The organism is Capnocytophaga sp. HP1101 (assembly GCF_054772415.1).
Window position 1 is genome coordinate 57,672 of the sequence record NZ_BPUU01000016.1, and the last position, 51,240, is coordinate 108,911.

48 protein-coding genes (1 of these 48 cut by a window edge) are annotated in these 51,240 nt (G+C 39.2%); 21 read left to right on the forward strand and 27 right to left on the reverse strand.

Features of this window, described 5'->3' with window-relative positions; translation table 11 throughout:
- Nucleotides 1-91: the 5' portion of an acetyl-CoA hydrolase/transferase family protein gene (locus RCZ04_RS09840; RefSeq protein ID WP_460485864.1), read on the reverse strand. 1,175 nt of this gene lie to the left of the window's left edge; only the first 91 of its 1,266 coding nucleotides appear in the window; the start codon lies at nucleotides 89-91; the stop codon falls past the left edge of the window.
- Between the two features lie 114 nt (nucleotides 92-205).
- Here RCZ04_RS09840 and RCZ04_RS09845 point away from each other — a divergent pair, with 114 nt between their 5' ends.
- The gene (locus RCZ04_RS09845) at nucleotides 206-616 is read left to right on the forward strand and encodes a BrxA/BrxB family bacilliredoxin (RefSeq protein WP_460485865.1); all 411 of its coding nucleotides are present in this window, start codon (nucleotides 206-208) and stop codon (nucleotides 614-616) included.
- Between the two features lie 117 nt (nucleotides 617-733).
- Here RCZ04_RS09845 and RCZ04_RS09850 read toward each other — a convergent pair whose 3' ends face one another.
- The 5 genes from RCZ04_RS09850 to pdhA form a co-directional block, all read right to left on the reverse strand.
- On the reverse strand, nucleotides 734-1,612 hold the full coding sequence (locus tag RCZ04_RS09850; protein WP_460485866.1) for a hypothetical protein: 879 nt from the start codon (nucleotides 1,610-1,612) through the stop codon (nucleotides 734-736).
- Between the two features lie 53 nt (nucleotides 1,613-1,665).
- The gene (locus tag RCZ04_RS09855) at nucleotides 1,666-2,817 is read right to left on the reverse strand and encodes a serine hydrolase domain-containing protein (protein ID WP_460485867.1); all 1,152 of its coding nucleotides are present in this window, start codon (nucleotides 2,815-2,817) and stop codon (nucleotides 1,666-1,668) included.
- Nucleotides 2,818-2,833: 16 nt separating this feature from the next.
- Entirely contained in the window at nucleotides 2,834-3,709 is an 876-nt protein-coding gene (sucD, locus tag RCZ04_RS09860) for a succinate--CoA ligase subunit alpha (protein WP_460485868.1), read from the reverse strand.
- Nucleotides 3,710-3,912: 203 nt separating this feature from the next.
- Nucleotides 3,913-5,538: a dihydrolipoamide acetyltransferase family protein gene (locus tag RCZ04_RS09865; protein ID WP_460485869.1), complete on the reverse strand. Its 1,626-nt coding sequence runs from the start codon at nucleotides 5,536-5,538 to the stop codon at nucleotides 3,913-3,915.
- Between the two features lie 36 nt (nucleotides 5,539-5,574).
- Nucleotides 5,575-6,573: a thiamine pyrophosphate-dependent enzyme gene (pdhA, locus tag RCZ04_RS09870; RefSeq protein ID WP_460485870.1), complete on the reverse strand. Its 999-nt coding sequence runs from the start codon at nucleotides 6,571-6,573 to the stop codon at nucleotides 5,575-5,577.
- Between the two features lie 478 nt (nucleotides 6,574-7,051).
- On the opposite strand from pdhA, the gene RCZ04_RS09875 reads away from it, so the two are divergent.
- Complete coding sequence (locus RCZ04_RS09875) at nucleotides 7,052-9,391, forward strand: beta-N-acetylhexosaminidase (protein WP_460485871.1); 2,340 nt, start codon at nucleotides 7,052-7,054, stop codon at nucleotides 9,389-9,391.
- Nucleotides 9,392-9,448: 57 nt separating this feature from the next.
- On the opposite strand, the gene RCZ04_RS09880 is transcribed toward RCZ04_RS09875, so the two are convergent.
- From RCZ04_RS09880 to RCZ04_RS09905, 6 genes are all read right to left on the reverse strand, one after another.
- Nucleotides 9,449-10,393: a GSCFA domain-containing protein gene (locus RCZ04_RS09880; RefSeq protein ID WP_460485872.1), complete on the reverse strand. Its 945-nt coding sequence runs from the start codon at nucleotides 10,391-10,393 to the stop codon at nucleotides 9,449-9,451.
- A 13-nt stretch (nucleotides 10,394-10,406) separates the two neighbouring features.
- The gene (locus RCZ04_RS09885; protein WP_460485873.1) at nucleotides 10,407-10,931 is read right to left on the reverse strand and encodes a methylated-DNA--[protein]-cysteine S-methyltransferase; all 525 of its coding nucleotides are present in this window, start codon (nucleotides 10,929-10,931) and stop codon (nucleotides 10,407-10,409) included.
- Nucleotides 10,888-13,683, reverse strand: a complete 2,796-nt coding sequence (locus RCZ04_RS09890) for an AsmA family protein (protein WP_460485874.1) — start codon at nucleotides 13,681-13,683, stop codon at nucleotides 10,888-10,890. The genes RCZ04_RS09885 and RCZ04_RS09890 overlap by 44 nt, the downstream gene beginning before the upstream one ends.
- Nucleotides 13,684-13,707: 24 nt before the next feature.
- Entirely contained in the window at nucleotides 13,708-14,127 is a 420-nt protein-coding gene (gene aroQ / locus RCZ04_RS09895; protein ID WP_460485875.1) for a type II 3-dehydroquinate dehydratase, read from the reverse strand.
- 7 nt (nucleotides 14,128-14,134) lie between these two features.
- Entirely contained in the window at nucleotides 14,135-14,854 is a 720-nt protein-coding gene (locus RCZ04_RS09900) for a head GIN domain-containing protein (protein ID WP_460485876.1), read from the reverse strand.
- A 271-nt stretch (nucleotides 14,855-15,125) separates the two neighbouring features.
- Entirely contained in the window at nucleotides 15,126-16,154 is a 1,029-nt protein-coding gene (locus RCZ04_RS09905; protein WP_460485877.1) for a glycosyltransferase family 9 protein, read from the reverse strand.
- Nucleotides 16,155-16,573: 419 nt separating this feature from the next.
- Between RCZ04_RS09905 and RCZ04_RS09910 the strand changes: the two genes are divergently transcribed.
- A complete protein-coding gene (locus RCZ04_RS09910) occupies nucleotides 16,574-17,833 on the forward strand; it encodes a M64 family metallopeptidase (protein WP_460485878.1) in 1,260 nt (419 codons plus the stop codon).
- A gap of 220 nt (nucleotides 17,834-18,053) precedes the next feature.
- On the opposite strand, the gene RCZ04_RS09915 is transcribed toward RCZ04_RS09910, so the two are convergent.
- On the reverse strand, nucleotides 18,054-20,471 hold the full coding sequence (locus tag RCZ04_RS09915) for a glycoside hydrolase family 95 protein (RefSeq protein WP_460485879.1): 2,418 nt from the start codon (nucleotides 20,469-20,471) through the stop codon (nucleotides 18,054-18,056).
- A gap of 133 nt (nucleotides 20,472-20,604) precedes the next feature.
- Complete coding sequence (locus RCZ04_RS09920) at nucleotides 20,605-21,567, reverse strand: hypothetical protein (protein ID WP_460485880.1); 963 nt, start codon at nucleotides 21,565-21,567, stop codon at nucleotides 20,605-20,607.
- A 128-nt stretch (nucleotides 21,568-21,695) separates the two neighbouring features.
- Here RCZ04_RS09920 and RCZ04_RS09925 point away from each other — a divergent pair, with 128 nt between their 5' ends.
- The 5 genes from RCZ04_RS09925 to RCZ04_RS09945 all read left to right on the forward strand — a co-directional run bounded on the left by RCZ04_RS09925 (nucleotide 21,696) and on the right by RCZ04_RS09945 (nucleotide 25,130).
- Nucleotides 21,696-22,040 (forward strand): CidA/LrgA family protein, encoded by a 345-nt coding sequence (locus tag RCZ04_RS09925; RefSeq protein ID WP_460485881.1) that lies wholly within the window; start codon nucleotides 21,696-21,698, stop codon nucleotides 22,038-22,040.
- The gene (locus RCZ04_RS09930) at nucleotides 22,040-22,732 is read left to right on the forward strand and encodes an LrgB family protein (protein ID WP_460485882.1); all 693 of its coding nucleotides are present in this window, start codon (nucleotides 22,040-22,042) and stop codon (nucleotides 22,730-22,732) included. Before RCZ04_RS09925 ends, RCZ04_RS09930 begins: the two co-directional genes overlap by 1 nt.
- 156 nt (nucleotides 22,733-22,888) lie before the next feature.
- Nucleotides 22,889-23,236: a 50S ribosomal protein L19 gene (rplS, locus tag RCZ04_RS09935; protein ID WP_002672812.1), complete on the forward strand. Its 348-nt coding sequence runs from the start codon at nucleotides 22,889-22,891 to the stop codon at nucleotides 23,234-23,236.
- 99 nt (nucleotides 23,237-23,335) lie between these two features.
- A complete protein-coding gene (locus RCZ04_RS09940; RefSeq protein WP_460485883.1) occupies nucleotides 23,336-24,664 on the forward strand; it encodes an exonuclease domain-containing protein in 1,329 nt (442 codons plus the stop codon).
- Nucleotides 24,657-25,130: a hypothetical protein gene (locus tag RCZ04_RS09945; RefSeq protein ID WP_460485884.1), complete on the forward strand. Its 474-nt coding sequence runs from the start codon at nucleotides 24,657-24,659 to the stop codon at nucleotides 25,128-25,130. The genes RCZ04_RS09940 and RCZ04_RS09945 overlap by 8 nt, the downstream gene beginning before the upstream one ends.
- Here the strand turns inward: RCZ04_RS09945 and hemW are convergent.
- From hemW to pepE, 4 genes are all read right to left on the reverse strand, one after another.
- Nucleotides 25,104-26,255 (reverse strand): radical SAM family heme chaperone HemW, encoded by a 1,152-nt coding sequence (gene hemW / locus RCZ04_RS09950; RefSeq protein ID WP_460485885.1) that lies wholly within the window; start codon nucleotides 26,253-26,255, stop codon nucleotides 25,104-25,106. The two genes, RCZ04_RS09945 and hemW, sit on opposite strands and share 27 nt — an antisense overlap.
- Before the next feature lie 13 nt (nucleotides 26,256-26,268).
- Nucleotides 26,269-26,814: a crossover junction endodeoxyribonuclease RuvC gene (gene ruvC / locus RCZ04_RS09955; RefSeq protein ID WP_460485886.1), complete on the reverse strand. Its 546-nt coding sequence runs from the start codon at nucleotides 26,812-26,814 to the stop codon at nucleotides 26,269-26,271.
- A 13-nt stretch (nucleotides 26,815-26,827) separates the two neighbouring features.
- The gene (locus tag RCZ04_RS09960; RefSeq protein WP_460485887.1) at nucleotides 26,828-27,361 is read right to left on the reverse strand and encodes a hypothetical protein; all 534 of its coding nucleotides are present in this window, start codon (nucleotides 27,359-27,361) and stop codon (nucleotides 26,828-26,830) included.
- Nucleotides 27,362-27,529: 168 nt separating this feature from the next.
- The gene (pepE, locus tag RCZ04_RS09965) at nucleotides 27,530-28,222 is read right to left on the reverse strand and encodes a peptidase E (RefSeq protein ID WP_460485888.1); all 693 of its coding nucleotides are present in this window, start codon (nucleotides 28,220-28,222) and stop codon (nucleotides 27,530-27,532) included.
- Between the two features lie 1,039 nt (nucleotides 28,223-29,261).
- On the opposite strand from pepE, the gene RCZ04_RS09970 reads away from it, so the two are divergent.
- From RCZ04_RS09970 to RCZ04_RS09985, 4 genes are read left to right on the forward strand one after another with little or no spacing between them, the layout of a single operon-like run.
- Complete coding sequence (locus RCZ04_RS09970) at nucleotides 29,262-29,552, forward strand: DUF493 family protein (protein ID WP_460485889.1); 291 nt, start codon at nucleotides 29,262-29,264, stop codon at nucleotides 29,550-29,552.
- Nucleotides 29,549-30,211 (forward strand): DUF4290 domain-containing protein, encoded by a 663-nt coding sequence (locus RCZ04_RS09975; protein ID WP_460485890.1) that lies wholly within the window; start codon nucleotides 29,549-29,551, stop codon nucleotides 30,209-30,211. The genes RCZ04_RS09970 and RCZ04_RS09975 overlap by 4 nt, the downstream gene beginning before the upstream one ends.
- Complete coding sequence (murA, locus tag RCZ04_RS09980) at nucleotides 30,198-31,508, forward strand: UDP-N-acetylglucosamine 1-carboxyvinyltransferase (protein ID WP_460485891.1); 1,311 nt, start codon at nucleotides 30,198-30,200, stop codon at nucleotides 31,506-31,508. The genes RCZ04_RS09975 and murA overlap by 14 nt, the downstream gene beginning before the upstream one ends.
- A gap of 60 nt (nucleotides 31,509-31,568) precedes the next feature.
- Nucleotides 31,569-32,738, forward strand: coding sequence for a MalY/PatB family protein (locus RCZ04_RS09985; protein WP_460485892.1), 1,170 nt, complete (start codon nucleotides 31,569-31,571; stop codon nucleotides 32,736-32,738).
- 71 nt (nucleotides 32,739-32,809) lie between these two features.
- On the opposite strand, the gene mraY is transcribed toward RCZ04_RS09985, so the two are convergent.
- From mraY to RCZ04_RS10015, 6 genes are all read right to left on the reverse strand, one after another.
- Nucleotides 32,810-34,042, reverse strand: coding sequence for a phospho-N-acetylmuramoyl-pentapeptide-transferase (gene mraY, locus RCZ04_RS09990; RefSeq protein WP_460485893.1), 1,233 nt, complete (start codon nucleotides 34,040-34,042; stop codon nucleotides 32,810-32,812).
- Between the two features lie 35 nt (nucleotides 34,043-34,077).
- The gene (locus tag RCZ04_RS09995; protein ID WP_460485894.1) at nucleotides 34,078-34,776 is read right to left on the reverse strand and encodes a hypothetical protein; all 699 of its coding nucleotides are present in this window, start codon (nucleotides 34,774-34,776) and stop codon (nucleotides 34,078-34,080) included.
- Nucleotides 34,777-35,075: 299 nt separating this feature from the next.
- On the reverse strand, nucleotides 35,076-36,014 hold the full coding sequence (gene miaA, locus RCZ04_RS10000) for a tRNA (adenosine(37)-N6)-dimethylallyltransferase (RefSeq protein WP_460485895.1): 939 nt from the start codon (nucleotides 36,012-36,014) through the stop codon (nucleotides 35,076-35,078).
- Nucleotides 36,004-36,903 carry an ion transporter gene (locus RCZ04_RS10005; protein WP_460485896.1) on the reverse strand — a complete coding sequence of 300 codons (900 nt, stop codon included), beginning with the start codon at nucleotides 36,901-36,903 and terminating at the stop codon, nucleotides 36,004-36,006. Before RCZ04_RS10005 ends, miaA begins: the two co-directional genes overlap by 11 nt.
- Before the next feature lie 3 nt (nucleotides 36,904-36,906).
- A complete protein-coding gene (locus RCZ04_RS10010) occupies nucleotides 36,907-37,653 on the reverse strand; it encodes an alpha/beta hydrolase (protein ID WP_460485897.1) in 747 nt (248 codons plus the stop codon).
- The gene (locus RCZ04_RS10015) at nucleotides 37,643-38,899 is read right to left on the reverse strand and encodes a dihydroorotase (RefSeq protein ID WP_460485898.1); all 1,257 of its coding nucleotides are present in this window, start codon (nucleotides 38,897-38,899) and stop codon (nucleotides 37,643-37,645) included. The genes RCZ04_RS10010 and RCZ04_RS10015 overlap by 11 nt, the downstream gene beginning before the upstream one ends.
- Before the next feature lie 736 nt (nucleotides 38,900-39,635).
- Between RCZ04_RS10015 and RCZ04_RS10020 the strand changes: the two genes are divergently transcribed.
- From RCZ04_RS10020 to hemE, 7 genes are all read left to right on the forward strand, one after another.
- Nucleotides 39,636-40,148, forward strand: coding sequence for an NUDIX hydrolase (locus tag RCZ04_RS10020; protein ID WP_460485899.1), 513 nt, complete (start codon nucleotides 39,636-39,638; stop codon nucleotides 40,146-40,148).
- Between the two features lie 136 nt (nucleotides 40,149-40,284).
- On the forward strand, nucleotides 40,285-41,769 hold the full coding sequence (locus tag RCZ04_RS10025) for a cellulose synthase family protein (RefSeq protein WP_460485900.1): 1,485 nt from the start codon (nucleotides 40,285-40,287) through the stop codon (nucleotides 41,767-41,769).
- A gap of 100 nt (nucleotides 41,770-41,869) precedes the next feature.
- Nucleotides 41,870-42,220 (forward strand): MmcQ/YjbR family DNA-binding protein, encoded by a 351-nt coding sequence (locus RCZ04_RS10030; protein WP_460485901.1) that lies wholly within the window; start codon nucleotides 41,870-41,872, stop codon nucleotides 42,218-42,220.
- Nucleotides 42,221-42,222: 2 nt separating this feature from the next.
- Nucleotides 42,223-43,167, forward strand: a complete 945-nt coding sequence (locus RCZ04_RS10035; RefSeq protein ID WP_460485902.1) for an NAD(P)H-dependent flavin oxidoreductase — start codon at nucleotides 42,223-42,225, stop codon at nucleotides 43,165-43,167.
- 792 nt (nucleotides 43,168-43,959) lie between these two features.
- Nucleotides 43,960-45,051 (forward strand): redox-regulated ATPase YchF, encoded by a 1,092-nt coding sequence (ychF, locus tag RCZ04_RS10040; RefSeq protein WP_460485903.1) that lies wholly within the window; start codon nucleotides 43,960-43,962, stop codon nucleotides 45,049-45,051.
- 251 nt (nucleotides 45,052-45,302) lie between these two features.
- Nucleotides 45,303-46,052: a triose-phosphate isomerase family protein gene (gene tpiA / locus RCZ04_RS10045; RefSeq protein WP_460485904.1), complete on the forward strand. Its 750-nt coding sequence runs from the start codon at nucleotides 45,303-45,305 to the stop codon at nucleotides 46,050-46,052.
- A 74-nt stretch (nucleotides 46,053-46,126) separates the two neighbouring features.
- Nucleotides 46,127-47,149, forward strand: coding sequence for a uroporphyrinogen decarboxylase (gene hemE, locus RCZ04_RS10050; protein ID WP_460485905.1), 1,023 nt, complete (start codon nucleotides 46,127-46,129; stop codon nucleotides 47,147-47,149).
- Between the two features lie 8 nt (nucleotides 47,150-47,157).
- On the opposite strand, the gene RCZ04_RS10055 is transcribed toward hemE, so the two are convergent.
- A complete protein-coding gene (locus RCZ04_RS10055) occupies nucleotides 47,158-48,186 on the reverse strand; it encodes a threonine aldolase family protein (protein ID WP_460485906.1) in 1,029 nt (342 codons plus the stop codon).
- Nucleotides 48,187-48,337: 151 nt separating this feature from the next.
- On the opposite strand from RCZ04_RS10055, the gene RCZ04_RS10060 reads away from it, so the two are divergent.
- Both RCZ04_RS10060 and rimM read left to right on the forward strand, forming a co-directional pair.
- Nucleotides 48,338-48,880, forward strand: coding sequence for a 30S ribosomal protein S16 (locus RCZ04_RS10060; RefSeq protein WP_460485907.1), 543 nt, complete (start codon nucleotides 48,338-48,340; stop codon nucleotides 48,878-48,880).
- 3 nt (nucleotides 48,881-48,883) lie between these two features.
- Entirely contained in the window at nucleotides 48,884-49,417 is a 534-nt protein-coding gene (gene rimM / locus RCZ04_RS10065; RefSeq protein ID WP_460485908.1) for a ribosome maturation factor RimM, read from the forward strand.
- 131 nt (nucleotides 49,418-49,548) lie between these two features.
- Here rimM and RCZ04_RS10070 read toward each other — a convergent pair whose 3' ends face one another.
- The gene (locus tag RCZ04_RS10070) at nucleotides 49,549-50,502 is read right to left on the reverse strand and encodes a lysylphosphatidylglycerol synthase transmembrane domain-containing protein (protein ID WP_460485909.1); all 954 of its coding nucleotides are present in this window, start codon (nucleotides 50,500-50,502) and stop codon (nucleotides 49,549-49,551) included.
- Complete coding sequence (gene panD / locus RCZ04_RS10075; protein ID WP_460485910.1) at nucleotides 50,499-50,849, reverse strand: aspartate 1-decarboxylase; 351 nt, start codon at nucleotides 50,847-50,849, stop codon at nucleotides 50,499-50,501. The genes RCZ04_RS10070 and panD overlap by 4 nt, the downstream gene beginning before the upstream one ends.
- Nucleotides 50,850-51,240 lie beyond the last annotated feature (391 nt).

The following is a 51,240-nucleotide window of genomic DNA, read 5'->3' on the forward strand; positions in this document are numbered from 1 at the left end:
TCTCAGGTACAGCAGCGCCTCCGTGAATATAAACAAAGTCGCCACTTTTTACTACCTTTAAGGCTTCTTGAGCAGTCGTAATTTTTGCCATTTAAAATAATGTTTAGTTAGTGGCTCAAAAGTACTACATAAATTCCAATTGGCAAAATAATTCGTAATATAATTTTTTTTAGTACCTTTGCACCCAATTTAAAAACGAAGTATTATGTATCCACCAGAATTGGTAAAACCAATGATAGAAGAACTAACTGCTGTTGGTTTTGAAGAATTAAAAACAGCCGAGGCTGTAAAAGAAGCATTGAAAAAAGCAGGTACTACCTTAGTGGTAGTAAACTCTGTATGTGGTTGTGCGGCTCGTAATGCACGCCCTGCAGTAATCTACAGCTTGCAGAATGCTAAAAAACCCGACCATCTTACCACTGTTTTTGCTGGGGTCGACAGAGAGGCTACTGAAGAAGCTCGTAACTTTATGCTTCCTTTCCCGCCCTCTTCTCCTAGTATAGCGTTATTTAAAGATGGTGAATTAGTGCATATGTTGGAACGCCATCACATCGAAGGTAGAATGGCTGAAGCTATCGCTGAAAATCTCCAACAAGCCTATAATGAATTTTGTTAATTATCGCTAATCAGAATTGGTTTGCAAATTTTACGCCCTACACTTTGCCAAAGTTTCCTATCGCCTGTCGCGCTATGACCTTTGGCAAAGTTGTTTTTTACAGATTGTTGTATAAAGTCATTCTTTTATCATATAAAACCTGTCCCTTATTTTTAGTAGCTGATAGTGGAGATGTTTATTAGTATATACGCTAATAGTGCCAAAAGACTCTATTGTTTCAGTGTCATTTGTATAATAAGTTGTAGTTTTTTTTGAAAGCTCTTCTTGATTTTTGATGTAAGAGAATTTTGTTTTCAATCGGAAGGTGTAAAGGTGGGTTTTTATATCAAAATACAAAATAGTTTCATATTCACCATCTTTATTTCTATAACTTTCCACATATAGGGGATTTATACTCATACGCTTAAGTGTCTCTTCTTGTTTAGGAAAACGCTGCGAACTTTCCTCGAAAATATTAGGTGCGTTTAGTTGTATTTCTAATGTGTCGTTTTCAGATATACGTTCCCCTAACAAATTGTATTTCATACTATAAGAGGTTGAATATTCTTTACCGTGCACTATTAACTCATTTTGAAGATTGAGGTAGATGCCCTTCATATTGAAATGAAAATTTTCAGGTAGTTGAAAGAGATATTTTTCTCCTTTTAGGTGATATGTTTTATATTCTGATATTTCGTGATAGTTTTTTTCATAGACCTTGGGCAATGTTACTCCTGCATATACTCTAGAAAAAGTAATTTTCAAAATACTCATCATAAGCCAAAAGAAAACAATCGTGCAAACTATAGCAAGGATACCTACTATTTTTTGATTATAAGCAAAGGAACAGAATATACATACCCCTAATAGAAAAGGAATAGGGAAAAAGAGCATAGATACCCTATCATAACTGCTTGTAAATCTCATAACAAGAAAGAGGTATAAGGTTGCCAAAGCAGCTCCTACCAATAGAGCAACGCCTACAATAAGGAACATTTTTATTATATTGTTATTCATACTTTTAAACTTTAATATTGGTATTGGGCTTGCTCTGCTCAAATGATCATTTTTTAATACTGATTAGGGATACGCTCTGCCCCTTCAATAATAAAGTCGGTTAAACGCTGTAAGTAGATATTAATTTGTGGGTCTGTTACATTAAACAGTAACACAATTACCACTTGCTCATTTGGGTATACTGAGAGCCAACCGTAACCTCCTACCCCCATTCCTGTGTGTCCAAAGTAATCCCTGCCATTCCAGTCTCGTTGGTTTTGCCAACCTATACCATAACTTACCTCTGTATCATCAAAAGTACATTGCTTTTTTAGCATCTCATTTTCTATAGGCTGAGAAAGAAAGTTATGGCGCTCTATTGCTATTCCCATTTTAGCAATATCGTTAGAAGTAGAAAGGAATCCTCCGCCCGCCAACTTGAAGTAGTTATTCACATCAGGAGCTTTGGTGAGTCCTCCTTTTTTAGACCGCGAATAAGGCGTAGCCTCATCTTTAATTATCTTCCCTCTATCAGGGAACGTTTTCCACATATTCAAAGGCTTGAACACCTCTTCTTTGGCTACATTTTCAAACTTCTCATTCAAGCATTTTTCTATAGCCAATGAAATCAAATTTATACCGTAACTACTGTACAAAAACTTTGTCCCTGGCGCCGATTGCAATATATCGTCTTTAAATAAATCTACCCCTTGTTCAATGGTATAGTGTTTATTTAAAGTATATTCATTAGCCCTATAAGTGCGTATGCCCGCTAAGTGTCCTGCAAGTTGTTTTACAGTAAAGTCAAAAGGCTTTTGCGGATAATCGGGTATATATTCATAAATTGAAGTATTCCAATCAAACTTCTTTTGCTCCTGCAATCTGGCTAATACCATCCCCGTAATAGCTTTCGACATACTCGCTACTCTGAAGAGCGTATTTTTAGGGTCAATAGTTGTCTTTTTGCTAATATCAGCATATCCGTAACCTCTTTGCCATATTATTTTCCCTTGTTTGGCTACTGTTACAGAGGCTCCTGGTATAATTTGTTCTTGTATCAGGTATTGCAATATTTTCTCTGCCTCAGTGCGTGCGTCGTCAAACGAAGTTACCTCCGAAGGATTTCTTTTAAACACATCTACATCTTGAAGCTTCTTTTGGGCAAATAAAGAATTAAAAAATGAAATAATAGTACTAAACAAAACGATAAGTATTAGTTTTTTCATAGATTATTAACAAATGCTATCTTTTCATTATTTCAGCTACTTTTTCTCCTATTTTAGCCGGCGAATCTACCACGTGAACACCACATTCACGTAAGATGCGTTTCTTAGCTTCAGCAGTATCTTCTGCTCCACCTACTATAGCCCCAGCGTGCCCCATTGTTCTTCCTTTAGGCGCAGTCTCTCCTGCTATAAAACTAACCACAGGCTTCTTATTGCCATTAGCTTTTATCCATCGAGCTGCCTCTGGTTCTAACTGCCCACCTATTTCACCTATCATCACTATACAATGCGTTTCTGGGTCATTCATCAGCAATTCCACCGCTTCTTTTGTAGTAGTACCAATAATAGGGTCTCCACCAATACCAATGGCGGTAGTAATGCCTAATCCTTGTCTTACAATCTGGTCGGCTGCCTCATAAGTAAGTGTCCCTGATTTTGAAACTATCCCCACGTGTCCTTTCTTAAAGATAAAGCCTGGCATAATACCCACTTTTGCTTCTTCAGGCGTAATTACACCCGGACAGTTAGGACCTACCAAACGGCAATCTCTGTTCTTTATATAAGCAGCTACCTTCACCATATCGGCTACCGGAATTCCTTCTGTAATAGTAATAACTACCTTTATCCCTGCATCGGCAGCCTCCATAATAGCATCTGCAGCAAAAGCTGGTGGTACAAAAATAATAGAGACATCAGCCCCTGTTGCCTTTACAGCATCGGCTACCGTGTTAAACACTGGCTTCCCTAAATGTGTTTGCCCCCCTTTATTGGGGGTTATTCCTCCTACTACATTAGTGCCATAAGCAATCATTTGCTCTGCGTGGAAGGTTCCCTCACTTCCTGTGAAACCTTGTACTATTACTTTTGAATTCTTATTAACCAATACACTCATTATAATTATCTTTTTAGTTTTATTATAGCAAAAGTAGATAAGATTTTTATACTTTCAAAATCTTTATTAAAGAAATTAATCATTATTTTATCATTCCCTTTTTATTACACTAATTATCAAACCCTTGCGCTTTAGTGTTCTCTATAACAAAAAGGGTTACCTATATAGGTAACCCTTTTGTAATATGCTGTGTTCAACACTCTTTATGCGAGCATTGTTACAGGATTCTCAATGTATGCCTTGAGTGTTTGCAAGAATTGAGCCCCAGTAGCTCCATCGATAGTACGGTGGTCGCAAGCAAGCGTTACTTGCATAGTATGACCTACTACTATCTGTCCATTTTTCACCACAGGTTTCTCAACAATCGCACCTACTGAAAGAATAGCTGAGTTAGGCTGATTGATAATAGAAGTAAACACATCTACCCCAAACATACCTAAGTTAGACACAGTGAAAGTACTGCCTTCTATTTCGGCAGGTGTCAATTTCTTATTGCGTGCCTTACCAGCCAAATCTTTCACCAATGCCCCAATTTGAGTAAGTGTTAAAGTATCAGTAAATTTGATAACAGGCACTACCAAACCATCTTCAATAGCCACAGCTACCCCTACGTTCACGTGTTTGTTGTAAACAGTTACATCTCCTTTCCAAGAAGTGTTTACTTGAGGGTGCTTTTTAAGTGCCATCGCGCAGGCTTTCACTACCATATCGTTGAAAGATATTTTTGTATCTGGCAAATTGTTGATTTGAGCGCGAGATTCCATCGCGTTGTCCATATCAATTTCAATTGCCAAATAGTAGTGAGGTGCAGTGAATTTAGATTCAGCCAAACGTTTTGCAATTGTTTTGCGCATTTGTGAGTTCTTCACTTCTTCGGTTACTTCTACTCCCACAGGTATTACAGTCGGAATAGCCGCAGTAGCAGTAGCTGGTGTAGCCGCAGTAGCGGTAGCAGCCTTAGCACTCGGAGTAAAGTTCTCTACGTCCTTCTTCACTATGCGTCCATTTTCACCAGTTCCTTTCACCTCAGTGAGGTTAATACCTTTATCTTGAGCTATTTTCTTAGCCAAAGGCGAAGCAAATACACGGTCGTTTGCATTAGCTACTGTAGTAGTAGCAGGTGCAGTGTTTTCAGCTGGTTTGCTTTCAGCCTTAGGCGTTGCAGAAGCCGAAGCTGAAGCTCCACCACTTTGTACAGCTGCCAATACTGCATTTACATCAGTACCCGCAGGTCCTATAATTGCCAATAATGAATCTACTGAAGCACTTTCTCCTTCTTTTAAACCTATGTACAATAAAGTACCAGCATAGAACGATTCAAACTCCATCGTAGCCTTATCGGTTTCAATTTCAGCCAAAATATCGCCTTCCTTCACGGTATCACCTACTTTCTTAAGCCAAGAAGCTACAGTTCCCTCCGTCATCGTATCACTAAGTCGAGGCATTGTTACCACCTCTACCCCTGCAGGCATAGCAACAGGCGCTACACTCGCCGTAGATGCAGTGGCTACTTCAGCTACAGGCTTTGCTTCTTCAGCTTTAGCTGCTGGTGTTGAAGCTGCCCCCGCTATAAGTGCCGAAATATCTTCCCCTTCATTACCAATGATTGCCAAAAGGGTATCTACTTTTGCACTTTCTCCTTCTTGTAACCCTATATACAATAAGGTACCAGAGTGAAACGACTCAAACTCCATCGTAGCTTTATCGGTCTCAATTTCAGCCAAGATGTCGCCTTCATTTACTTTATCGCCTACTTTTTTAAGCCACTTTGCAACCACACCCTCTTCCATAGTGTCGCTCAAGCGTGGCATAGTAATAATTTCTGCCATTTATGTTGTTATATTTAATTAGTGTTTCCTTTTTTATTAAAGTCTACTGGGCAAGAAAGGATAATTTTCTTGATCGTAAACTACGTCATACATAATATGTGTTTCTGGATAAGGTGATTCTTCAGCGAATTTCTCACATTCAGCCACACGCTCTTTTACACGTTCGTCAATAGCTTCTAACTCAGCATCGGTAGCGTATTTCTTCTCTTTGATAACCGCAAGTACATTGGTGATTGGGTCTTGTTTCTTGTACTCTTCCACCTCTTCTTTAGTGCGGTAATGTTGTGCGTCCGACATTGAGTGCCCACGATAACGATAAGTACGAACATCAAGCAAAGTAGGACCTTCTCCCCTACGTGCACGCTCTACTGCTTCGTATACCGCTTCGGCTACTGTTTCAGGGTGCATACCATCTACGGGTTGGCAAGGCATTTGGTAACCTAATCCAAGTTTCCAAATATCCACGTGGTTAGCCGTTCTTTCCACCGATGTACCCATCGCATAGTGATTATTTTCTACAATAAAAACTACCGGCAATTTCCACAACATAGCCAAGTTCATTGTCTCGTGAAAAGCTCCTTGGCGCACTGCTCCATCACCCATAAAGGTAAGAGTTACAGCTTCGCGATTGAAATACTTGTCAGCAAAAGCCAAACCAGCTCCCAATGCAATTTGCCCTCCTACAATACCGTGACCACCGTAAAAGTGGTGCTCTTTAGAGAAGATGTGCATAGAGCCTCCCAAACCGTGAGAGGTACCTGTGCCTTTACCGTACAATTCAGCCATAATGCGTTTAGGATCTACGCCTAAACCTATAGGGTGCACGTGGCAACGGTAAGAAGTAATCATCTTATCCTTAGTCAAATCCATTGCGTGGAGACAACCTGCAGCTACGGCTTCTTGTCCGTTGTATAGGTGCAAAAATCCCCTTACTTTTTGTTGAATATAAACCGCAGCCAGCTTATCTTCAAACTTTCTCCAAAAAAGCATATCCTCGTACCATTTTAGGTACACTTCTTTATCAAATTTTTTCATTGGTTTTTGATGTATATAAAAGTCTATTAGTATTCTTACAGTATTATTTTTCCCTTTTAAACTCCAGTTAAAATTCTCTTTAAATTCACCTTTTGTTCGTTCTTCCTTCGTCTTTTGTTCGTCCTTCCTTTATCTATTCTTTATCTGCCTGTGTGGCTCACACCGTCTTTGCGTCGCTACAGTTCCCCCTTTGGAGGGGGGTAGGGGAGGTTTTATTCGTCTTCTGTTCGTCCATTCTTTATTTACTCGCCTGTCGTGCTACGACCTCGCACCTTTTACCTTTTATCTTTTACCTCTAACAATTGGTATTATTGGCATTTCTAGCATTATAGTATTATACCTACCTCTTAGCTTTTTGAGCTGTTTTCAATAGCTTTTTAAAAATATTTGCAAAGGTGCAAAAAAAATATCACCTAACCAAAAAATATTTAAAAAAAATTTTATACCTTTGTCCCATTAATTCAAATTTATAAATGTAATGAAGATAAAATTAACTTCCGCACTTTTGTTATTGATGACGATTATTTCGTGTAAATCAACTACAAACAATCAAGCTGAGAGTACCGCCAATTACGAGGTAATCCCAATGCCTGAAACGATTACGGCTCCACAAGCTGATGCCGATAAACCTTTCGTGCTTACAGCCGATACCAAAATCACTTATCCCGAAGGTGATGCTTCTTTACAACAGTATGCAGGGTTCTTGCAAGAATATATCAAAAAACAAGCAGGAATTGATGTAAAAGTGTCTACAAGACAAACTGGTGAAACCAACACTATTGCCTTGTCACAAAATTATCAAAACGACAACAAAGAAGCTTACCAAGTAGTAGTAAATGCAAACAACATCACTGTAAATGGAGCTTCTAAAGCGGGTACTTTCTATGGAGTACAACTCTTAAGAAAGTCCATTCCCGTGCAACAAGTAGGCAAAGTAATCTTCACTGCTAAAGAAATAACCGATAAACCCTATTTTGCTTATCGCGGTGCACACTTAGATAGTGCTCGCCATTTCTTCACTGCCGACTCTGTGCGCATTTATATCGATATGTTGGCACTCCACAATATCAATAAATTCCACTGGCATCTCACCGATGATCAAGGCTGGCGTTTTGAGTCTAAAAAGTACCCAGAACTTACTGTAAAAGGAAGTACTCGTAGCCAAACTATGGTAAACAAGCAATGGGATACCTTCGATGGTAAACCTCACGGAGGTTTTTACACTCAGCAAGAAATGAAAGACATTGTAAAATATGCCGCCGACCGTAATATTACCATTATTCCTGAGATAGACCTCCCTGGTCATATGGTGGCTGCATTAGCTACTTACCCTCAATTAGGCTGTACAGGAGGCCCTTATAAAGTAAGAGAAACTTGGGGCGTAGCCGAAGAAGTGCTTTGTGCTGGTAACCCCGAAACTTATGATTTCATTAAAAATATATTGGAAGAAGTAACTGAAGTATTCCCTTCAGAATATATCCACATAGGTGGTGATGAGTGCCCTAAAGACAGTTGGAAAAAATGTCCTAAATGCCAAGCTAAGATAAAAGAATTAGGCATTAAAGGTGATGCCAAGCACACTGCCGAAGAATACTTACAAAGTCACGTGATTACATTTGCTGAAGAAGTATTGGCTAAAAAAGGTCGTAAAATCATTGGTTGGGACGAAATCCTCGAAGGTGGTTTAGCTCCTAACGCCTCAGTAATGTCTTGGAGAGGTATTGGCGGTGCCATAGAAGCAGCCAAGTCTAACCACGATGCCATTATGACCCCTATGTCATTCTGCTATTTCGATTTCTATCAAACTGATAAAACTGATAAAGAACCGCTTGCCATTGGTGGTTATGTGCCTGTAGAACGTGTTTACTCTTTCAATCCTTATCCCGATGCCCTCAATAAAGAGCAACAAAAACATATCTTAGGCGTACAAGCCAACGTGTGGACAGAGTACATCAAGACTTTCAAACACGTACAATATATGGCATTGCCTCGTTTTGCAGCCTTAGCTGAAGTACAATGGGAAGACCCTGCAAAACCTAAAGATTACAATCAGTTCTTACAACGCTTGTTGCGCTTGCTTCCTATCTACCAGTTAGAAGGCTATAACTATGCTAAACACATATTCGACCTTCGTGCTGAAGTAAAGCCTGAGGTAGGTGATATACAAGTAACCTTCTCTTGTCTACAAGATACACCTATTTATTACACCACCGATGGAAGCGAACCTACTAAGAACTCCAACGTGTATAAAGAACCTTTAAAACTTACCAAAGATACACATCTAAAAGCTAAAGTATTTGGTCAAGAAGGCGAAAGTAGCTTTGAGCAAAAGTTTTTCTTTAACAAAGCAACTGTACGTCCTATTGAGTTCCTCAGCAAACCTACTCAAAACTATACTTTTGAAGGCGCTATAACTTTAGTTGATGGTCGAAGAGGCGGTACCAATTCTCGCTCTGGAGAATGGTTAGGATTTAGCGAAGCCCCTTGTGAAGTAGCAATCACCCTAAAAGAAAATACTCCTGTAAAAGAAGTTCGTTTTAATGCTTTTATTGAAACAGGTGATTGGATTTACCCTCCAACCAGCTTTGAAGTATGGGGTTCTAAGGACGGTAAAAACTATGAACTACTTGCTAAAGAGAGCTATGCCCTTCCTAAGGAACACATTAAAGAAATAAAAACTTACTCTTTATCTTTCCCTGAAAAAGATGTAACCTATCTAAGAGTGAAGATAAATGAAGTAAACAAAATACCTGCTTTCCACCAAGGAGCAGCTGGTAAACCTGGTTTCCTCTTCATTGATGAGATTGAAGTATTGTAATATACTTACATAACAATAAACAAAAAGCTATCTAATAGTTCTTATTAGATAGCTTTTTTATATCTCAATATGAGGGTATTTCCTTTTAAAATCCTCTATCTTCTGTCGCAACTGTTTTTGAAACTGCTGATGACTCTCTGTATCAGGGTTAAAAGGACGATGTTGTAAGCCTTTCTGTATAGCATCAACTTGTTTCATATCTGTCTGTGTAGCCTTATCTATATATGTTTCTACCAAACGCTCCCAAATATAGTTTATAGCCATTTCCGATGGGTGTACCATATCATTGGTGTAAAAGCGGTAATCGCGAAGCTCATCTAAAAGCAATTCATAGGCTGGAAAATAAGCACACTCCCCTGATGAAAGTACCGAATAAAGTGCTACTAACAAATGTGCCTTGCTCACTTGGTTTTCTAAAAAACCATCTTTCAAGTGTCGCACAGGCGAAATAGTGAAGACACACTGCAAGTCTTTATTCACCTTCTTCAACAGTGCTATAATACGGGTAAGGCTCTCCCCTATCTCATCTACTGATAATAGTCGTTTTGAGAAGTGTTGCTGAGGCACTTTATGGCAATTTGCCACTATCTTATCAGTACTGTTATAGATGTATACCCAAGCCGTACCAAGAGTGATAAAACAGAAATCTGCTTTTTCTAATGCGTGATAAAGCGCTTTTTGTTGCGTATTGGCAAGATGAACAGCCTCCTCTAAACTCGGTTTGCTCATATCCGAATGGAAATCAAAACTGTGCCAAAGTTCGTTGTGCAAAAAGAAATCTCCAGCCTCATAAGGTCTGTGTTCTATGGCTCTACTAAGTACATTTTCAATAGCTAAGGGGTGAAAGAGTATCCCAAAAGGGTTTACCACAACAGGAAGTTTATAATAACTGAACTTTTGTGCCATATTCACAGCAAAACACGAACCTATACTCAGTATCCGTGAGTGATAGGTAATGTGTTTAGTAGCCTTAGGTATGGGCACAATAGTTCTAAAATCCATAATAATAAATCTATTAAGTGTTGCTCCTTTCTAAATCCAACAGAAATTGCTTCCTCTCAACACCACTGGCATAGCCTGTAAGTGTCCCGTCTGAACCTATAACACGATGACAAGGAATAATGATTGAAATACGGTTCTTCCCATTGGCATTGGCTACGGCTCTCACTCCTTTGGGGTTCCCTACAACGGTAGCTTGCTCTTTATACGAACGTGTTTCTCCATATGGGATTGTCTGTAACACTTTCCATACTTCCTCTTGAAATGAAGTCCCCACCAATGCTAACGGCAGACTAAACTCTTTGCGCTTCTTGGCAAAATACTCTTTCAGTTGCTTTTCTAATTCTAATAGCAATAAAGAGCTTTCTTCTACCACTGTGGTTTGGTAATGCTTTACAAGTATTTCTTGGTCTTTGAGCCAGTTTTTACTATCAACAAAGTCAAGCATACAAATTGCCTCATCAGTAGCTATACCCAGCATCTCACCTATGGGAGTATCAATTCTCTTTTTGTACAGTTTCACCGTTTTGTTCTTCTTCATTGATAGCTTCTGTATTATTAGGGTCGTATTCTGTTTCTTCTAAATCTTTAGACTTTTTGCCTAAACCTATCTTAGGGTTCTCTTGCGTTCCCGTTACTTTAATAGGTATTCCAATAATCCCTAAAGGTGGTAAGCCTAAACGCATCTTAAAGTTCAACTTCCCGTCAAAGCTACTCTGCCCTTCTATACGTGGTCTAAACCCTGATACTTTAAACTTAAACCGTTCTACCGTAATGAGATTGTTCTTTATAGTGCTCTTGATGTCAATCGTCGAAAGGTTAGCGTCTCTTAGTCCATCGGTACCTGTTCTATCACTGATAACATTAAAGAGCTTAAACCCTTTTAGCTGCACGTTCTTCACCGATAGTACGCCCCCTCCTTTTAGCGATGGATAAATGGGTAACATCTCATCGTTTAGCTTCCCTTCTACATTGTAATCCAATGAAATAATACCTTTAGCGTCTTTTGCCATTGCCACCATTTCCCTGAACATTTTCACTTCCTTGTAGGCTCGTTGTACATCAAAATCTTGTGCTTTAATCTTGAAACTAAAGTTAGCGAGTTTAGGAGTTTCATCAGCGTATTTAGCATTTATTTGTGTTGAAACTCCAATAATATTAAAACTCACGTTTCGCAAAGCTAAGGTACCTCTGTTCAGCTGCGTGCTACCTCTCAAATTATGAACAGTGAGCCCTTGTAAAGCTACGTTCTTAAGATTAGCATTTAAATTAAAGTTAAAGAGCTTAGGCACAATCACCACCCCCTTTTCAGCTGGAGTATCATTGGTAACTGTTGTTTCTTCTGCTTCTTTTATCTCTTCAGCAGGAGCTGAAGCATACATAAACTCATCTATATCAAGGTAGTTAGAGCTTACCGTAAAGTTCCCTTTCAATACTTGGTTGTTTGATAGGAAGAAGTTAATAGCATTGCTCATTCGTCCGTTCATCAAAAAGTCCGATTTCCCATAGGTAGCACGGAAGTTGGTAAAGTGCATATTGTCTTGATTGAAGCGAAAGACTCCTTGCTGAATGATAAACGGTTTAGGCAAGTATTCTGTTGTGGTCTTGATATTGCGCAGTTCTATCACCCCCTTATTGTGCAACAAGTGATAACGCCCATTGGTAGCATCACTCTGAGTGCCTTTTAGGGTAAGGTCTGCTTTGGCATAACCTTCTAATTCTAAGCCTTTTTGTGAGAATACTTTATAAATTCTGGCTATATCTAACTCTCCTTTGGCTTGTATATCATATCGGATATTGTCAAAATTCTCCATCGATAAATTCACCGTAAAAGGCTTCTCTTCAAACAAGAACGTCGCAGGAGATAAATGTACTGCCAATGTCTTCATCGTGCCATCAGTGTTTTCAATATCCCCTTTAAAGTGAATATCAGTAACCGGATTGGGATAGTAGGGTGTCTTTACATAACCATCGGAGAACTCCAAAAGCCCTTTTGTGATAGGAAACAATCGCTGTTCGGGAGCATAAGTTCCCTTACTCTTTAAGTTTGCCAAGAGCATCCCTTTCAGTTGGAAGTCTTTCATATCCATCAAGTGCATCACATTCTCCACATTGATGTTCGCTCTTACTTTAGCATCAATTACTGGGGGCTTCAAACCATCGAGACTTACAATCCCCGAAAAGTACTCCTTACCTATATCAAAGTAAATAGAATCCAGCTTTACAGCTACTTTGTCTACGTTCAATGAGGGCAATCTTGTTTCTACATTCAAGTACACATTTTCGGCAGGAGCAGGCACTCCCTCGTAGCCTACATAACCATCGCGCACTTTCATCTTTAAGTAAATATCCGGACTCAAATGCTGTGAGGCTATATATTGCCCTTTCATTGAAAAGTATATATCGGTCTTACCTTTAAGAGTAGCTTTCTTATGCCATTTTGTAAATTGGGGAGGAAGGGCGGTAAAGAAGTCATCAAGATTACTATCTTTAGATTGTATCTCTAAATCAATATCATATCCATTGTTCAAAAAGTCTAACTTACCGTTAAAATCTACAGGCAATCGGTTTATCTTTAAGTTGTTTTGCTGAAAGATAAAAGCTAATGAATTTGTATTAATTTGAGTAATAAGCTCGGCATTTACGTGCTTGTTCTTCAAATATGTTTCCCCTCCAAAAAGAAAATCCAATGATTGTATTTCTGCTTTAGTACGCAAATCGAAGATAGAAGCCTCTAAGCCTCCTTTACCTAAGTAATTAAAACCATTGGCTTGAATATAAATCTCTGTTGATTTATCATCGTAAATCAATCGGGTATTTTTCAGTTGAATCCGCTGTAAATCCACACGTGCGTCATCACTCTCCGAGCGACTCTCCTCTCCCGATGATTTGTAAACGTTGTAATTAGCCTCGCCTTGTTTGTTTACTTTTATATGCACAAAGGCATTCTTTAGGTATATTTCCTCTATATCAATTTTCTTAGAGAATAATAATTCCTTTACATCTATCCCTAAAGATATTTGTTTTACTGCCACAAGTGTATCATTTTCATAGGGCTTAGAGCCTTTCATCAAGAAGTTGTCAAGGTTAAGCGTAAGCGACGGGAAGTGGGTAAAGAAAGATAACTTAGCTTTTGAAAAGTTAATTTCTCCGTTCAGATTGTCATTGGCGAGCTTCTTAACCTTCTCAGTTACGTACTCAGGATACACCATCGGAAAAATAATGATGAATGCCAATAGCAATGCTATCAGCACTCCCAATACCTTTAAACCTTTTAGGATATACTTCTTCATCAAATCATTAAAAGCCTAATCCGTTTAATCTATAAAACTCTGTAGTGCCAATTCATAGCTCTTCAAGCCAAAACCTACCACTACTCCCTTCACTACTGGCGATAAAAACGACTGATGCCTAAACGCTTCTCGCGTAAAAGTATTAGAAATATGCACTTCTACTACGGGCGTAGTAATTGCTGCCACTGCATCGGCAAGGGCTACCGAGGTATGCGTATAAGCTCCTGCATTCAGTATAATGCCGTCATACTCAAAACCTATGTGGTGCAACTTGTCTATCAGTGCCCCCTCGTAATTACTCTGGAAATAATACAGTTCAATATCCAGATATTTCCTATGCAGTTCCTTTAGGTAATCCTCAAAGGTCTGATTGCCATAAACAGCAGGCTCCCGAAGACCTAACAGGTTCAAGTTAGGTCCATTGATAATGATGATTTTCTTCATATCTACGTTATTCTTCTATTTTAATACGCCCTATTCCTTTCACGCTCTTCTTAAATACAGGCGGATTTCCTTTCACAGTAATGCCTCCTGCTCCTGCGATAGAAGCATCTACCTCTTGCGTTACATAAGCCGATATATCTCCTGCTCCCGCTATGCGCAAAGTAGCTTTTTCAGCCTTAAGCTCATCAGCATCTACATCGCCAGCTCCTTTCACGTATACACTTAGGCTTTTGGTTTCTCCTGCAATGTCTATGTCTCCTGCTCCAGCCACTTGTAAATCAAGTGAAGTAGCCGTTACCGATGCTTCAAGGTCACCACCACCCTCTAATTTCACTAACAATGAGCCTACTTGCAATTTCTTTTCTGTAGAGATATCCACAGCCCCTTTCCCTATTACTCTCTTCAAATGAGTGTCAATAGGCACATATACAGTAATGGAGGTTTTAAGTGAGTACTTCCTGTCAATGCTTACATAAAGCACATTGTTGGACACTTTGGTCTCTAAATACGAAAGCACCTCTTTCTGTCCTTTCACTTTTATTTTGCCTACCTCTCCTTCTGTGAGTACAAGATTATAAGCTCCCGAAACTTCTATAGCGTCATAATTCGCTACTTTTCTCTCTTCGGTGATAACTTCTTTACCTTTTTCAGTCTTCTTTTGGCTGTATCCTATGCTAACAATTAATGTTACAAGGATAAATGTAATCATTCTTTTCATATATTTCATCTGTTTTAATTATTTCTCTTCTGTTAAAATTATACTCTATCACAATTGATTTGCGAATCTTACCCCCTGCACTTTGTCAAAGTTTGGGACTTTGACAAAGTCTATCAATTTAATAATCAACTGTGTCCTTCACTTAGCCAAAGTTTGAAACTTTGGCTAAGTTGATTGTCCTAATAAGTCTCTTTTACGTCTCTACCTTCCCCCTTTGAAGGTTGTCCGCGATAGCGGAGTAAGTGAATAGGGGGATGTTTTCAAAATACTTAGGTTTAACTTAATTCACATTATTAAGTATCTCCTCAGTCTTCGCTACAACCTCCTCAACTGTAATCGTCTCAATGGCTTTTTCATATCCTTTGGGGTATTTCTTCCCATATACCGAAGTAGGAATGAGCGGATACCGCTCTCTATCTGCCAAAAGAGCATTCTCCTTGGGCTGAGCATAAGGGTAAAACCCCGCATAAGGGTGCGTTACTCCCCATAAGGTAAGCGTTGGCACACCATACATTGCCGATAGGTGCGCATTCCCACTATCCATCGCTATCATTATGTCTAAGTGCGAAATGAGCTCCAACTCTTGTTTGAACGAGAGCTTCCCTACCATATTTTCAGTATTAGGCAAGTCTATTTTGCTCACCTGCTCTTCCTCTTCTTTTCCTCCTCCAAAAATGTAAATCTTGCCGTTGTCATACCGCTGAGAAAGTGCCTCTATCACCTCGCACATCTTTTCAAATGGGTACTGTTTGCCTATGTACGACGCAAACGGAGCAACCCCAATGCGCACGCCTTCACACAGCAATTTCTGTACCGTTTCACTCGGGTCAGCTGGTGGTAAAATATATTGTTCACTCAAGTCAATCGGGAAACCCAATGAAGCAAACACATCAGCATACCGCTCATACGAAGGCTTTAAAGGTTCAAACACTTTACACTTATAGCTGGTAAGCGCCCGTTTTTCTCCGCGTCCTTTATCTATTTGCTTAAAAGGTATTTTACTTCCCTTGAAGTAAAACTTCAGTACATTAGTGCGTAACACATTGTGAATGTCTGCCACACCGTCAATCCCCTTCGCCATTAGTTCCTTATACAGTTTGTACAGCCCCAATAAACCACTGTGTTTTCCGTTAATTTCGGGAGTGAATACCTCCAAATTAGGTATATGTGAAAACATCGGTGCAAATAACGGTCGCGTTAAGTAAGTAATTTTTACATCAGGATATTGCTCCGAAAAAGCTGTTACAACCGGCACGCTGATGGCTACATCTCCCATCGCCGACATTCTGAAAATAGCTAAATGTTCCATTTTGTTTTGGTATTTAAAGTTTTATTAGTACCTTTGGCTTCTCAATAGAAGAGGTACTGTTAATAAAGTTGTTTTTGCTAATTCTTATAAGAGTGATAGAACATTTTTCCATCATTCCTTCGCTTTATAGATAGGCAAGGTTCAAAATAGGCTCGTTATTCCTTCGTCTATCGTATAAGATTCGTATAAGGTTCGTATAAGATAGCTATAAGGTAGAATATTTTTCCAAATAAAAATCCCTTCCCTCTTGCCTTGTGATTGAGATTAAAAATGAGAGCCACCACACTTCTCCCTTTGGAGGGGGTCAGGGGGAGGTTATCTCTTTTCTAATAAAAAGAGATTCTTAATACATTCATTAAAACTCTTAACTCTCATCGAAAATAGTTAATGGATATGCAAATGTAATAAAAATTTATAATATGAGACACTTATTTTTAGTTTTTTTTATCGTACAGTCTATTTTTGCTCAAAATAGCACCGTTTTCGATGGCTCCAAAAGCCTCAGAATCGACTTTAATCTCTTAGCCGACGCCCAGCGTATGGAAGTAATTTTTCAACAGCTTAAAACTGAACCTTACTGGGGAGGCTCTATCACTCACCTCATTTTCCCTAACTTAGGCAACCAGCGCCTTCAACTATTCGACGGCGAAAAACTTGTCTTCTCAAAAGGCTTCAACTCCCTCGCCGATGAGTGGATGGAAGTAGATGAAGCCAAGAATGAAAAACGACTCTTTTATCACGCTATGCAAGTTCCTTTCCCTAAAAAGAAACTAACTTTACACATCGATAAACGCAATCGTGAAGGAGTGTTCGAAACCATAGCTACTCGTGAGATAGACCCTAACGACTATTTTATAAAAGAAGAAAAGGTCATTGCCTATCCCGTGAAGAAATTGCTGTATAATGGTGAAGCTTCCAAAAAAGTAGATATTGCTATCTTAGCCGAAGGATATACCCAAGCCGAAGCCGAGAAATTCTATGCCGATGCGCAGCGTATGACTGACTATATGTTTACCATTCCCCCTTTCGATAAACTCAAAAACGATTTTAATGTATACGCCATAGCTGTCCCTTCTCAAGAAAGCGGTACCGATGTTCCTGGTAAGAACATTTTTAAAAACACAGCATTTAACTCATCATTCTATACTTTCAATCAAGAGCGTTATCTCACTACTAACAGCATTTGTGAAATAGCCGATGCAGCTTCAGTTGTCCCTTATGACCAACTCTATATCTTAGTAAATACCGAAACTTACGGAGGGGGTGGTTTCTACAATCACCTAAATTTAGGCACTGCCGATAACGCCCTTTCTGAAAAGGTATACATACACGAGTTCGGACACGGTTTTGTTGGTCTCGCCGATGAATATTACTACGATTGGGATCCCACTTTTCAAGAGATGTACAATACTAAAATTGAACCTTGGGAAGAAAACATTACCTCATTGGTAAGCTTTGAGAGTAAATGGAAGGATATGGTAAAAAAGAAGACACCTATCCCTACTCCTCGCATTCCTAAGTATAAAGATGTTGTGGGTGCTTTTGAAGGTGGTGGCTATACCAGTAAAGGTATTTACAGTCCCGTACAAGACTGCCGTATGAAGTCTAACGAACCAAAAAGTTTCTGCCCCGTGTGTGAGCGTGCTATTCGCAAAATAGTAGAGTTTTATACCAAATAATACCCTAATTAGTACTCAACAATACAAATATGAATCAAGAGTTGAAGAATATTTATCACTGATATATAGTGTATTGTCGCTTTTGAGTCACATCTCCCCCCTTGAGGGGGCTGGGGGGATGTTTATATTCAGTAAGCTAATTCAACCCTTGATTGGTATTACAAATAAAAAAGGCGCACTAAGAAAATCTTAGTGCGCCTTTTCCTTTTATTGAGCTCTTTTAATAAATACTATATGTTTTGTTCTTCTCTGTCTTGAACGTTATAACTCTATCTTTGCTACTTCCTCTTACAATCACTTTGCCTTTGTAATACACATTTTTATTGGCAGGTAATAACACACTGCATCTCTCTCCATTTAACGAAGTGATTTCAGCTTTCTGCAATTTGTATTGTTGCCATTCAAAGTTTACTTCAAATCCATTCCGTGCTCTCATACCTTTCATAACACCGTTTTCCCAATCAGGGTGAGAAGGGAGTGCAGGTAAAAATCTAATCGTACTTTCCTTCCCGTGACTTTGTAAGAGCATTTCAGCAATACCTGCTGTACCTCCAAAGTTCCCATCTATCTGGAACGGAGGGTGTGCACAAAACAAATTAGGATAAGTGCCTCCTCCTTGTCCATTAGTAATATTAGGATTTACAGGACGTAATAATTGGCGTAACAAGAGTAAAGCGTGATTACCGTCTTGTAATCGTGCCCAAAAATTTATCTTCCACGCACGTGACCACCCCGTTCCTGCATCACCACGCATTTCTAATGTCTTTTCAGCTGCTTTGGCTAAATCTGGTGTGTCCCAAGGAGTAATCTCATCATACGGATATAAGCCGTAAAGATGTGAAACGTGCCTATGCTGTGGTTCAGCATCTTCCCAATCGTCAAGCCATTCGTTAAGGTCTCCCTTTTTACCGATGCGATTAGGCACGGTATTCTTACTGATAGCTTCCCATTGGGTGCGTTTTTTACTATCTAAACCTAATATCTTAGCTGCTTCACTTGTATTAGTAAAGAGCTCCCTAACTATTTGCATATCCATAGTAGGAGCCATACAAGTAGTGCCTATTTGTCTCTTGCCGTCTTTCAGTTCTGGTAACAGATAAGCATTTTCAGGAGAGTTTGAAGGGGCTGTTACCCAATAACCCGTTTTCGGGTCTTTAATAAGTAGATTCTCAAAGAAGGTTGTAGCTTCTTTAAGCACAGGGTAATACTCTCTGAGGAAATTAATATCTTTAGTGAAGAGATAATGTTGCCAAATGTGTTCGCATAGCCAAGCGCCTCCCGTAAGAGTAGACCCCCACGTCGCCGATTCACCTGGCGAAGTATAAAACCAAGGATTGCTAATAACGTGAGCCACCCAGCCATTAGCATTGTAATAGGCTTTGGCTGTTTTGCTACCATTGGGCACTAAGTTTTTAGTAAACCTTTGTAAAGACTCAGTAAGCTGTGATAGGTTGGTAGGCTCAGCAAGCCAATAGTTCATCTGTATGTTAATATTTAAATGATAATCGCCATTCCAAGGTGTTTGATATTCCTCTGCCCATAAACCTTGCAAATTGGCAGGCAAAAGTCCTTCACGTGAAGAAGAGATAAGCAAATAACGACCAAAGTTATAATATAAAATAGGTAGTAAGGCGTCTTCACCTTTATAAAAACGTTCCAATCGCTCAAAAGTAGTAAGACTCTCTGTTTGGGAATTTACCTTTCCATACCAGCGGTTACTATTAAACAACTGTTGAAAAATAGCACGACTTTCAGCCATAGCTTTATCAAAACTCATAGGAGCTTTTTGTAAATACTCATCAGCTTTTTTAGCTACTGAAATATCCAAAAGTCCTCCCTTATTAAAGTTATAGTTAGTTACAGCACTTATCCTCAAGGTAATTTCCTTTGCCGACTGAATTGCTATCGCTTTATTGGTAGTCTCTAATTTACCATCAGTTTGAACATCAATTACCGATGCAAAGTGCATACCTTCTTTATTGCCATTAGGCAACACGCCGTTAAGAGTAATTCTATCGTTCTGATAACTAATCGTAGCATTCTCTTTGCGGAAGAGTGAGATATCTAAGTTGAGTGCAGAAGTAGCTTTTATCTTCACCCATATTACATCGTTTTTAAAATCAGCAAAAGCTGTTTGTTCTATTTGGTTATTATCTCGTTTAAACGAAGTGATAGCTATTGCTTCATCAAGGCGTAATATACGCTTGTAATCTTGAACAGGGGTAGATGTTTTCCAATCCAATAACAGTTCTGCCAATACTTGATAACAGCCATAGCTACAGTTAGCTCCTTGTCCTAAACAAGAACCCTTCCCTTTAGCTACAAAATGCTGTTGCAAGAGTGCTTGTGCCTCTAAGTTCTTCCCTTCTAAAAGTAATCTTTGAATTTCTTTTAGGTACTTATGAGCATTAGGGTCATCGGCATCTTGTGTCCCACCTGACCATAACGAGATTTCATTGAGCACAATTCGGTCTACATCAGTCTTTCCAAAAAGCATAGCTCCTAAACGCCCATTCCCAATAGGGATACTTTCAGTAAAATGATTTGCTGGTTTGTGAAACACTACTGATACATCTTGAGGTTGTGCTTTTAGTAGCATTCCTAAAAGTAATAACATAATAAATAAGTTGGTTCTCATAAGTTGGTATATTTTTTAATTAAGATATCGCAAAAGTACAAAACAAGTAGCTCACTTGCAAATATTATTCAAAAAAAAAAAACAGCCCCATACTTATTATGGAACTGTTTTTATTTTTTATATTAAGAAACTGCTATTTCAATAATAAATCTGCTGAACCTACTTCGTTGAGGCTATCATCATAAACAGTTACTTTATAAGTGCCTTTATCAAATTCTTTTCCTGTTTTATTGATAAAGTCACACACATCCACGTTCTTATTGTCGTAGATGAAGTGAGTAGCTGTACTATAATTCACTGTGTTTTCTCCTTCTGAGGTAGAGTCATTAGCTCCTAAGGTAACTCCTGAAGGTGAAACTACTTTCACATAGAAGTATCTTGAGCCTGACCTTGCTATTCTGTTAGCTCCCACAGTAAAGCAAACTTTTATTTTTTCAGCAGCACGACCTCTATCGGTTGCTTTGTTCTTAGTGCCTTTTACGGCTTCAATTGTAAGTTTGCTAATCTGAAGTGCAGAACCAGCTTCCACCACTTTCTTTAAGCTATTAGCTTGGCGAGCAAGTGAATCGGCTTTAGCACTTGTGTCGTCTAATTTTACTGACACGCTGTCTAAATCCTTTCTGATAGCAGTGTTGGCACGCGTCAATGAGTCGTTCTTTCTGATTAAGAAATCGCGCTCTTTAGCAAGTGCAAACGCTTGGTTTTTAAATCGAGCCAATGCTGAAACATTAAGTTTCATATTCTGCAATGAATCGATGTACTTACCAATCTTGTCTCGTGCATCAAGCAAATCCTGATTCACGTTTTTGTTGTCGTCCACTACTTTGTCGTAGCTTCCTTTCAAAGCGTTCAAATCTTTAAGCACTTGTTCTTTTTGAGTGTTAAGATCTGCTTCTGTTGCATCTTTGCTTTTGTTAAGAGAATAGGTGTAATAACCTAAACCTCCTGTTGCCAATGCCAAAATAGCAATTAAAATCTTCGATAAAACACCACCTCTCGGTTTGTCATCATCATTGTATGAAGGATACGATTGTCCTCCATCTGTACCATTGGACGCTGAGTCCATAAAAATAGGTTTGTCGTAATTATTACTCATAACTTATGTTTTTTTACTCCGCAAATGTAGATAAAAAAATATATAACAAGCAAATTTTTATGTTTTTTTTAACACTATTAAAAAAAGAAATAGTACTTTTGCACCCGCTTTTTAAGTATACAATTATTATGTTAATACGTTATTTTGCAATCGTTTTCGGTTGCTTAGGCTTAGGAGAACTCATCGTTGCTCTCACTCACATTCCTTTCCCCTCAAGTATCATCGGAATGCTATTTCTCACCCTTTTTTTAGAGCTTGGTTGGGTGAAATTGCAATCTATAAAAGCTCTCTCAGATTTACTAATTTCTAACTTAGGATTGTTTTTCGTGCCCCCAAGTATTGGTATTATGGCATACTTTAAACAGATAGGCGAAAACTTTTTAGCTATCTTCCTCTCTATCATCATCAGTACTGTCGTGGTGATTATTGTAACGGGTCACGTATATCAATTCTTCCGTAAAAAATTAAAATAATGAAACCTTTTGTAGAAAACGAAGCCGTCCTTTTGGCTATTACTTTTATCCTTTATTACGGGGTATTACTCTTGCAACGCAAGTATAATTCTGTTTTTTTGAACCCCGTATTAATCACTGTTTTAGTACTTATTTCTTATCTAATTATCTTCGGCATTTCTCCTGAAAAATACGAAGAAGCAGGCAAGTATATTGATTTTTGGCTCAAACCGTCTATCGTAGCTTTAGGCGTACCACTCTATTTACAGCTCTCCAAAATAAAAAAACAGCTAATCCCTTTAGTAATCTCTCAGTTTGTAGGTAGCTTAGTAGGGGTACTTACCGTTTGCTTGGTTGCTAAATGGTTAGGTCTTGAAGACGATATCGCTATTTCATTAGCTCCTAAATCGGTTACTACCCCCATTGCGTTAGAAGTTTCACGTATGCTCAACGGCATCGAACCTATTACAGTAATGGCAGTAATGACTACTGGTTTCTTGGGGAACCTCTTTGGTCTTACCTTTCTGAATTGGTTTCGCATCAAAAGTCCTATGGCTAAAGGTATTTCATTGGGCACCGCTTCTCACGCTTTGGGTATTATGGCAGCCTTCAGCTTAAGTGAAAAATACGCTGTTTATGCTAGCTTAGGAATGATTTTTAACGGTATCTTTACCGCTGTATTAGCTCCGCCAGTAGTACATTTGCTTTTTTAAATAAGTTATTGCATTCCACTACCACATTACAAAAATTTTCTTTCAAAAGCTTCTTGCTAAATCAAAAAAAAGTACTACCTTTGCCCCCGATTTGGAGTAACCTCTGGCGAGAGTCGTGAATGTTGCCCATTGATAACATAATTATTTATATTTTTTATGGAACCATTATTAAAGTACGTACAAGACAACTTTATCGAAAAAAAAGACTTCCCCGATTTCTCTGCTGGTGACACTATCACTGTGTACTACGAGATTAAAGAGGGTGATAAAAAACGTACTCAGTTTTTTAAAGGCGTTGTTATTCAACGCAAAGGTCACGGCGTAACCGCTACTTTTACTATCCGTAAAATGTCCGGTACCGTAGGGGTAGAACGTATCTTCCCTATCAATATGCCTGCCCTTCAAAAAATTGAAGTAAACAAAAAAGGTAAAGTAAGACGTGCTCGCATTTACTATTTTAGAGGACTTACCGGTAAAAAAGCCCGTATTAAAGAAGTTCGCTAATCAGTTAAACAAACTTATAAAAGCAAAGAGTAAGACCTTCCTTCCTCTTTGCTTTTTTCTTTTCTAATACCTAATCCATAAAACCTAATATCTAAACATTTGTACGCAATACTCGACATAGAAACTACCGGTGGTAAATACAATGAAGAAGGCATTACCGATATTGCCATCTATCAGTTCGACGGTCACGAACTCACCGACCAGTTTATTTCTTTGATAAACCCCGAACGCCCCATTCAAGAGTTTGTAACTAAACTTACAGGCATCAACAACAAAATGTTGCGCAATGCCCCTAAATTCTATGAGGTCGCTAAACGTATTGTCGAAATTACCACCGATTGTATTATCGTAGGACACAATGCTGCCTTCGATTATCGCATCTTGCAAACCGAATTTCGCCGTTTAGGCTATGACTTCGTCCGAACCACACTCTGTACTGTAGAACTCTCTCAGAAGCTTATCCCTGATAAAGAATCATATAGTCTGGGTAAATTAGTCCGCTCATTGGGTATTCCTGTAAGCGACCGACATCGCGCTTCAGGTGATGCCTTAGCTACCCTAAAACTCTTTAAATACCTACTCGAAAAGGACACTAAAAAAGAGATCATTACTACCTCTGTCAAGCAAGACATCCGTTTAGAAATGGCTTCTCGCCATCTAAAAATACTCGACACCCTTCCTGAAACATTAGGAATTTTTTATATGCATAACGAAGAAGGTAAAATTATTTACATCGGGAAGCACAAAAACATCAAGCAACAAGTAAACAGGCTCTTCACCTCTCCCTCCAAACGCGATAGATACTTGCAACGTCATACCTATCAAGTTACTTATCAAGAAACAGGTAATGAACTTATTACTGCGCTAAAAAGGTTGGAAGAAATACATCTCAACCAGCCAAAATGCAACAGAAAGAACCCTGAAAAGGAAATAAATATCACCTATATACTCACTTCTCACTTTAATGCTAAAGGTTATCTTTGTTTTTCAATAGAATTATTATCTACTCAAAATGAGATAATCACCACTTTTGAAACCAAAGAACAAGCTCAGAGATTTTTAAAACAAATCACTGAAAAATATCTCTTAAACGAAATAGATTTCAATAACGAAACCGTAGAAAAATATAACACTCGCGCCTCTGAGGTGCTTTCAAAATACGGACTTGTACACCAAAACGTAGCTATTGTAGATAAAGGCAGAGTGGTAGGCGAGAAAAGTATTATTTTAGTAGTCGATGGTAATATTCAAGGTTATGGCTTCTTTAACCTGAATTTTCAGCTTACTCAATTAGAGATACTACAAAACCTTATCACTCCTTTACCCAATTCATTAACTAACCGTCACCTTTTGCACGCTTACTTGCGACGAAATCCTAAAGTAAAAGTGCTAAATCTTAGTGAACAAAAACCTTATCATAATGAATAAACAACTTTTTATTACGCTTTTAGGAGCTTCTGCCCTTTTAGCAGGTTGCAACCAAACAAGTAGCGATACCAATGCTACAGCGATAAAAGAATCAGCTGAGAAGATTTCAAAACTCACCGATTCTATCAAAAAACTCGATGAACAACGTATTGAAGCTCTGAATTTCAGCCTTGAAACTAATGAGTTGGCTCAACAGTATTTTGAGGATTTGAAGATTGATAATCCTTCACAAATCGTTGTCAATGCCCTAATGGAAATGAATGTAAAGGACACTAAAAACCCTTACATCAAATCTGAAAGTAATGGAAAATTCTTGTTTAATAAAATAAGAATACTCAATGAAAAATGGGTAATTTGTGAATTTACTGACGGTGAATTGTGGGGCGACCTACTCTTGGAATACCATATCGACGGTAACCAAAATGTTGTCTTTAAACCATTAAGTGAAGTCATTCACCCTAAATAAATCCGAAGCTATACCATCTGAGAGGAATTTACCCTTGCGTGTTACTTTCAGATGGTTTTCTTCTATCACCAAAAGCTCATCACTGAGGTATTGCTGTGCTTGTTGCCATAAATATCGCTCGTAATCTTCCCCAAATACCGCTCTCACTTCTGCTAAATCAATCCCCACCATTGTGCGTATACGTGTGATAATAAGTTCATTATACCTATTATCAAGCGTAAGCTCTTCTTTTTCTTGGGGCAATATCCCCTGCTGTATCTGTTGTATATATTTAATGTTATGAGCAATATTCCAACTGCGTTCTTTTCCGTTAAAACTGTGTGCTGAAGGACCTATTCCCATATAGGGCTTGCCAAACCAATAAGCTGTGTTATTCCTGCTAAAGTATCCTTCTTTGCCAAAGTTTGAAAACTCATACTGTATAAACCCCTCTGCCTCTAAAATATCTATCAGCATCTGGAAATGTGCATAAGCCTGCTCATCGCTTATAGGGGGTATCTTGCCCGTAGCAATAAACTTGTGCAAAGCGGTTTTTTCTTCTACCGTAAGCGCATAGGCTGAAATATGCGGAATCCCAAACGACAGTGCCTTACGGATATTCTCCTGCCAGCGTTCCTCACTCATTCTGGGGATACCGTAAATCAAGTCAATCGTGATATTATCAAAATATTGGCGGGCTATCTGCAATAAAGTCTCTACTTGGGCTACCGTATGCACTCTGTTCATCAATTGCAAGTCCTCTTCAAAAAACGACTGCACTCCCAAACTGAGCCTATTAATACCCAAAGAGCGTAATTGCTCAAGCTTTTGCTTGGGTGATGTTTCTCTAAAAAAGTCGTCAGGATTGGCTTCTAAGGTAATTTCAGCTGTGGGGCTTACTTTGTAATGTGTAAAGATAGTCTGAAAAAGTTGTTCTAATTCTTTATACGAAAGGATACTGGGCGTACCTCCCCCTAAGTAGATAGTCTGTAGTTCGCTACCTATCGCTTCCCTTTTGCGCAAAATGAGCTCTTTACAAAGCGCATTCACCATTTCTCCTTTTCTTTTCAGAGTAGTCGAAAAATGGAAATCACAGTAATAACAAGCACGCCTACAAAAAGGAATATGAATGTATAAGCTATACAAAACGAAGTCTTTTTTAACCGATGCGGTCTTGATTTTGTTTTACAAAAGCGTCCCAACCGCTATAACTTTGCTGTTTTTGTGCCTTGCCACCGTTAAAGAAATGACAAACCGCCACCGCCAGACCATCGGTTGCGTCAAAGTGTTTAGGAAGTTCTTTAATGTTCAGTAATTGTTGCAACATTTTGGCTACTTGTTCTTTCGAAGCGCTACCATTGCCCGTAATAGCCATTTTCACCTTTTTAGGTTCGTATTCGGTAATAGGAATTTGGCGCGATAGCCCTGCTGCCATCGCCACTCCCTGCGCTCTTCCGAGTTTCAACATCGACTGTACGTTCTTGCCAAAGAAAGGCGCTTCAATAGCCAATTCATCAGGCTTATAAGTATCTATCAGCTCCAATGTGCGGTTGAAAATCACACTCAGTTTTAAGTAGTGATTGCTGTATTTGCTCAGTTGAAGCTCGTTCAGTTGTAAGAGCTTCATACTGTCTCTTTCCACCTGAATAAGCCCAAAACCCATAATAGTAGTGCCAGGGTCAATACCTAAAATAATACGTTCCAAAAACTACTACTGATTATTTAACGTTAATTTCAATAGGTAACTTAAACTGTGTACTCACATTTAGCCCATTCTTGGTGGCAGGTATAATAGCATCTTGCTCCGAGAGCACAGATAAATTAGCGCGTAACGAATCCTCAAAAGTTTCACTCTCTGAACTGAGCAATTCCTTAGTCTTTTCATTCGCTTCCATATCTATAAGCACTATTTTACCTGTATTATCCACTTTTATGTTCAGCAACACACGGTCGGTAACAGGTTCTGTTACTTCATAAGGAGCCTTTTTCAAACGCTCTTGAAAAAGGGTTGTAAAAGTCCTCTCAAAACATTCTTTCTGCCCTATCTTTGTAGTTGCTGTATCACATACCCCCCTAAAAATAGGATAAGAGTCTACCTCTTCCTTCACTATTTCCGAGAATTTTATATCTGCTATCGAGTCCAACTTATGTTGCAATTTTGCTTCTTTCTGCTCAGGAGTGAGTTGGTTACCATTGTCGTTACACGATACAAGTGCCAATGATAAGGCTAAAAAACAAAAGTAAAATTTCATAATTAAATGTATAATAAGTGTTTTTACGGCTCAAAAGTATTACAAAAAATTGATTTACAAAAATAAATAACACTTTTTCTTCATAAAAATATTCCCTACTAACTTTCTATTTCACAAAATAACGAATGTAATAAACTGATTATAAGAATAGTATATTTCTATCGCTCTCTACAATAAAATTTCCGTACTTTCATAAGGTTCTTGCCCTTTCAAGAAAATTCGAGCCGTCAAATCGCCTTTAAGAGTCACCTTCTCATCTTCTACTCGCAACCAACTGCCTTCGCGCAACCCTATCACAGGCGTATCGTTAAAAACGTGAAATTCTTTAATACGCGTTTCACGAGTTTCTCCCTTGTGTTTGCTGTTCGGGTCTGGGTCAAGGTAATGAGGGTTAATATTAAAAGGCACAAGTTCTAAAGTTCTAAACGAAGGCGGGTAAACAATAGGCATATCATTAGTAGTTTGCATTGTTTGTCCAGCAATATTGCTCCCTGCACTCGTCCCCATATAAAGTGTTCCTTTTTCTACTGTTTCACGCAATACGTCCATCAGCCCCAATCCGTACAGCTGATGTACCAGCACAAAGGTATTACCACCTCCCGTAAAAACTGCTTGTGCCTGCCTAATAGCACTTTTAGGGTCAGCAAAAGTATGTAACCCCACTACCCTTTTCCCTATTTTATTAAAAAACTGTTGGGCAATTTGGGTGTATTCATCGTGCGTAATACCACTCGGGCGTGCATAAGGCACAAATAATATTTCGTCGATTTCTGCAAAGAAATCCGTTAGTTCCTCTTGTAAATAAGAAAGATAAGTCCCCCCATACACAGTAGAAGTACTCGCTAATAATATTTTTTTCATCACAGTTCTATTTAGTTACAACACGCAAAGATAATAAAAAATCAAATACCCTGTATCTCACACTCCTTCATTTTACCTTCATTTTACTTTTATCTTTACATCTCTAATTCCCCCTCCACGAGGTTCTCCGCGACAGCGAAGTAAGTGAATAGGGAAAGATTTCAGTACGAACTTTGCCAAAGTTTCAATAGCCTGTCGTGCTACGACCTTTGGCAAAGTTGAAAACTCCCAATAGTCTCTTTTTTACTTCCCTCATATCTTTATTTTGAGTTCGTCATTTGTTCGCCTCCTAACTATCTACTTGTGTGACTCGCATCGTTTATTGCACGTCTTTCCGTCGCTACAGTTCCCCCTTTGGAGGGGGCAAGGGGGAGGTTTTTCAGACTCTCTCCTACTTATCAGATTTATCCGATTTATCTGACCCCCATCCAACTCCTCTACAAGCTTCTTCAACTAACCTGCATATTTTCTCATTTTTCAAATTCGCTAATTCTCTAATTTTCTACCTGCCCGTGCGGCTCGCACTTCCTCTTTCTTTCGCCTCGAAACCCTATTATCGGCATTATTGGCATTATTGTATTACAGTATTAATCAATCACTTATATACCTCTTGTATAACAATCGTCCAAGATTCGTATAAGCTTCCTATAAGCTTTGTATAAGCTAAGCATACCCATTTTACCTTTTACCTTTTATCTTTTACCTAAAAAATCCCTTCCGAATTTCTCCGATATCTTCTGATATCCACAAAATCTTTACTGCCTGTCGTGCTACGACCTCGTACCTCAGAATTTCCAGAAAAATCCTACTTATCCGAAAAATCTGACTCCTCCACACTTTGCCAAAGTTTTCAATCACCCGCCGTACTACAACCTTTGGCAAAGTTGATTATTTCTGGCATTATTGGCATTATTCGTATTTTGGTATTAAATACACTTTTTTACTTTTTTCTTTTCACTTTCCAACTTTTTTCGTACCTTTGCCCTCAAACTAAAAAAAAATGGATTCCTAATTTTTATATCATTAAACAAATATTATAATGAAAACAGAACAAGAATTAGCCGAGTTTTATGCTCGCTTGAAAAACGAACTCTTAGAAACGAGCCTATGGCCTACTCGTTATCTCTATAAATTCGTAATACCTACTGATGAAGCAAAACTCAATCAGCTCAAAGAGGTATTCAAAGATGCAAATGCCGAAATCACTACTCGCCCATCGTCTAACGATAAGTATACAGGTGTTTCGGTAAGCCTTATGGTGAAAAACCCCGATGAGGTAATTGCCTATTACAAAGAAGCAGGAAAAGTAGAAGGAATATTATCATTATGACGACCTTAGAATATAACACCGAACGCCCTCACTTAATCATCCCTGAATATGGGCGACACATCCAAAAAATGATAGAAAAAGCGGTACTCCTTAAAGACCGCGATACACGTAATAAAACGGCTCGAAGCATCGTCGCCGTAATGGGAAACCTATTCCCTCACTTGCGCGACGTCCCTGATTTCCAACATAAACTCTGGGACCAACTCTTTATAATGTCCGACTTTCAGTTAGACGTCGATTCTCCTTATGAAAAACCTACCCCATCTACACTTCATAAACACCCCGATAGACTTAACTATCCTCAAGCACACCCCCGCTACCGCTTTTACGGCAACGTGATTATACGTATGATTAACACTTGCGTAAATTGGGAGAAAGGCGACCTGCGCGAGGCGTTAGAGTATTCCATCGCTAACCATATGAAGAAATGCTTCCTCACTTGGAATAAAGAAAGCGTAGACGATAGTGTAGTTTTTGAACATCTATACGAACTGAGTAACGGACAAATAGATTTGAGAGGAACAAACGAAGACCTTACTGATAGTCGTGACCTTATTCGCACTAAACAAAACTTAACTAAGCGTACTCCTATCCCGCAACCTCAGCAAGCTAAAAGAGTATTCTCAACTAATAAAAAGAATAACAATGGGCGTATTTAAAATAGAAGGTGGACACACCCTCAAGGGAAGTATTACACCGCAAGGAGCTAAAAATGAGGCATTACAAGTGCTTTGCGCAGTTTTGCTCACCGACCAAAAAGTTACCATTCACAACATTCCCGACATTCAAGATGTGAATAAACTCATCTCTTTGCTCGAGAATTTAGGTGTGAAAATCCAAAAGCTCGGTAGGGGTTCTTATAGCTTCCAAGCAGATGACATCAATGTAGATTATCTTAAGTCAGAATCTTTTCACACCGAAGGACAAGCCTTGCGAGGGTCTATTATGATAGTAGGACCTCTGCTCACGCGTTTTGGGGTGGGCTATATCCCAAAACCAGGAGGTGATAAAATAGGTCGCCGTCGCCTCGATACCCACTTCGAAGGGTTTATCAAATTAGGTGCACACTTCGAATACGATGAGAATAACTTTACTTATAGCGTAGTAGCCGATAAACTAAAAGGAAACTATATGCTTTTAGAAGAAGCCTCAGTTACCGGTACTTCCAATATTATTATGGCTGCCGTATTAGCCGAAGGTACTACAACTATATACAATGCAGCTTGTGAGCCCTATGTACAACAACTCTGTCGTATGCTTAACGCTATGGGAGCTGATATACAGGGTATAGGTTCTAACCTCATTACTATTAACGGCGTAGAACGCTTAGAGGGTTGCTCTCACACTATCCTCCCCGATATGATTGAAATAGGTAGCTGGATAGGCTTAGCTGCTATGACCCGTAGTGAGATTACCATTAAGAATGTAGGCTGGGAACATTTGGGTATTATGCCCACAATCTTTCATAAATTAGGAATTTCGTTTGAAAAGAAAAACGACGATATCCATATCCCCGCTCATACTAACGGCTATGAAATCCAGAATTATATCGATGGTTCTATCCTCACCGTAGCCGATGCCCCTTGGCCTGGTTTCACCCCCGACTTACTTAGCATCGTGCTGGTAGTCGCTACCCAAGCACGTGGCGAGGTATTAATTCACCAAAAGATGTTTGAAAGTCGCCTCTTCTTTATTGATAAACTCATAGATATGGGCGCTAAAATTATATTGTGCGACCCACACCGTGCTACCGTTATTGGCAATGACTTCCGTTCGCCTTTGCGCGCAACCCTAATGACCTCCCCCGATATACGTGCCGGTATAGCCTTGCTCATCGCAGCGCTATCCGCCAAAGGAACTTCTACCATTTACAATATCGAACAGATAGACCGCGGTTACGAAAACATTGATGGACGACTCAAAGCCTTAGGAGCAAATATAGTAAGAGTCTCATAATAAATATTAGATAACAAGTAACATATTAATCATTAACCATTAAACATTAATCATTAAAAAGTGAATTATAATTTTGACGAAGTAGTTTGCAGAAAACACACCGATGCTCTCAAGTTAGAAGCATTAGCCCCTCGCTGGGGACGCACCGATTTACTACCTATGTGGGTAGCCGATATGGATTTTAAAACAACTCCCTTTATAGTGGAAGTGATGAAAAAACGTATGGAATGTGAAGTGTTTGGGTACACTGTCAAACCCGAAAGCTGGTATGAAGCCATCATCAGTTGGCAAAAGCGCCGACATCAATGGACGATTACGAAAGAAATGATTTCATTTGTGCCTGGTGTAGTACCAGCATTGGCAATGGCAGTACAGACTTTTACAGAACGTGGCGAAAAGGTAATGATTCAGCAACCAGTATATAATCCTTTCGCTCAAGTAATCCGCAATAACCATCGCGAGCTGATAAACTGTCCCTTAGTACTAAAAGACGGACAGTATCACATCAATTTTGAACTCTTTGAAGAGAAGATAAAAGGCTGTAAGCTTTTCCTCTTCTGTCACCCTCATAACCCTGGCGGACGTGTATGGACGCGCGAAGAACTGCAAAAAGTAGCTACTATCTGTGCTCAAAACAAGGTTGTCGTAGTGTCCGACGAAATCCACGCCGACCTTACCTTTCCTCCTTATGAGCACATTCCTTTTGCTTCAGTAAGCGAAGAAGCTAAACAGAACTCAGTAGTATTTGCCTCTCCCAGCAAAGCATTTAATATGGCGGGCTTGGCTACTTCTTATGCCGTAATTGCCAATCCCTCTTTGCGCAGGCGTTTTGAGAGCTATGTAGAAGGGAATGAATTAGCCGGTGGTAATGTCTTTGCCTTTAATACCGTTGTAGCAGCCTATAACAAAGGCGAAGAATGGTTAGAGCAAATGCTCACCTACGTGCAAGGTAATATTGATGAAGTAGTGAGTTATATCAAGGAAAACTTACCTCAACTAAAAGTCATCATACCGCAAGCCTCCTATTTAGTTTTTATCGATTTCAGTGCTTTACAACTCAATCAGAAAGAAATCGTCGCTTTGTGTACTGATAAAGCTCACTTAGCCCTGAATGATGGCAGTATTTATGGCGAAGAAGGTAACGGTTATATGCGTATCAACTTAGCTTGTCCGCGCAGTGTAGTAAGGCAAGCATTAGAACAACTCAAAAGCGCAATAACATCAATCTAAAAGTTAAGCGCCTAAAAAACTAAGTTTTTTAGGCGCTTTTCATTCTTCTATTCTTCAATATATCTGAGCTATTATCTCACTTTCAGTGTTACAATACTTATTACTGCTAAGAAAATCCCTACAATAAGAAAGCGCATCACTATCTTACTCTCGTGATATCCCTTCTTTTGGTAATGGTGGTGCAAAGGCGACATCAAGAAGATGCGACGCCCTTCGCCGTATTTTTTCTTCGTATACTTAAAGTACGCCACTTGCAATATTACCGATAAGTTTTCAATCAGGAAGATACCACAAAGCACAGGCAACAAAAGTTCCTTGCGCACTGCTATGGCTATCACAGCTATAATACCTCCTATGGTCAGACTTCCTGTATCGCCCATAAACACTTGAGCAGGATAGGTATTATACCATAAAAAGCCCACTAAAGCTCCTGCAAAAGCCGCTATAAATACCGTCATCTCCCCTACTCTTGGGATATACATAATGTTTAAGTATTCTGAGAAGATAATGTTACCCGAAATCCACGCAAATAACCCTAACGTCAGCACTATAATAGCCGAGCTTCCTGCAGCCAGCCCATCTATACCATCGGTAAGATTAGCACCATTAGAAACTGCTGTTACTATGAGAATCACTATAGGAATAAATACCAGCCACACGTAATGATGATAGTTATCACCTGCCCACGTAATGAGGTCAGCATAGTCAAACTCGTTGTTCTTCACAAACGGAATAGTCGTCTTCGTCGATTTTACTTCGGGAACAACATTCTCAGCCTGTGCTTGTACTACTTCAGTACGTGTTCGTCCAATGCCTGTTTTCTCGCTTTTGATAGTTACATTATCATTAAAATAGAGCGTTGCCCCCACGATAATCCCTAAGCCTACTTGTCCTAATATCTTAAACCGTCCTTTCAGCCCGTCTTTATTCTTGCGGAAAGTCTTAATATAATCGTCTATAAAGCCTATAGTTCCCATCCACACAGTGGTAATGATAAGCAGGAGAGTATACACATTGTCTAACTTAGCTAATAGCAGTACAGGAATCAGCGTGGCAAGGATAATGATAATCCCCCCCATTGTGGGCGTGCCCGCTTTTTCATTCTGACCAGTAAGTCCTAAGTCGCGCACCGTTTCTCCTATCTGCTTGCGTTGCAAAATGCGAATTATTCGCTTTCCGTAAATAGTAGATATCAACAAGGAAAGCATCAAAGCTAAGCCTGCGCGAAACGACAGGTATTTATAAAGTCCCGACCCTGGAAAGTCGTAATATTTTTCAAGATTTTCTAATAAATGATATAACATTTTAGTTAAAAGTTAAAAGATATGAGTTAAGAGAATTATTTGGTAACGATTACAACCTCATTATCACGTCTCTTTTTCTTTTTGCCATCAGTAGCTTTTAAATCAATTTTCACAGTGTGAGCATCTACTTTCTGAATATAAGGATGTTTGCCTTTTATCTTCTTTATTTTTCCCTCGAATACAAGCGTATTATTGATATCAATATTAAACATCTTCTTCATCTGTGCCACGCGCTCTGCTTGTTCTTCATCATCTGTATTTTGCTCCAAAGCAGCAATATTAAGGTGCAATTCCTTGCCGTCCCATTTAAAAGCCGATAGACTCAAAGGATTGTTATTGCGTGTTCCCTTATCAATAGCCGCAGTGATAGAAGTGTAATCCTCAGGTGTAAAACGGTCAAACCTAACCTGAAAGCCCACTTCCTTATCGTCTTTAAAAAGTCCTTTAATAGCAGTGCGTTTCAGCAGTTCAGCCTTATCAGCAGGAATAGTATCCTTCTCTACTGTTTTTTGAAAATCATAAGCCGATTGCCATTCTTTAGGAAACTTAGGCATATTCACGTTTTTCAAACTGTTTTCACCTTGTTTTGCCATCGCCTCCATAGCAAGCATTTCACTCATATCCACTGCCATATCAGTAGAAACAGTGCCATCGTTGTGAAACGTAAAAGTATTGGTTACACTGCAAGACTGCAATGCAAGTAGCACAAAAGCTAATAAAATCAGTCTCTTCATCAGTTATCAATTATTAATTTCGGTGCAAAGATAATAATTTTTGCAATACTTCTATATCTTCTCAAATTAAACGTTCCTTTTTTGCTTCAACATATCTTCAATTATCCTCCACTTTAGGTTCGTCTTAGCTTCATTCATTGTTCGTTCATTCTTCACCTGCTCGTGCGACTCGCACCGTCTTTGCGTCCCTACAATTCCCCCTTTGGAGGAAGTCTGCGAGAGCAGAGTATGTGAATAGGGGGAGGTTATCTTCGTTCTTCCTTCGTTCTTCCTTCGTCTTTTCTCCATTCATTCTTTATTTAATTGCCTGTCGTGCTACGACTACCCGTGTGGCTCACACCTTTTACCTTATCAACAATTTCCTCCACCGTTGTTCGGTAGTCAAACCAATGTATAGAGTTATCTTTGTGAAACCACGTAAACTGTCGCTTGGCAAACCGGCGAGTGTTCTTCTTGATTTCCTCTACAGCAAAACTAAATGACGTCTTTCCTTCAAAAAAAGTGAATAACTCCTTGTAGCCTACCGTTTGCAAAGCATTGAGTTCCTTGTACGGAAACATATTCTGTGCTTCTATAAGCAACCCATTTTCAAGCATTTGCTCTACTCGTTCATTAATCCGATGATAAAGCACCTCTCGCTCTGCCGTAAGTCCTATTAGCACACTCTCAAAGGCTCGCACTGTTTCTTTTTTGTTTAAAAAAGACGAATAAGGCTTCCCTGCTACCATACACACTTCCAATGCACGTATCATTCGTTGAGGATTATTTATGTCTATTTTCGCATATTGCACAGGGTCTAAAACTTTTAGTTTTTGTTGTAAAAAAGCAATCCCTTCAGCTTTATACTGCGCATTCAGTTCTTTTCTAATCTCCTCATCGGTTTCAGGAAAATCATCTAACCCATTGAGCACCGCATTGGCATAAAGTCCACTGCCTCCCACCATTACCACCACATCGTGCGTCTTAAAAAGCTCGTTGAGCAAGGTAATAGCGTCACGCTCAAAATCGCCTACCGAATAAGGCTCAAAAATAGATTTATGCTGAATGAAATGATGTTTTACCGCAGCCAATTCATCGGGCGAAGGAACAGCTGTGCCTATAGTAAGCTCCTTAAAAAACTGACGTGAATCGCAAGATATTATCTCTGTACCGAAGTGTTGTGCTAAGGCAATCGCCATCCGCGTTTTGCCAATAGCAGTAGGTCCTACCACACTCAGAAGTATTTTTTTATGTTCCATCGGGGTCACTTATTTGGGGTGTTAGCTCACTTCCACACTGGCTACAATACTTGGCTCCCGGCAAGTGATTGTCAGAAGCACATTTTTTGCATACTATCCTCTCAGTTATTCTTTGTTGCTTGGGCTGTTTTTTGCCGTCTTCAGGACAGTATTTCCTCTTCATATGGGTATATTCAGCCGTAACAATCCCCGTAGGCACTGCAATGATACCATAACCCAATATCATTACAAACGAAGCTATCATCTGCCCTAAAGCTGTTTCAGGGGCTATATCACCATAACCTACGGTAGTCATCGTGACAATACACCAATAAATACTACGCGGAATGCTCGTAAAACCGTTTTGGTGTCCTTCTACCACATACATCAGAGAGCCTAAGAGTATGCATATCACCAATACAAAATAAATGAAGATAATAATTTTGTTTCGGCTAGTGCGCAAAGCCATTTTCAGCTCCTCTCCTTGATTCATAAAACTCACTAAATCCAAGATACGGAAAATACGCAATAAGCGTAAAGCCCTCACTACCGAAATCGCCTTTGCACCAGGAGCGAAGAATGATATGTACATCGGCAAAATAGCAATGAGGTCTATAATGCCATACATACTAAAAATATATCTATAAGGCTTCTTATTGGTAATAATACGCAAGATATATTCAAGCGAAAAGAAAACGGTTATCACCCACTCCATAAACACCAATAACCCGTGCAAATGGTGGTCAACCCCTTTCACTGTCTCAAGCATTACCATTATCACACTGATAGTAATAAGCAATAGCAACACCAAGTCAAACAATCTCCCTAAGCGAGTATTCGTCCCATAGATAATGATATACGCCTTTTGCTTGAATACATTATATTTTGATTTAAGAGCCTTCTTGTCCATAAATCAATATTTACTAAGCCATTCGCGGAAAGAATAAAAGTTTTGTGGTGATACACCGTGCCCTATCGGAAACTCTTCATAAGTGCATTTAGCTCCTATTGATTTTAGAAAGTCAGGTGTTTTTCTGTCCCATTCCACAGGTATTACTTGGTCACTGGTGCCGTGCGATACATAAAAATGCGTAGCCGAATGGTTTTCTTTTCTATATCCCTCTTTCAAGATATCCTCGTTTAAGTAACCACTCAGCGCTATTACTCTGCGTATTTTCTTAGGATAAGATATCGCAATAGCCATACTTAATATACTCCCTTGACTGAATCCTAAGAGGTTAACGTTTCTGGTATCCAAATCATATACCTTACAAGCCTCATCAATACACCTCACTATTAAATCACGCGATTCAATAGCCTGCTCATTATCACTCCAATAAGCTTGGTCTTCATCAAAGTTAATCATATACCAAGCATATCCAAATGAGGTTAAATTATAAGGTGCGCGCAACGATATAATCGCGTATTCTTTAGGCAACTCATTAGCAAATGAAAAAAGGTCTTCTTCATTACTCCCATAACCGTGCAACATAAATATCACCGGCGAACGCTTAGCCCTCACCTGTGGCTCACGAATTACATATTCTAAAGGTAGTTTTTTATGTGTTTCCATTGTTTTTTTCTTTGTTTTAAAGTAACAGCTTGTAAATAATAAAATAAAGCACCCTATAGCAAAGATAAAGCTCTTCTTAAACTGCATCGTTCAATATTTCCTGCCTGTGGGCAATAATCCCCAATACTTTTCCTTTCATCGTAGCTCCTACAAAAGCACTATTCTTAGATGCTGATAATATCATCTCCTTTGTAAAAACAGTCTCCCCTTCAGGAGTAAAGATAGTAACATCAGCTTCAGCGTTCTCAGCTATGGGCGCAGTAGGTATCCCAAAACGTTTGCGCGCCGAGGTAAGTAGAGCTACTGCCCTTTCAACATCTGTATACTGACTAAGAATTCCCCAGACATTCTCCAACCCAATAGTACCAAACGAGGCAAGGTCAAACTCCTTAAACTTGAGTTCTATGTCCAACGGATTGTGGTCTGACGTAACAAAATCTATCACTCCCCTTTGTAAAGCATCTCTAAGAGCCTTTACATTTTCAGCATCGCGCAAAGGAGGCAACACTTTATAATTAGTATCAAAACCTTCTAAAACCTCGTCAGTAAAATGAATGTTATGAATAGCCACGCTACAAGTTACGTCCAACCCCTTATTTTTAGCTTCCTCAATAAGCGCTACCGATTTCGCTGTAGATATAGTAGGAATGTGTAATTTCCCTCCTGCGTATTCCAATATAGCCAAATCCCTCGCCACACACAGCTCTTCAGCCAAAGCAGGAATACCTTTCAGTCCCAAACGCGTGCCCTCTATATGCTCATTCACCACACCCTTCCCCATAATTTTAGCGTCATTCGGAAAGGATATAACAACCCCATCAAAAGGCTGAGTGTATTGTAATGCTATCTTTAATAAATTACTGTTGTGTATAGATTTCTTATAATCACCAAAAGCCACCGCTCCCCCACTCTGCATATCGTAAAGCTCGGCAAGAAATTCCCCCTTACTTTCTACGGTGAGTGCTCCAATAGGGTGAGCAGTAGCTGCAAAATGTTTCGTCTTTTCCCCGATATACATTACAGCTTGCTTAGTGTCGGCTATAGGCTGAGTAAGCGGATTCACCAGCACGTGCGTAAAACCACTCTTTTGCGCAGTAAGCATTCCGTTCTCCAAAGTATCTCTTTCCTCAAAGCCTGGTTCGCCAAAACAAACACTGCTATCCGTCCAACCTTGCGAGACATAAGCGTTTTCCAACACCTTATCTGCACTTTCAACAGCAATATGGCTCGATATCTGTTCAATAATCCCATCTGAAATTAAAATATCTTTTACAGCGCCGTGATAAGCACTCTCTTGATCAATAATCTTTGCCGACTTGAGTAATATGTCCATAAAATTACACTTTCAATTTCTCTGCAAAGGTACAACTAAAAAAACAATTAAAGACTATTTTTACAAATTATTTTTTCCAGATGATAAAATTTAGTATATTTGTCGCCCAATAAAAAGAGACAACAAGTATAAAAAGTTATTTCTACAAGTGAAGTCCTATAAGATGTAGAAAATATTTCTACAAAACACCTCTTACACAGAGATACCATAGGTATAGCTATCGTATAAGGTTCGTCCAAGATTCGTATAAGGTTCGTATAAGGTAGGCATATCCAGAATATTTTTCTAACCTTAATGAAACGTACTTTGTCAAAACTAAAACTAAGAAGCTGTTTGAGCTATTTTAATATTATTTTGAGTCATAAATCTGTGAAATTCTTCACCTTATAGGTGATAAATCCGTGAGCAAATATGCAGATTATTTAAACTTGTTAGTAAAAAATCCGTGTAATAGGCATATCCGGAATATTTTTCTAACCTTAATGAAACGCACTTTGTCAAAACTAAAACTAAGAAGCTGTTTGAGTTATTTTAAATATTATTTTGAGTCATAAATCTGTGAAATTCTTCACCTTATAGGTGATAAATCCGTGAACAAATATGCAGATTATTTAAACTTGTTAGTAAAAAATCCGTGTAATCCGTGCAATCCGTGCGAGATTTTAAAATAAATTTTAGATACAGAAATTAATTCAACCCTTGATTCGCATTATATTACAAAAAATATCTAAACACTATGGAAAGTATATTCAAACATTGCCCAAATTGTACTTCTACAAACATCGAATTCCCTAATAACGTGCGCTTTTTGTGCCACGATTGCGGTTTTACCTATTTCCACAACATTGCCGCTGCAGTAGCAGTAGTATTTAAACACAAAGATAAAATACTATTTACAGTCCGCAATATGAACCCCGACAAAGGAAAACTCGACCTCCCAGGTGGCTTTATCGACCCTAATGAAACTGCCCAAGAAGCAGCCTGTCGTGAAGTAAAAGAAGAAATGGGACTCATCATCAAACCCGAACAATTGCGCTTTATCACCACCTACCCCAATAATTACCTGTACAAAAATGTACCCTATCGCACTATGGATATTTTTTTTGAATGTGAACTCAAAGCCGAAGAAGTACATATTGTAGCCCCCGATGAAATAAAAGAACTACAGTGGATTGCCCTTAAAGATATTCCAGAAGAAGAAATTGGTTTTATCTCTGTGCGTACAGTCATAAAGCAACTTCAAAGTTAATTATTGATATATAGCTTATTAGCATAAAAACAAGATATATTTTTCAAAAAATATTTCTTTTTTTTCTTGGCGTATTCAAAAAAACATGTACTTTTGCAAAATCAAATTGTAATGAAAGAACATAAAACAATAATTTATGGCAACAATTATTAATTACACTATCATCGTAATCTATTGCGTATCACTGTTAGGCATTTTCCTTTACAGCCTTTCAATGCTGAACTTACTGCTCAACTACTTAAAACACCGTAAGCAAAACGACGAGGCTCCAAAATTTAACTTGCTCGACCCTCGCGAAATACCTTACGTAACTATCCAGCTACCACTCTATAACGAAAAGTATGTCGTGCCTCGTTTGCTCGAAAACATCGCCAAATTAGAGTACCCCCGTACCAAGTTAGAAATCCAAGTGCTCGACGACTCTACTGACGAATCAGTAGCCGAAACCGCTGAAATTATCAAAAACCTACAAGCTACAGGACTTGATATTCAACACATTCGTCGCACCAATCGCGAAGGCTTTAAAGCAGGTGCCCTCAAAGAAGGACTCGCCATAGCTAAAGGTGACTTCGTCGCTATCTTCGATGCCGACTTTATGCCTCAACCTGATTGGCTTAAACGTACCGTAGTATACTTCAAAGACCCCGAAATAGGCGTAGTGCAAACCCGCTGGGGACACATCAACCGCAATTACTCTATCCTTACTAAAATACAAGCGCTCGCCCTCGACGTGCACTTTACCCTTGAACAAGTAGGTCGTAACTCCAAAGGTCACTTCATAAACTTCAACGGTACCGCAGGTATTTGGCGTAAAGCGTGTATCTATGATGCAGGTAACTGGGAAGGCGATACCCTTACCGAAGATCTTGACCTTAGCTATCGTGCACAGCTCAAAAACTGGAAGTTCAAATATCTCGAAGACGTAGAAACCCCTGCTGAATTACCAGTAGTGATTTCAGCTGCACGCTCTCAACAATTCCGTTGGAACAAAGGTGGCGCTGAAAACTTCCGCAAGAGTGTAAGTCGTGTATTAAAAGCTAAAAATATAGGTTGGAAAACCAAATTCCACGGCGTAATGCACCTTCTCAATAGCTCTATGTTCTTATGGGTATTCGTAGTATCAATACTCAGTATCCCAATGTTGTACATCAAAAACCAATACGGACACTTAGCGTGGATATTCCACATCACCAGTTTCTTTATTATCAGTACTGTGATTTTGTTCATCTGTTATTGGTTCACTTATAAGAATCTGCAAGGCAAAACCTTTGATGACTTTTTGAACTACATCAAGCTATTTATCACATTTTTCTCAGTAGCTTTAGGGTTCTCGTTCCATAACACAGTGGCTGTACTTGAAGGTCACGCAGGTAAACGCAGTGAATTCGTTCGCACTCCTAAATTTAACATCAATGCACTTACCGATAGTTGGAAAAACAACAAATACATCAACACCAAGCTATCTCCTAATATGATAGTAGAGTTCTTACTAATGTTGTACTTCCTCTTTGGCTTGTACAGTGCCGTGCGCCTTAACGACTTTGGTATGTTTCCATTCCACTGTATGCTCACTTTAGGCTTTGGATTTGTATTCTTCAAATCATTGACCTCAAAAGCATAGTCGTAGCACGACAAGCAGATAAATTAGCAAATGAATAGAAAAATAAAAGGGTTGTCTTGAATATTAGGCAACCCTTTTGTCTTACCTCATATCTAAAACAATGAACTTAGAAACCTTTAGAGATTTTTGTTTGTCTTTATCTCACACTACCGAAGATATGCCTTTTGGCGAGGATATATTGGCTTTTCGCATTTGCGGAAGGATATTCGTGCTTACAAATTTAGAAAGCGTTCCTTTGAGGGCAAGTCTCAAATGCAATCCTGAGCGTGCCTTAGAACTTCGTGAACAATACCCTGAAAAGATAGTGGCAGGCTATCACCTAAACAAGAAACTTTGGAATACAGTTTTGGTAGAGAGCCTCCCTCCTACCCTCATTAAAGAAATGGTACAACATTCTTACGAAGAAGTACTTGCCAAAGTACCTAAAAAAGAAAAAGAAAATTTAAAATAACGATGAAAACCCGTATTACAGAACTTTTTAACATACAATACCCTATTATTCAGGGCGGAATGATTTGGGCAAGCGGTTGGCGGTTGGCTTCAGCAGTGAGCAACGCAGGCGGTTTGGGGCTATTGGGCGCAGGCTCTATGCACCCCGAAACCCTTGCAGAACACATCTGCAAGTGCAAAACCGCTACCGATAAACCTTTTGGGGTAAATATCCCTATTATGTACCCCGAAATGGATAAGGCTATTGAGGTGATTTTGCGTGAAGGGGTAAAAATTGTCTTTACCTCGGCGGGCAATCCTGCTACTTATACTTCTCTATTGCAAAAAGAGGGTATCAAAGTAGCGCACGTGGTGAGCAGTAGTAAGTTTGCTCTTAAAGCACAAGTGGCAGGCGTAGATGCCGTAGTAGCCGAAGGTTTTGAAGCAGGCGGTCATAACGGTAGGGAAGAAACTAGTACAATGGTACTCATACCCACCGTACGCCGTGTGATAGATATCCCTCTCATAGCCGCAGGGGGTATTGCTACCGGTAGTGGTATGCTCGCTGCCCTTGCTTTAGGGGCTGAAGGCGTGCAGATAGGCAGCAGGTTTGTAGCTACTACCGAGGCTTCGGTACACCCTAACTTCAAAGAGAAAGTGGTAGCCGCTGGTGAGGGCGATACCAAACTAACCTTAAAAGAGTTAGCTCCCGTTCGTCTACTCAAAAACGGCTTTTACAATCAAGTAAAAGAGCTGTATAACACCCAGCAAGCTACGGTTGAAAACCTCAAAACTTTAGTAGGTAACCGCCGTACCAAACAAGGTATGTTTGAAGGTGATATGGAACAAGGTGAATTAGAAATAGGACAAGTAGCGAGTCTTATCACTAAGGTACAAAGCGCTCAAGAAGTGATTGATGAGATTGTGGCTGAATACCGAGAAGGAATGAAAAGACTAACTTCCCTTTGAATCAGAATGCGAATAATACTCAAAATGCAAATACTTATTCGGTGCGAGGTCGTAGCACGACTGGCGGATAGACGAACAAAAGACAAACAATGAACGAACAAAGAACGAACAAAGAACGAACAAAGAACGAACAAATGACGAACAAAGAACGAACAAATGACGAACAAAGAACGAACAAATGACGAACAAATGACGAACAAATGACGAACAAAACCTCCCCCTAACCCCCTCAAAGAGGGGGAATGTAGCGACGCAAATACGAAGGAAAGACGAACGATGAACGAACAAATGACGAACAAATGACGAACAAATGACGAACAAATGATGAAGGAAAGACGAAGGAAGAACGAACAATGAGTGGCTCTTCAGTGGCTCTAGAGCGAAGCTAAGACGAAGGTAAGGCGAACAAAAGATGAAGGAAATAGGCATTAATAGACAGGAATCTGTCTATTTTTTTTGACCTTTGAAAACAATTTGTTTCAACTTCTATACTATCAAACGCGGTTATCCTAAAAAGAAAAATCAATTGTTTTTGGTGTGAGAGTTGAGGGCAATTTTGGGATTTATTATATTTGTTGTATTTTTGCACCTTGAAACTGTTAGTTATTAGAAGCAAATCAAGGGTTAGATTGAGCAGTGCAAAAAACCTCCCCCCTATTCACATACTCCGCTATCGCGGACAACCTGCAAAGGGGGAATTGGTGATGGTTACCATAAACGAACAATATAACTCTCAATTAAACAACATATCACCCCCTTGATTGCTATTTATTAATTGTTAATTAAAAATATATGAAAGCAGGAATTGTAGGACTGCCTAACGTGGGAAAGTCTACTTTATTTAATTGTTTATCGAATGCTAAAGCACAGAGTGCTAACTTCCCTTTTTGTACCATAGAACCCAACTTGGGTGTGGTGAACGTGCCCGACCCTCGCTTAGAAAAACTTGAAAGCCTTGTAAAACCAGAGCGTGTAATGCCTGCAACGGTAGAGATTGTGGACATAGCTGGATTGGTGAAAGGCGCAAGCAAAGGCGAAGGCTTAGGTAACCAATTTTTGGGAAATATACGCGAGTGTAATGCGATTATCCACGTATTGCGTTGTTTTGAAAATGACAACATCGTGCACGTGGACGGCAGTGTAGACCCCATACGCGACAAAGAGACTATTGATATAGAATTGCAGTTAAAAGACCTTGAAACGGTAGAAAAACGCTTGGAGAAAGTAACGCGTGCAGCGAAAGCAGGCGATAAGAAAGCAGCGAAAGAAATGGACTTGCTCAACCGTGTGAAGGACGCTTTACTCACGGGTGTTTCGGCTCGTGCCGTGCAAGTAAGCGATGAAGAAAAAGAGTTGTTAGACAGTTTCCAACTGCTTACTACTAAGCCCGTGCTATACGTGTGCAATGTAGACGAAAAATCGGCTAAAGACGGAAACGCTTATGTAGAAAAAGTAAAAGAGGCTGTAAAAGGTGAAGAGGCTGAAGTGATTGTGTTGGCAGTAGCCACTGAGGCAGATATTACTGAATTAGAAAGTTATGAAGAACGCCAAATGTTCTTGGAAGATATAGGTTTAGAAGAACCAGGCGCCTCAAAACTCATTCGCGCTGCTTATCATTTGTTGAACTTACAGACTTATTTTACCGCTGGAGTAAAAGAAGTGCGTGCTTGGACGATTCATCAAGGGGACACTGCCCCGCAAGCTGCTGGAGTTATTCATACCGATTTTGAAAAGGGTTTTATTCGCGCTGAAGTGATTGCGTATAATGACTTTATTACTTATGGCAGCGAGGCTAAAGTGAAAGAAGCCGGTAAAATGCGCGTGGAAGGTAAAGAATATATTGTGAAAGACGGCGATATTATGCACTTCCGTTTTAACGTATAAAAAAATCGGTAAGCAGATTCCCATCGCTTACCGACAAAAAATAATTCTAAATTAAATAATCTTTATGGTTCATTTTCGTCATTGAAAAGCAATTGCTTTTAAAAGACGGGGCAAAGATACGGTAATATTCTATTAGAAACAATATAAATTAGCTTATTAGGTAATTCGTTAGAAGTATTCATCAGTAATTTTGCTAATTGGTAAATTGTTTGTATCTTTGCCGAACAGTTAAAAAATTAAAAGTTCATTATATGAGAAAAAAAATTGTAGCAGGGAACTGGAAAATGAATAACGACCTTAACAAATCGTTAGCGCTTATTTCCGACCTATTGAAAAAAGTACCTCAAACCAATGCTGAGGTAATGATTGCCCCTACCTTTGTAACCCTTATTCCGGCTGTAGAGGCGGTAAAAGGTAGCCACATAGAAGTAATTGCCCAAAATATGCACTTTGCTGAAAGCGGTGCTTACACGGGAGAAATTTCTGCTGAAATGTTAGGCAGTATTGGGGTAAAAACCACTATCTTAGGACACTCTGAGCGCCGTGCATACTTTAACGAAACTGATGAGAGTTTGGCTAAGAAAGTGGACACAGCTCTTAAACACCATATGCGTGTAGTGTTCTGTATTGGTGAAGAGTTAGCTGACCGCAAAGCCAACAAGCACTTTGACGTAATGGGTAGCCAAATTAAAAATGGATTATTCCACTTGCCTGCTGAGGCTTGGCAACACATTGTATTGGCTTACGAACCTGTATGGGCTATTGGTACAGGCGAGACCGCTACTCCAGACCAAGCACAAGAAATTCACCACTTTATTCGCAAAACCATTGCTGACAAGTACGGCAAAGAGGTTGCTGATAAAGTATCAATCTTGTACGGAGGTAGCGTAAAACCAGATAATGCGAAAGAAATCTTTGCTAAAGAAGATGTAGATGGCGGACTCATAGGTGGGGCTGCCCTTAAAGCAGACGATTTCGTTACTATTATCAAAAGCATTTAAAAGTTATTATTTCTTTTATAACGGCTGTCCAATGAACTTTGTTCTTGGACAGTCTGTTTTATGTAAATTAAAATATGATACAAAACGACTTATTCTTGAGAGTCTTGAGCGGTGAGGTTACTGAACGACCGCCGGTGTGGATGATGCGCCAAGCAGGGCGTTACTTGCCAGAATTTAGAGCCTTACGCGATAAGTACGACTTCTTTACGCGTTGCCAGACGCCAGAATTGGCAGCTGAAATTACTGTGCAGCCTGTAGATATAGTGGGGGTAGATGCTGCCATATTGTTTTCGGACATATTGGTAGTACCTCAGGCTATGGATATAGCAGTAGAGATGAAAAAAGGCGTAGGACCGTGGTTACCTAAGCCTATCCGTACGGCAAAAGATGTGGAACAAGTGATTGTACCCAATATTGAAGAGCGCTTAGGCTATGTAATGGAAGCGGTAAAGCTCAGCAAGCAGATGCTGAATAATCGCGTACCTCTTATTGGCTTTGCAGGTTCGCCTTGGACGATTTTTTGTTATGCAGTGGAAGGTTCAGGTTCACGTGATTTTTCGACGGCAAAGGAGCTTTGTTTTACTCAGCCTTCGGTAGCTCATACTTTATTGCAAAAGATTACTGACACGACGATTCTTTACTTAAAAGAAAAAGTAAAAGCAGGGGTAGATGCTGTACAGCTTTTTGATAGCTGGGGAGGCGTTTTAGCACCTGACGACTATCGGACGTTTTCGTGGTATTACCTCAACCAAATAGTAGAGGCTCTTGCACCTCTTACCAAAGTGATTGTGTTCGCAAAAGGCTGCTGGTATGCACTTCCTGAAATGGCAACTTCAAAAGCAGCTGCTTTAGGGATAGACTGGACGTGTGCGCCCGAAATAGCCCGTGAACTGACAAGAGGTAAAAAAGTACTACAAGGAAACTTCGACCCTTCACGATTATTAGCCTCTCCCACAGAAATCAAACAGAAGGTAAAAGAAATGATAGATGCTTTTGGCAAAGAGCACTACATTGCTAACTTAGGGCACGGTATCTTACCTAATGTGCCCGTTGAAAACGCTATTGCCTTTGTGGAAGCCGTGAAAACATATCACTGATAAAAAGATTATAGCTTTTTAATAGCGTTAATGAGAGTTTGGATATCTTCATTAGTAGTAGCCCAAGAGGTAATAAGGCGTATGGCAGTGTGATTTTCATCGACTTTCTTCCATATGTAAAAGTCAAATTGCGTTTGCAGAAGAGCTACTTGTTCATTAGTGAGAATAGGGAACACCTGATTAGTAGGAGTATGCGACAAGAAGTGTACTCCTTTTTCTATAAAAGCATCTTGAATGCGTTTGGCTTGAGCATTTGCGTGAAGGGCTAATTCATCAAATAAATTATTTTGGAAAAGCTCCAAGAACTGTATGCCGAGAAATCTACCTTTGGCAAGTAAAGCCCCTTTTTGTTTGATATGGTACTCAAAGCCCGTTTGAAGTTCAGGGTTATTAAACACGATAGCTTCACCAAACATTGTTCCGTTCTTAGTGGCTCCTATATAGAAGGCATCAGTATAACGGGCTAAATCTTCCCAAGTGATATCATTCCCTGAAGCGTTGAGAGCGTGAGCTAAACGCGCTCCATCGATATAAAGTAAGAGGTTCAGTTCTTGACACAGATAGTACAAATCTTTTAGCTCTTGAAGGGTATAGATAGAGCCTAATTCGGTAGCGTTAGAAATGTACACCAATCGGGGTACTACTTGGTGAGGAAAATTGGTATAACGAGTGGCTACGTCACGAATATCATCAAGTTGTATTTTACCATCTATTGCGGGGGTGAGGTGTATTTTGTGTCCGGTAGCTTCAATAGCCCCTGTTTCGCTATCGCAGATGTGAGCCGTTTCGCAGGTAATAACACTCTCATAGGGGTGCAACATTGCCCCTAATGCTAAGAGGTTAGCTTGTGTACCTCCGCTTACGAAATATATTTTACTTTGAGGATTATTGAGTTTTTCGGCAATAAGAGCTTTAGCTTTAGCCGTATAAGTATCGCAACCATAACCTTGTTGTTGTTCAAGATTGGTTTCTAACATTCGGTTTAAAATAGAAGGGTGAACGCCTTCGGAATAATCGTTTTTAAATGATATTTTCATAGTTTATACAAGGCAACAGAGCGTTGCCATAACAAATTCAAGGTGCAAAAGTAAAACTTTTTTCTGTAAGAGCGTTGTTAATATGAAAAAATATATTACCTTTGCGCCCGAATTAATAACGAGGTCGTGAACCTCACTAATTAAATTTTTTATGCCAGTAAAAATTAGATTACAACGTCACGGGAAAAAAGGCAAACCATTCTATTGGATTGTAGCGGCTAATTCACGTGCAAAAAGAGATGGTAAATTCCTTGAAAAATTAGGGACTTACAATCCTGTTACCAACCCTGCTCAGATTGAAATTGATGTAGATGCAGCGGTAAAATGGTTGAAAAACGGAGCTCAACCAAGTGATACGGCTCGCCGTATTCTTTCTTACAAAGGGGTATTACTTAAATACCACTTGCTTGGAGGAGTTGCCAAAGGAGCTTTGACCGAAGAACAAGCAGAGGCTAAGTTCAATGCTTGGGTGGAAGAAAAAGCTAACAAAGTATCTACAAAAGAGCAAAAATTAGCTAAAGAGAAAGCAGAAGCAAAAGCAAAAGCTTTGGACGCTGAAAAAGAAGCTAATGAGAAGCGCAAAAACGCAGCTGTAGCTAAAGCTGAAGAAGCAACTGCTGAGGTAGCTGAAGAAGTTACAGAGGCCACAGAAGCTGAAGCTCCTGCTGAAGAGAATAACGAAACTGAGGCATAGTTTATGACTTTAAAAGATTGTTTTTATATAGGAACAATTGTGTCGAAGTTTAGTTTTAAGGGCGAGGTGCTAATTAAGTTAGATTCCGACGACCCTGAAATGTATGAAGAAATGGAATCAGTATTTATTGCTTTAGGCAATAATCTGGTTCCTTTTTTTATTGAAAAAAGCACTTTACACAAGTCCGACTTATTGCGCGTAAAGTTTGAAGAGATAGAAACTGAGGCTGATGCCGAAGCGCTCTTAAAACACAAAGTATATTTACCTCTATCGGTATTGCCTAAACTTTCAGGGAATAAGTTTTATTACCACGAAGTGATAGGCTTTCAGGTAGAAGATATACACTACGGAAAGGTCGGAAAAGTTATGGGGATAAACGATAATACTTCTCAAGCACTTTTTGAAATTGAGAATGAGAACGGAAATGAGATACTTATCCCTATGGTTGATGAGTTTATTGAGAAGATAGATAGAGCTCAAAAGAAAATTATTATAAAAACCCCAGAAGGGCTTATTGATTTATATTTAGAGAATTAAAAGATAGAAAATAAAATAATCGAAGAACTAATAATTAACCTCCCCCTACCCCCTCCAAAGGGGGAGTGTAGTGACACAAAAAGGACTTTTCAGACTCTCTCTCATTTTAAATTAAATTTATCAGAGAAAATCTACGGATTGCGTTTCTTCAACAGAGGGAGAAGGAAGAAAGAAATACTACCTAACAAGAGCGTCATAGCGAATTGTGACGTCCAGACAATCCAACCAAAGGCTGTACCTACAGGAGTAGCTACCCCAAACAAAAATAATACTTCGGCGATAAAAAACGGATAAGAACCAAAGCCTGCATTGGTGAAGCTCATTGCAAAACTACCTACCACAAAAGCGGTAAGCACATTGGGCAAACTGATATTAGTGGTTTCGGGTAAGGCAAAAAATGGGATATAGAACATTAAGAAATACATTCCCCAAATGAAAAGAGTATGGAAAAGGAATAATGCTCTATGCTTTATCTTCACTACTGAAAGGATTCCTTCTTTAATTCCGCTTAAAAATACTTTTACTTTGATAAAAAAAGGCTTATCGGAGGTGTAAATGAAATACAAGAAAATAATGAATGAAAGACCTCCTATCCCCATTAACCACATTAGTTTTTGAAAAGGGATTTTAGAGAGAAGAAAGTTGCTTATCACCTCGAATTGCAGAATAAAGGCAAGCATAGTGAAAAAGAGAAGCAAAAGCAAATCGATGATGCGTTCAGAAATGATGGTGCCTAATGACTTCTCGAAAGGGACTCCGTCGTAATTGCTCACTACTAAGGCGCGAGATACTTCGCCTGAACGCGGTATGGTCACATTCACCAAATAACCTATAAACACGCCTATTGCCCTATGTAAAAGGGCAGTGCGATATCCTAAAGGTTTTAGCAATAAATTCCAACGGATAGCTCGTGAAAGATCACTTAAAAAGCCTAAAAATACAGCCAAAATGATATAGAAGTAATTGGCGTTTAGGAAAGTGTGCTTTATCTGGAGGAATTGCTCTTCGTTAAATTGGCGATAAGCATACCAACACAAAAAAACGCCTACAAATATCGGGAGGGCTATCTTTAAGAACTTTTTCATTCAATTAAGTTGGTTGTTTCATTAGGGAAAATAATAGAAGGCTTAAAGATTTTAGCTTCTTCAAAATCCATTAAAGCGTAGGATATGATGATTACTATATCGCCTTTTTGCACTTTACGAGCGGCAGGACCATTGAGCACAATAGCACCTGATTTTCTTTTTCCTTTAATGATATAAGTTTCGAAGCGTTCGCCATTATTAACATCTACAATCGACACCTTTTCTCCTTCAATCATTTGGGCTGCGTCCAATAAATCTTCATCAATGGTAATACTACCGATGTAGTTTAAATCGGCAGCTGTAACCTTAATGCGGTGAATTTTAGATTTTAATACTTCTATTTGCATATTTATATTTTGTATTGTTTTAAAAAACGGGGCAAATGTACGTTAAAAAATTGAAACAGGTGTAAGAAAGAAAAAAAATATATTTACCTCTCCGCCAATAATGCCAATAATACCAATAATGCCAATAATACTGATAATGAACTTTGACAAAGGTCGTAGCACGACGGGCAGTGCGAGTCGTACGGGCAGGAGAAAAACTTTGGCAGAGTGTGGAGAAGTCTGATTTTTCGGATAAGCCGGATAGTTCAGATAATTCAGATAATTCGGAGGTGTGAGGTCGTAGCACGACAGGCAGTAAAGGTTTGGGGATGTCGGAAGGAAACGAAGGGATTAGGAAGAGAGTTTTTAGGTAAAAGATAAAAGGTAAAAGTGTCATATCCTGAAATAGGTT

Excerpts from the sequence above, each read along its gene's own strand:
- rplS (WP_002672812.1), top strand. The coding sequence starts at position 22,889 with ATGGAACCATTATTAAAGTACGTACAAGACAACTTTATCGAAAAAAAA.
- panD (WP_460485910.1), bottom strand. The coding sequence starts at position 50,849 with ATGCAAATAGAAGTATTAAAATCTAAAATTCACCGCATTAAGGTTACA.
- RCZ04_RS09970 (WP_460485889.1), top strand. The coding sequence starts at position 29,262 with ATGAAAACAGAACAAGAATTAGCCGAGTTTTATGCTCGCTTGAAAAAC.
- tpiA (WP_460485904.1), top strand. The coding sequence starts at position 45,303 with ATGAGAAAAAAAATTGTAGCAGGGAACTGGAAAATGAATAACGACCTT.
- RCZ04_RS09855 (WP_460485867.1), bottom strand. The coding sequence starts at position 2,817 with ATGAAAAAACTAATACTTATCGTTTTGTTTAGTACTATTATTTCATTT.
- RCZ04_RS09945 (WP_460485884.1), top strand. The coding sequence starts at position 24,657 with ATGAATAAACAACTTTTTATTACGCTTTTAGGAGCTTCTGCCCTTTTA.
- sucD (WP_460485868.1), bottom strand. The coding sequence starts at position 3,709 with ATGAGTGTATTGGTTAATAAGAATTCAAAAGTAATAGTACAAGGTTTC.
- RCZ04_RS09930 (WP_460485882.1), top strand. The coding sequence starts at position 22,040 with ATGAAACCTTTTGTAGAAAACGAAGCCGTCCTTTTGGCTATTACTTTT.
- RCZ04_RS09920 (WP_460485880.1), bottom strand. The coding sequence starts at position 21,567 with ATGAGTAATAATTACGACAAACCTATTTTTATGGACTCAGCGTCCAAT.
- RCZ04_RS10005 (WP_460485896.1), bottom strand. The coding sequence starts at position 36,903 with ATGGACAAGAAGGCTCTTAAATCAAAATATAATGTATTCAAGCAAAAG.
- mraY (WP_460485893.1), bottom strand. The coding sequence starts at position 34,042 with ATGTTATATCATTTATTAGAAAATCTTGAAAAATATTACGACTTTCCA.
- RCZ04_RS10060 (WP_460485907.1), top strand. The coding sequence starts at position 48,338 with ATGCCAGTAAAAATTAGATTACAACGTCACGGGAAAAAAGGCAAACCA.
- RCZ04_RS10025 (WP_460485900.1), top strand. The coding sequence starts at position 40,285 with ATGGCAACAATTATTAATTACACTATCATCGTAATCTATTGCGTATCA.
- RCZ04_RS09905 (WP_460485877.1), bottom strand. The coding sequence starts at position 16,154 with ATGGAACATTTAGCTATTTTCAGAATGTCGGCGATGGGAGATGTAGCC.
- aroQ (WP_460485875.1), bottom strand. The coding sequence starts at position 14,127 with ATGAAGAAAATCATCATTATCAATGGACCTAACTTGAACCTGTTAGGT.
- RCZ04_RS10035 (WP_460485902.1), top strand. The coding sequence starts at position 42,223 with ATGAAAACCCGTATTACAGAACTTTTTAACATACAATACCCTATTATT.
- ychF (WP_460485903.1), top strand. The coding sequence starts at position 43,960 with ATGAAAGCAGGAATTGTAGGACTGCCTAACGTGGGAAAGTCTACTTTA.
- pepE (WP_460485888.1), bottom strand. The coding sequence starts at position 28,222 with ATGAAAAAAATATTATTAGCGAGTACTTCTACTGTGTATGGGGGGACT.
- RCZ04_RS09845 (WP_460485865.1), top strand. The coding sequence starts at position 206 with ATGTATCCACCAGAATTGGTAAAACCAATGATAGAAGAACTAACTGCT.
- RCZ04_RS09850 (WP_460485866.1), bottom strand. The coding sequence starts at position 1,612 with ATGAATAACAATATAATAAAAATGTTCCTTATTGTAGGCGTTGCTCTA.
- RCZ04_RS09960 (WP_460485887.1), bottom strand. The coding sequence starts at position 27,361 with ATGAAATTTTACTTTTGTTTTTTAGCCTTATCATTGGCACTTGTATCG.
- hemE (WP_460485905.1), top strand. The coding sequence starts at position 46,127 with ATGATACAAAACGACTTATTCTTGAGAGTCTTGAGCGGTGAGGTTACT.
- RCZ04_RS09900 (WP_460485876.1), bottom strand. The coding sequence starts at position 14,854 with ATGAAATATATGAAAAGAATGATTACATTTATCCTTGTAACATTAATT.
- RCZ04_RS10015 (WP_460485898.1), bottom strand. The coding sequence starts at position 38,899 with ATGGACATATTACTCAAGTCGGCAAAGATTATTGATCAAGAGAGTGCT.
- RCZ04_RS09910 (WP_460485878.1), top strand. The coding sequence starts at position 16,574 with ATGAGACACTTATTTTTAGTTTTTTTTATCGTACAGTCTATTTTTGCT.
- RCZ04_RS09925 (WP_460485881.1), top strand. The coding sequence starts at position 21,696 with ATGTTAATACGTTATTTTGCAATCGTTTTCGGTTGCTTAGGCTTAGGA.
- RCZ04_RS10055 (WP_460485906.1), bottom strand. The coding sequence starts at position 48,186 with ATGAAAATATCATTTAAAAACGATTATTCCGAAGGCGTTCACCCTTCT.
- RCZ04_RS09885 (WP_460485873.1), bottom strand. The coding sequence starts at position 10,931 with ATGAAGAAGAACAAAACGGTGAAACTGTACAAAAAGAGAATTGATACT.
- miaA (WP_460485895.1), bottom strand. The coding sequence starts at position 36,014 with ATGGAACATAAAAAAATACTTCTGAGTGTGGTAGGACCTACTGCTATT.
- RCZ04_RS10070 (WP_460485909.1), bottom strand. The coding sequence starts at position 50,502 with ATGAAAAAGTTCTTAAAGATAGCCCTCCCGATATTTGTAGGCGTTTTT.
- RCZ04_RS09915 (WP_460485879.1), bottom strand. The coding sequence starts at position 20,471 with ATGAGAACCAACTTATTTATTATGTTATTACTTTTAGGAATGCTACTA.
- RCZ04_RS10020 (WP_460485899.1), top strand. The coding sequence starts at position 39,636 with ATGGAAAGTATATTCAAACATTGCCCAAATTGTACTTCTACAAACATC.
- RCZ04_RS09890 (WP_460485874.1), bottom strand. The coding sequence starts at position 13,683 with ATGAAGAAGTATATCCTAAAAGGTTTAAAGGTATTGGGAGTGCTGATA.
- RCZ04_RS10030 (WP_460485901.1), top strand. The coding sequence starts at position 41,870 with ATGAACTTAGAAACCTTTAGAGATTTTTGTTTGTCTTTATCTCACACT.
- RCZ04_RS09865 (WP_460485869.1), bottom strand. The coding sequence starts at position 5,538 with ATGGCAGAAATTATTACTATGCCACGCTTGAGCGACACTATGGAAGAG.
- murA (WP_460485891.1), top strand. The coding sequence starts at position 30,198 with ATGGGCGTATTTAAAATAGAAGGTGGACACACCCTCAAGGGAAGTATT.
- RCZ04_RS09995 (WP_460485894.1), bottom strand. The coding sequence starts at position 34,776 with ATGAAGAGACTGATTTTATTAGCTTTTGTGCTACTTGCATTGCAGTCT.
- rimM (WP_460485908.1), top strand. The coding sequence starts at position 48,884 with ATGACTTTAAAAGATTGTTTTTATATAGGAACAATTGTGTCGAAGTTT.
- RCZ04_RS09880 (WP_460485872.1), bottom strand. The coding sequence starts at position 10,393 with ATGGATTTTAGAACTATTGTGCCCATACCTAAGGCTACTAAACACATT.
- RCZ04_RS10010 (WP_460485897.1), bottom strand. The coding sequence starts at position 37,653 with ATGCAGTTTAAGAAGAGCTTTATCTTTGCTATAGGGTGCTTTATTTTA.
- pdhA (WP_460485870.1), bottom strand. The coding sequence starts at position 6,573 with ATGAAAAAATTTGATAAAGAAGTGTACCTAAAATGGTACGAGGATATG.
- RCZ04_RS09975 (WP_460485890.1), top strand. The coding sequence starts at position 29,549 with ATGACGACCTTAGAATATAACACCGAACGCCCTCACTTAATCATCCCT.
- RCZ04_RS09875 (WP_460485871.1), top strand. The coding sequence starts at position 7,052 with ATGAAGATAAAATTAACTTCCGCACTTTTGTTATTGATGACGATTATT.